The sequence below is a fragment of the Klebsiella sp. CSG-1 genome (assembly GCF_056521145.1).
The window spans coordinates 171,020-227,089 of record NZ_JBWNLD010000009.1; the positions used below are offsets into that span (position 1 = coordinate 171,020).

Here is a 56,070-nt window from a genome sequence, read left to right on the forward strand (position 1 = left end):
GCGCTCCGGCGCTGGTGGCGTCAAACACGAAATCGATATCGGCGAATTCCGCCAGCTGCATCAGGCCGCCGACGCCCTCGTGCGTGGTGGCAACGCCCATGCGCCGGGCGCGGGCCAGACCGTCGGATTCAGGGTCGATGCCGACCATCACCGCCATCTCCAGGTGCTGGCCGTGGCGCAGAATTTTAATCATTAAATCGGTGCCGATATTGCCGGAGCCGATAATGGCGACTTTGCGTTTACTCATCACTGTTTTCCTCTTGCGCGACAAACGTTGCCGTCACTGAACCTAAACCGTCAATGTCGGCGGCAAAGCGATCGCCGGCGTGAATCGCCACCATCGGACCTAACGCCCCGGTCAGCACGATGTCTCCCGCCCGCAGCGGTTCGCCGAGGCTGGCCATTTTGCGCGCCAGCCACACCGCCGCATTGAGCGGATGACCGAGACATTCGCTACCCCGCCCGGTGGACACCTCTTCCTCGTTACGCGTCATACGCATGGTGCAGTTTTTCAGATCCAGCCCGGCCGGGCGCCGCGCCGGACTCCCCAGTACGTAAACGCCGCAGGAGGCGTTATCGGCGACCGTGTCGACGAAGCCAATCGACCAGTCGCGGATACGGCTACCGACCACTTCCAGCGCCGGCAGTACCCAGTCGATAGCGGCGTACAGCTCATCAAAGGTGGTATCGACATGCGGCAGGTCGTGTTTAAGCAGCAGGGCGATTTCGGCTTCCACTTTCGGCTGCAGCACCCGGGAGAACGGCACATCGGCGTTATCGCCATAGCACATGTCGGCAAACAGGGTGCCGAAGTCCGGCTGGTCAACGCCCAGCTGCTGCTGCACTTTAGGATGGGTCAACCCTACTTTGCGCCCCACTACCCGCCGTCCGTGCGCGACGTGGTGCTGGACGTTAATCCGCTGGATGGCGTAGGCCGCCTCCGCATTATCGACGCCGAGAAGATCGCGCAGCGGTTCAATGGCCCGCCCCTGGGTTTCGGCGTCACGCAACCGTTGCGCCAGCTGTTCGAGAGATAACGTTGTCATGACGGTTCCTTATTTGCGCGCCAGAAAATCCAGCACCAGCTGGTTGAAACTGTCGGCATGTTCCCACTGCGCCCAATGGCCGCAGTCACGATAGAGATGCAGTTCAGAACCGTTAATCCCGGCCAGCAGGCGCAGGCCGGCGTCCATCGGTACAAAGCGGTCGTTGCGCCCCCAGACGATCAGGGTTTGGGCGCGGATTTCGCCGAGACGCGGGCTAAAATCCGGGAACTGTTTCGGGTTGGCTTCCAGACTTTTGACGAAATTATCCAGATGATCCCGGCGCGACAGCATATTGTTGAGGCGCGCTTCGAACAGAGCCTCGGTCAGATCGCGGGTATCGAAGACAAAGATATGCATCATCTTTTTCAGGTTTTCGATGGTCGGTTCGCGATACAGGCCGTTCAGCAGCTTGATGCCTTCCGTCGGCATCGGCGTAAACAGGCTCATGCCGCCGGTTCCGCCGCCCATCAGCACCAGCTTGCCCACCCGTTCCGGCCAGCTCAGAGTGAAGGCCACCGCGCTGTGACCGCCCATGGAGTTGCCCAGCAGATGCACTTTGTTGATATCCAGCTGATCAATAACGTTTTTCAATACCCGGGCGTTCAGGTCGGAACGGGAACCGCGATTGACGATCGAGTCGCTTTTTCCCCAGCCGGGACAGTCCAGCAGAATGACCCGGTAGCCCGCCTCGACCAGCGGATCGATATTGCGGCTGAAGTTCGCCCAGCCGGTGGCGCCGGGGCCGGAACCATGCAACAGGACCACGGTTTCATCCCCCTGGCCGCAATCATTAAAATGGATGCGTAGTGTTTCTCCGCCCTCTTCTACGTTGAGGAATCGGCTGGTGTCGGCTTCAGTTTGCGGTTGGTAGCTCATCATATTCTCCCGTTAATTCAGTTCTGCGCGGCGGCGCTCAGCGAGCCAAATCCGGCTATCCACTCGGGGATGGGTCGGTAATAGCGGCCTTCGCAGCGCCAGCGGCCAAATGCGGATAGCGCGGCAAAGGCGGCCACCCAGGTCTTAATTTCGTGCGTCGATTTGCCGGCCATTGCCGACAGCTCTTCGTTACTGACCGCATCCAGCTCCGTCAGCCGTCCCTGCTCGAGCAGGCTCATAAAGCGGTTGTCCCAGACGGGATTGAGCGGATAGAGCGAGTTCTGGTCCTCGATAAACTGTTTCGCCGCGCTAATGACCCGCTGCTGGCGCAGTTCCCGCTCGTCCGGCGGCAGCTGTTTGCCGCTGCCCAGCAGCCGGTCGCGCATATGGGCATCGGCTTTCGCCAGTTCCGGCACCGGCGGCTGATGCGACAGTCCGCCGGAGCCGAGGATTAATACCCGTTTGTTGAGGGTGGTCAGGAAGCGGCCGATGGCTTCGCCCAGCATGCGGGTGCGCTGAAATCCCGGCAGCGGCGCTGCGACGCCGTTAATAAATACCGGCAGAACCGGCAGCGTATCGAGGCCGCCAAGCAGGAACTCCAGCGGTTGCGCAAAGCCGTGATCCACCTGCATACAGTAAGAGACCGCCAGATCGATCCCGTCCTTCATCACCGCGTGGGCGCAGGCTTCCGCCAGCGCCGTCGGCACCGGCAGAACGCCGCTGGCGCTGCTGAAATCACCGATAGAGGTCGCGCCGATGCCTAAACAGAACGGCGGCATCACATCGTAGAAAAAGCCGTTGTAGTGATCGGGGGCAAACAGCACCACCAGCTCCGGGTCGAAGGCGGCAATCCGCGCCCGCGCGTCGGCAATGGCGCCGTTAACTTCGTCCAGTACCGCCTGTTCCGGGTCCACGTAGCCCACCAACGGCGTATGCGAGAGGCAATGAAGATAAGCGTTCATATCAAGCCACCTGTTCAATCGTTGTTGCCATCTGCGCGGAGGCCAGCTGCATCTTGCTGGCCAGCGCGTCGAGCTTTTTGCTCAGGGTTTGCGGGATGGCCACGGTGGCGACGAAGCGATCCGGACGCACAACGGCAATCGCGGTATCGTGCTGCGCGAACCAGCTTTTCAGACGGTTTTGCGTATCGCCGACGCGGATAACGCCGGGCACGTTGTCCTGATCGCAATGAATCTGTACCTCCGGCACCACCTGAATAAACCGCACCCCGACCGCGCGCCACTGGGCTATCTGCCCGGCATTCAGCCCCCATTGCGGGTTGCAGCCCCAGGCGATAATGGCGAATCTGGCGCCAATCACCTCATCAAGCAGCGTCACCAGCCCGTTTTCCAGCGTGACCTTCGGCTGGATAAACATTTTGCCTGCCGGGGACGTTTTGCCTTCGCCTTCCGCCAGCAGCGCGCCGTCGCGATACTGCGGCATCGGCTTGAAACGCATCTCGAGGAAGTAGCGTTTGACCGGCGGCAGATAGTTCAGCAGCCACGAAATCCCGTCGCGCACCGTGCCATGCCAGCGTTTCGCCGGCGCCAGCACGTTGCCGGCGGTGACCGAGAGATCGATCATCGCTTTGGCGTGATCGCGCCGCTCCTGTTGGTAACTGTCCAGCAGCGCCTCTCCGGCTTTACCATTCACCACCAGCGCCAGTTTCCAGGCCAGGTTGAAGGCATCGCGCATGCCGCTGTTGTAACCCTGTCCCTGCCAGACCGGCATGATGTGGGCGGCATCGCCCGCCAGCAGCACGCGATCGACGCGAAAGCGTTCGGCGATGCGCGCGTTATGGGTGTAGACGCGCTGGCGAATCAGCTCGACGTGGTCGGGGTCCGGCAGCACCTTGCTCAATAGCTGGCGCATCTTGTGCGGCTCGCTGAGCTGGGCTTCGGTTTCGCCGGGCATCACCATAAATTCGAAACGCCTTATGCCGTGCGGCAGCGCAGCGGAGACGTACGGACGCACCGGGTCGCAGCACAGATAGACGTGCGGCGTCGCCAGCGGGTCGTTGGCGATATCGATAACAATCCATTGATTCGGCGCGGTTTGACCTTCGAAGGGAATATTCAACGTGCGGCGAATGAAGCTGGCGCCCCCGTCGCAGGCGACCAGCCAGTCGGCGCGAACGGTTTCCCGCTCGCCGTCGCTGCCTTTTACGTTCAAGGTGACACCGTCACTATCCTGAGTAAAAGCTTCAACTTCACGGGAAAACAGGCAGCGCACATGGGAAAAACGGCTGAGGCCGTCATACAACACCGCGTCGACCTGCGGCTGAATAAATGCGTTACGTCGCGACCAGCCAAACTCGTCGGTCATCGGCTGAATATCAGCAAAGCAGCGCCCTTTCGGCGTCAGAAAACGCATCGCGTGCCACGGCGTGGTATGCGGGAGAACATTGTCCACCAGCCCGATGCCCTGCATCGCGCGCAGCGATTCATCGTCGATGCCGATAGCGCGCGGGTAATCAATCAGCGCGTCGAGCTTTTCGACAACCACTACGCTGACGCCCATCTGACCAAGGTAATTGGCCATCATCAGGCCGACCGGCCCCGCGCCGGCGATAGCGACCTGGGCGGTGTGCTGTACAGCAGGTTGAATATCCGGATTCGATGTTGTCATTTCAGAACCTCACGACTCAGACAAGGTACCTGGCGTCGCAAACTGACGCCCGACACTTTGTTAAATAGATGTGAATATATTTTTATAGTGAGGTCAGTATAGGGTCGGCCGGATGCGCTACAATCAAAACATCACCGGATGTGCACCAGGTGCACATCGTTGTTTATCTGGATATTTATCGAGGTAACATGCGCGAAAACAGGCAGGCGGATTACAAAACGGTCCGCGGATTGAGTCGGGGGTTGTTGTTACTTAATTTGTTAAATAAATTCGATGGCGGGGCCACGATCGGCACGCTGGCTGAGTTTAGCGGTCTGCATCGCACCACCGTCAGGCGGCTGCTGGAGACATTGCAGGAGGAGGGTTACGTTCGCCGCAGTCGATCCGATGACAGCTTTCGTTTAACCCTCAAAATCCGTCAGTTGAGTGAAGGATTTCGTGACGAACATTGGATTTCTGCCCTCGCCACTCCGCTGCTGGGAGAGCTGTTGCGCGAAGTGCTGTGGCCGACGGATATCTCCACGCTGGATGTTGACGCGATGGTGGTCCGTGAAACCACGCACCGCTTCAGCCGCCTGTCGTTTCATCGCGCGATGGTCGGCCGTCGGCTCCCGCTGCTGCTGACCGCCTCGGGGCTCACCTGGCTGGCCTTCGCCCCGGAACATGAGCGCCAGGCGATGATCGAGATCCTCGCGGCACGTCCGGAAGAGGAGTATCAGCTGGCGCGGGAGCCGGAAAAGCTGGCGGCCATTCTTGAGCGCACGCGACGCCAGGGCTACGGCGAAAACTTTCGCGGCTGGCAGCAGGAGGAGAAAATCGCCTCCATCGCCGTACCAATCCGCAGCCAGCAGCGGGTTATTGGTTGTCTGAACCTGGTTTATATGGCGAAAGCGATGAGTCTTGAGCAAGCGGCGCAGAAATATCTGGCGCCGTTGCAAAAAGTGGCCGCCCAGATCGAGTCGCGAATGACCGAGGAAGAGGTTTTTTACGAGTAAACTTGTCCTGAATGGGTAGACAGGCCGGTTAGAATTGCTTCCGCCAACGCTATATATTTTAATATACGACGATTCTTCTCACCTAACCGAGTCCTCTCATGTCAAAACGACCCCGTTTCTTACCGGGGCTGACGCTGCTCAGCGCCTGCCTGTTTGCCGGTCATGCCTTTGCCGACCGTACCGTCACCGACCAGCTCGGCCGCGAAGTGACGCTTCCAGACCACATTACCCGCGCCGTCGTTCTCCAGCATCAGACCCTCAATCTGCTGGTGCAGCTTAATGCCGCCGACGAGATTGTCGGCGTGATGAGCAGCTGGAAAAAGCAGCTTGGCCCTGCTTTCGCCCGCTTTATGCCGGGGATTGAACGGCTGCCGACGCCGGGAGACTTAACCCAGGTCAATATCGAGAGCCTGCTGGCGCTGCATCCGCAGGTGGTGTTTGTCGCCAACTATGCGCCGCAGGCGATGATTCAACAGATTCAGAACGCCGGGATCCCGGTGGTGGCTATCTCGTTACGCCAGGACGCCGCGGGTGAAAAAAACAAGATGAACCCGTCGATGGCCGACGAAGAGCAGGCCTATAACGAAGGGTTAAAGCAGGGTATTCGCCTGATTGGCGCGGTGGTCGATCGTAAAGACCAGGCGGAAACGCTCATTCGCACCACCTTTGCAGCGCGCAAAGAGGCCAACGCGCCGGTCGCCGATATCCCCGACGACCAGCGGGTGCGCGTCTATATGGCCAATCCAGACCTCAATACCTACGGCTCCGGCAAATACACCGGCCTGATGATGAAACATGCCGGCGCGCTGAACGTCGCGGCGGCCACGGTCAAGGGCGCGCGTCAGGTCTCACTGGAGCAGGTTTTACAGTGGAATCCGCAGGTGATCTTTGTCCAGGACCGCTATCCGCAGGTGGTCAAACAGATCGAATCCGATCCGCAGTGGCAAGGGATTGACGCGGTAAAAAATCACCGCGTCTGGCTGATGCCAGAGTATGCCAAAGCCTGGGGTTACCCGATGCCGGAAGCGCTGGCCCTCGGCGAGCTGTGGATGGCCAAAAAGCTCTATCCTTCCCGCTATAACGGCGTGGATGTTGATGGTAAAGCGCAGGAGTACTACCAACGATTTTATCGCGTGAAGTGGACGCCGGATGCTCAGTAATCGTCACCCGGCGCTGCTACAAGGCGGGCTGGCGCTGGCAACCTTGTTGATTGCTGTCGCCTCGCTCTGCGCCGGCCAGTATCACCTGAGCCTGAGCGAGGTGTTCAGCCAGCTGGGACATCTGTCGTCCGCTGACGGCGTGGCCGGGCAAATCGTCTGGTCGGTGCGTCTGCCGCGCGTCATCATGGCGCTGCTGGCCGGCGGCGCGCTCGGTCTGTGCGGCGCCACGCTGCAGGGCGTGTTCCAGAACCCGCTGGTGGATCCCCATATCATTGGCGTCACCTCCGGTTCCGCGTTTGGCGGCACGCTGGCCATCCTGCTGGGGCTGGACACCGTGCTGATGATGACCTCCACCTTCGGTTTCGGCCTGCTGGCCCTCATGCTGGTGTACCTGATTGCCGCGCTGCAGGGGCGGGAAAATACGCTGGTGCTGATTCTTTCCGGGATTATTCTCAGCGGTTTTTTCGCCGCGCTCGTCAGCCTGATGCAATATCTGGCCGACACCGAAGAGACGCTGCCGAATATTGTCTTCTGGCTGCTGGGCAGCTTCGCCACCGCCAGCTGGCACAAAGTGGCGCTCATGGCGCTACCGATTCTCGTCAGCGCCACGATCCTGATCGCGCTGCGCTGGCGGATCAACCTGCTGGCGCTGGAGGAGAAAGACGCGCGCGGTCTCGGCGTTTCGGTCACCGCGCTGCGCCGCGGCGTGCTGCTATGCTGCGCGGTGCTGGTGGCCGCACAGGTGGCGGTCAGCGGCAGCATCGCCTGGGTGGGGCTGGTGATCCCGCATCTGGCACGGCTGCTGGTCGGCGCCGACCATCGCCGTCTGCTGCCCACCGCCTTCTGGCTCGGCGGCGGATTCATGATCGTGGTCGACGATCTGGCCCGCTCGCTGACCCAGGCAGAGATCCCTGTCGGGATCATTACCGCGTTGCTCGGCGCCCCGCTGTTTACCTGGCTGCTGATCCACTCACGTCGTCGGGGGATGGTCTGATGAACATGTCGCTTCGCCTGGCGGAGCTGCGCTACGGCCACCGTCAGCCGCTCTTCCGGCCGCTCAACCTGCAGTGCCTGCCCGGTGAAATCTGGGCGGTGCTCGGCGCCAACGGGCGCGGGAAAAGTACCCTGCTCGACACCCTCACCGGCGTGCTGCCGCCGCTTGGCGGGAGTTTCCACAGCGAAGGTGGGATAGCGATTGTGCCGCAATCGTTCCGTCCGGCGTTCAACTGGCTGGTGCGGGAGGTGGTGTTGCTGGGCCGCGCCCGGCAAGTCAGTCTGTTTGCTCAACCGGCCGTTGAAGATGAACGCCGGGTTGAGGAGGCTTTACGCCAGCTGGGCATCCCCGACCTCGCGGACCGCGCGTTTCGCTCACTCTCCGGCGGCCAGCAGCAGCTAGTGCTGATTGCCCGCGCGCTGGTGGGTGCCAGCCAGAATATCCTTCTGGATGAGCCCTGCTCGGCGCTGGACCTGTCCAACCAGCAGGTGGTGCTGCAGCTCATCAGCGACCTGGCCCATCGCCAGTCGCGCACCGTGCTCTTCACCACCCACGACCCCACCCATGCCCTGCAGGTCGCCAGCCATACGCTGCTGCTACTGCCGGACGGCGAGTGGCTGGCGGGACGCTCCGGGGAAGTGCTTAGCGAGCCGCATCTGCAACGCGCCTACGGCCTGGCGGTACGTAAAATTGAGTACCCCGGCTCAGACTCGCCGCTGCTGGCGCCGCAGTTTACTATTCGGCGTTAGCCGGTAAAAAACCCGCGGCCTGCAGATACTGCTGCCCTTCCGCGCCGAGAATAAAGCGGCACAGACGCTGCGCCCCGGCGCTCTCGTCGAGCGTCGTCAGCTGATAATCGGCCTGGATATTCCACGGCGCCGGGATCGCGACCGTCCGCAGATCGTCAGCCATCGCCATTTGACTGGCGTAATGGGCATAGCCAATAAACAGGTCGGTTAACCCCTCGCGGATAAGCCAGGCTCCCGCCGTTTCGCCCGGCGGGACGCTGAGCGACTGCCGTCCCCCGACCAGCTGCTGAGCGCGGGCCATCATCGCGCTACCGGCGCCCGGGAAGCGGGCTTCAATGCGCTCAAACAGCTGCCAGGTATAGTCGCCGGACGGGTCGCAGCCCGGCGTCGATGTAGCCAGACGCAGCTGCGGGTTAGTCAGAAGCGTCAGCCAGTCGTCTCTCTCGCCGGAGGCGGTGCGACGGGCGGTCAGCATAAGCTGGTTGCGGGCAAACGAATGACATTCCCCCGCCCTGCCGGCCTGGCGCAGCGCCTGGGGATGCTGGCGGTTGGCAGAGGCAAATACCGAACACGCCGCCCCGCCTTCAATGCGCTCGCGCAGTAAACCGGCAGGACCAAAATGGGCCTCGACCAGAATACCGCTTTGCTGATGGAAACGTGCCAGCAGCGGGATAAAAGCCCCTTTCAGGCTCCCCGCTGCCAGCAGAACGACTGCGTTGGTCATCGTGATTGCTCGCTAAACGCCCGGAAACAGAGCGATATATTAACCGGGCCGCCAGCGATTCAGTAGCGAATTTCCGCCAGTTCGCGCAGCTGTTCCGGGGTCGCTACCGGTAGGTTGAAGAAACGCAGATAGGCCGGGATCATTTCAAACAACATGTCGGTTCCGCGCTGAACCGGGCAGTCGCGCGCCTGAGCGGCCTGCAGCAGCGGCGTAAAAGCTTGGGTCATCACCACTTCCCCTACCCAGGTACCGGGCGTCAACCGCTGCGGGTCCAGCGGCAGCGGGTCCCCCGCCTTCATTCCCAGCGGCGTGGCGTTTACCACCAGATCGTGCCCCTGCGGGTCACGCTGCATCAGGCAGATATCCAGCAGCGGGTAGTGTTGCAGCAGACGGGCCGCCAGCGCATGCGCAGCATCGGCGTGGCTATCGTAGAGCGTCAGGGCGCGCACCCCCGCCGCTGCCAGCGAAGCGGCGATTGCCGATCCCACGCCGCCGCAGCCGACCACCAGCGCCCGTGCCCCCTCAGGCTGAAAACCTTTACGCCGGATACCGAGCACGAAACCGTCGCCATCGAACATATCGCCGCTCAGAGTGCCGTCGGCCTCGCGGCGAATGGCGTTGCAGGCGCCGGCAATGGCCGCCGTGGGGCTGAGGCGATGCACCAGCCCGCAGGTGGCAATTTTGTGCGGCATCGTGACCAGCGCACCGATAATATTGGTCAGCGTAAACAGCGCCGGAACCACCGTCGCCAGCGCCTCCGGCTTCACGCCCGTGGGCACCACCTTGACATCCACCTGCTGTCGGTCGAACCACGGGTTGTAGATCATCGGCGCCTTAAAACCGCCGGTCGGATAACCCAGATGCGCGATCAGCTGCGTATTACCACTAATTATCATCCCCAGCTCCTTTACTGCGATAGCTCGATGCGTTTGACATCGCCCAGAATAAACAGATACGCCACGACGCCGAGCAGCGCGGCGGCGCCGATATAGATAAGCGCATAGAAGAAGTCGCCGAAGGCCGCGACGATAAAGCCAATCACCAACGGCGTGAGGATCCCCGCGAAGTTAGCGCAAAAGTTAAACAGGCCGCCGGTCAGGCCGCCCAGCCCTTTCGGCGCGATATCGGAGATCAACGTCCAGCCCAGCCCGACCATTCCCTGACCAAAGAAGGCGAATGACATCACCAGAATCACCGCCAGATCGCTGTTCAGCCAGTTGGCGGAAATAATGCTGCTGGCCATCAGCAGACCGGCAACGATCGGCAGCTTACGCGCGAGGTTGGCCGAGCCGGTGGCCTTCAGCAGTTTGTCGGAGATCCAGCCGCCGAACATCACGCCGCCGGCAGCGGCAAGGAACGGCAGAATGGCGAAGATTCCCACCTTCAACCACGGCATATGCCGCGCGGTGGCCAGATAGGTCGGGAACCAGGTGAGGAAAAACACCAGCACCGTATTGCCGGCAAACTGGCCGATGCTGGCGCCCAGAATCTGCCGTTTCCCCAGCAGTTGACGCACCAGCGGCCAGCTGAAAGCCGTCTGCTGGTCGCTCGCCGTCACCAGACCGCCGCCGTTGACAATATGCTCTCGCTCCTGCTGGCTGAGGCGTTTGTCTTCATGCGGTTCGCGGTAGCAGCGCCACCACACCAGCGCAAACAGCACCCCGACAGCGCCGACGCTGATAAACAGCGCCCGCCAGCCGAAACTGCCCATAATCCAGAACAGCAGCGGTGAGAAGCAGGCCAGCCCGAGGTACTCCCCGACGGTATAGACTGCCGTTGCCTTGGCCCTCTCCTGCTGCGGGAACCACGCGCTGACCACCCGGCTGTTCACCGGGAAACAGGGCGCCTCGCTGACCCCCAGCCCAAAGCGGCACAGCAGCAGGGTTTTCAGCCCTATCGCCATGCCGTGAAACAACGTAAACAGCGACCACAGCGTCAGCGACAGGAAATAAGTCACTTTATTGCCGAAACGGTCGAGGAACAGGCCGCCGGGAATTTGCGCCAGCGCGTAGGTCCAGGCAAAGGCGGAAAACACGATCCCCATGACCGCGGCATCAATCCCCAGTTCGGAAGTTAAACTGGGGGCCGCGATGCCCAACACCGTCCGATCGAGGTAGTTAATCATCGTGCCGATAGCCAGCAGCGTGAGGATCCCCATTCGCCGCCGGGAGCGCGGCACGGCGGTCGCGGCTTGCGCCGCTGCCGTGTGATTCTGGCTGTACGCGTTCATAGTCGTTTTCCTGTCATAGGGTGCAGATGAATGTTGTTATTGTATTGGCGATGCTGTGCTTAACGAACCATTTGATACATCACTAACTGTATTGCATTGCCGACAGACGAACGGCGGCATTTGCCGCACCGTACAGGGCATAGCCGTCGCGTCTTTCGGTCAATTCGAAGAAAAAGCGCCCTGCCGAGAACGGCCGGGTATAGAGGTGGAGGAACTCCCCGCCGCGCGGATCGCGGTCATAGAGAATGTGCAGACGTTGCAGGGTCGCGACGTCCACCGCCTCGCCATAGCGCGCCAGCAGGTCATCATAGTAATTAGCCGGAATCGGCAGCGCCTGACGGGAGACCTGCGGCAGAGCGTCGAGGGTCTCCGGCAGGTGGCGGCAGGCAAACGCCGCGTGCTGCAAGCCCGCCCCCTGATAGCAGGCCACCGACCGGGCAATCTGGGTGGCGCGGCTCTGAGAAATATTCAGGGCCAGGCGAATATTACCCTGCGGGCTGTGCACCGCCAGACTGCGCACCAGACCATACGGATCCGGCAGCGTCTGTTCATGTTCGAGAGTGAAACCGAAGACGGTGCGGAAAAAGATAATCCAGTTATCGCGGCTTTCCGCCTCCATGCCCAGCGCCAGATGATCGATGCCGCTGTAGTCATCGCGCAGCGCTGGCGCGTCGTGCAGATGAAAATCACGGGCGTAGATATCGTCACCGGCTTCGATTAAATAGATCAGGCTGCCGTCGGGGGCGCAAATCGCCGGAATCGGACTTTCATTCGGCCCGGCATCGCCTTGCCAGGTAGCGTAGCCATAGGCGCGGGCGCGCTCAACAATCGCCGCGCTGCGGCTGACGCGCAGCGCCATCGCACACAGCGAGACTCCGTGGCGCTGGTGAAAATGGTCGGCCCAGCTGTGCGGTTGGTAGTTCACAATCGCTCGTGCGCCGCCGTTGCGCCACAGCACCACCTGTTTCGAACGGTGGCGACCTTCCTGACAGAACCCCAGCTGCGACAGGCGCTGGCCGAGGGCCTGCGCTTCCGCTGGGCTGGCGGCAAATTCGATAAATTCCAGACCGAGATAGTCTGGCGCTGTCGCGGCGTGAAACAGCGATGCATCGCTGTTGTCCAGCTGCCGGTAGGTCTGCTCTTCCAGCCATTGCAGCGAGCGGTAGCCATCTTTCGCCGTTGCGCCGTTCGGCGAAGCGCGGAAGCCGTCATTGAAAATTTCCAGCGACCACGGGCCGCGATAGCCGCAGCGGGTCAGATCGCGGGCAAAGTCCACCAGCGGCAGCTGTCCCTGCCCTGGGAAGCAGCGGAAATGGCGGCTCCACTCCAGAACATCCATCTTCATCAGCGGCGCATCGGCCAGCTGCAGAAAGGTAATTTTGTCCACCGGGACTTCAGGCAACCGCTGCAGCGTATCGCCGCGGGCGAGGATATGAAAGCTATCGAGGACGATACCGAGCGCCGGGCTGTTGACGCTTTTCACCCGTTCCCAGGCCTGATACCAGCGGTTGACGTGCGTTCCCCAGGCCAGCGCTTCGTAGCCGATGACGATCTTTTCCTGCTCCGCCAGCGCCGCCAGCGCGGCGAGATCTGCCACCTGCAGCGCAACATCGGCGGAACACTCCGGCTGCACATTGCTGCACAGGAGCAATGTGTCGCAGCCCAGCTCATGCATCAGGGCGAATTTGCGCTTCGCCCGCTCCATATTCGCCGCAAACTGGCTGCGACTGGCGCCTTCAAAATCGCGAAAGGGTTGAAAAAGCGTGATTTTTAGCCCTAAATCAGCCGCCAGATTGCGAATATCCGCCGGCGTGCCGGTATAATACAGCAGATCGTTTTCAAAGATTTCGACGCCTTGATAACCCGCAGCCGCAATAGCATGGAGCTTTTCAGGCAAGGTGCCGGAAATCGAAACGGTAGCAATAGAGCGCAGCATAAGGTCCTCGTGTCATCAACAGGCGTGAGTCCTGAATATGTATCATTTGGTTCATTTGCGCCATACAAGGTTGCTAATTTGTGATCATTATGTGTATTTTTTGTCTCTCAGAAAAAAGGAGTGGTTATGTCTGTCGTGGCTCATGATGAAGCACAGTCCCTGAAGGAGCGGATTTTCACCGCCGCAATCGTCGTCTTTGCCGAACACGGGCTGTCCGGGGCGCGCATGGAACAAATTGCCACCGAGGCGCAGACAACCAAACGCATGGTGGTTTACTACTTCAAAACCAAGGAGCAGCTGTACCAGGAGGTACTGCAGCATGTCTATGCGCGCATTCGCGAGACGGAACAGCTGCTCGGGCTGGAACAGCTTCCGCCGGTCGAAGCGCTGGTGCAGCTGGTGCGCTGGAGCGTGCGTTATCACGCCACCCATGCGGACTTTATGCGGGTGATTTGTATGGAGAATATGCAGCGCGGTAAGTGGTTACAGTCGTCAGGTCAGCTGAAGCCGCTGAATCGAACCGCCCTGTCGATTCTGGAGGATATTCTGCAGCGCGGGCAGCAGCAGGGAATTTTTCAGGAGGGTCTGCAGGCGCGGGATGTTCATCGTCTGATCAGCAGCTTTAGCTTTTATCAGGTGTCGAACTTTTACACCTTCAACAGTCTCTTCCTCGACGACCCGCTGCCGGCTATCGACGATGAAGAGATGGTCGCCCACCACTGCGATATCGCGGTGAAAGCGGTCGTGCGTTTTGTGATTTCCTGAGCCTGTGCAATCCGCGCGCCGGGAAGGTTAATCGTGCCCGGATAAGGCGTGGATAACCTTCGCCATCGCTTCTTTGGTCAGTTCAGAACGGGCGATTTTCGGATTGGCCAGCGAGGTACGTACCACCCCGGCGATCACGATATGTTTTGGCTGCTGGCCGAGATCGCGCATTTCAAGCACCACTTTCCCCACCACCCGACACATTTCCTGGTACAACTCGTCGTCTCTGGCTTTATTTCCCATTCTTTTCGACTCACAAATTATCATTATCAATCAAATTATTATTGATATGTTTTCGTGATAAATCAAACCAGCGAACTATTTTTGCACCAGTGCGCCATTTCCAGTAGCTAACCGCGAGAAAATTCGCGCAATAGCGGCGTTGATTTTTGTTGGCTGGTGAAAAAATGTGTTGCGAAGAAGATTTAGATTAGTTTGAGTTTTGTTACATTTTTATGGGAAAGAATGAAACGTCGTTTTCATTTTCTTTTTTTGTTCCAGCGTCGTATAATGCACACCGATTCTTTCTTGAATGGTTTCAGCACATTGGACTGCACAACTAAACGCATAAAATACTGCCTCTTTTCATGGGCTGAACCGCCAGCATACTTTCTTCTGCACGCTCTTTTGTTGTCACCTATCCTTAGAGCGTGGCATAGCAACTTTCGCAATACAGGTTTGACTCCACGGCCGCGCGCCAACGGAGCGAGATTTCCATATCCTTCACAACTTAAAGACTAAAACTTTCATGAAAAAGACCAAAATTGTTTGCACCATCGGTCCGAAAACCGAATCCGAAGAGATGCTGTCCAAAATGCTGGACGCGGGCATGAACGTCATGCGTCTGAACTTCTCTCACGGTGACTATGCTGAACACGGTCAACGCATCAAGAACCTGCGTAACGTGCTGAGCAAAACCGGTAAGACAGCGGCTATCCTGCTGGACACCAAAGGCCCGGAAATTCGTACCATCAAGCTGGAAGGCGGCAATGACGTCTCCCTGAAAGCAGGTCAGACATTCACCTTCACCACCGATAAATCCGTCGTTGGCAACAACGAAATCGTCGCCGTGACCTATGAAGGTTTCACTACCGACCTGTCCGTCGGTAACACCGTTCTGGTCGACGATGGTCTGATCGGCATGGAAGTGACTGCCATTGAAGGTAAGAACGTCATCTGTAAAGTGCTGAACAACGGCGACCTCGGCGAAAACAAAGGCGTAAACCTGCCGGGCGTTTCTATTGCCCTGCCGGCGCTGGCTGAAAAAGACAAGCAGGACCTGATCTTCGGTTGCGAACAAGGCGTTGATTTCGTTGCTGCTTCCTTTATCCGTAAGCGTTCTGACGTCGTCGAAATCCGCGAGCACCTGAAAGCTCACGGCGGCGAAAACATCCAGATCATCTCCAAAATTGAAAACCAGGAAGGCCTGAACAACTTCGACGAGATTCTCGAAGCGTCTGACGGCATCATGGTTGCTCGTGGCGACATGGGCGTTGAAATCCCGGTTGAAGAAGTTATCTTCGCCCAGAAGATGATTATCGAAAAATGTATCCGCGCGCGTAAAGTGGTTATCACCGCAACGCAGATGCTGGATTCGATGATCAAAAACCCGCGTCCGACCCGCGCTGAAGCCGGCGACGTGGCGAACGCCATCCTCGACGGTACCGATGCAGTAATGCTGTCTGGCGAATCCGCCAAAGGGAAATACCCGCTGGAAGCGGTCACCATCATGGCCACCATCTGCGAGCGTACCGATCGCGTGATGACCAGCCGTCTGGAATTCAACAACGACAACCGCAAACTGCGCATCACCGAAGCCGTGTGCCGTGGTGCGGTAGAAACCGCAGAAAAACTGGAAGCTCCGCTGATTGTTGTCGCGACCCAGGGCGGTAAATCTGCGCGCGCCGTGCGTAAATACTTCCCGGACGCCACCATCCTGGCGCTGACCACCAACGAAACCACTGCCCGTCAGTTGGTGCTGACCAAAGGCGTGGTGCCGCAGCTGGTTGACCAGCTCTCCTCTACCGATGATTTCTACATCCTGGGTAAAGAACTGGCGCTGCAGAGCGGCCTGGCGCGTAAAGGCGACGTGGTTGTCATGGTCTCTGGCGCCCTGGTCCCGAGCGGAACCACCAATACAGCCTCCGTGCACGTGCTGTAATAATTTACAGGTTAATTCGTTTTTTAAAGGCGCCTCTTCGCAGGCGCTTTTTTTTTATTCAATCACTAGCTACTCTTAATAAAAATGCAAATCGGAATTTACTATTTAATAAGAGATTATCTAAGATGAATCCGATGGAAGCGTGCTGTTTTCACAAAGATTTTTAAACTAATCTGCCAAATTCGATGTTTCTTTGAGCGAACGATCAAAAATAAGCGTATTACCGTAAAAAAATATTCTCATCCCAAAAAAGTTTGTGTAATACTTGTAACGCTACATGGAGATTAACTCAATCTAGAGGGTATTAATAATGAATCGTACTAAACTGGTACTGGGCGCGGTAATCCTGGGTTCTACTCTGCTGGCTGGTTGCTCCAGCAATGCTAAAATCGATCAGCTGTCTTCTGACGTTCAGACTCTGAACGCTAAAGTTGACCAGCTGAGCAACGACGTGAACGCAATGCGTTCTGACGTCCAGGCTGCTAAAGACGACGCAGCACGCGCTAACCAGCGTCTGGACAACCAGGCTACTAAATACCGTAAGTAATAGTACCTGTGTAATAAAAATGGCGCACATTGTGCGCCATTTTTTTTGTCCTCTGTTCCCTTCCGTCTCGCGCTACTGCACCCTTTTCGCTTCGTCCATCGTGCCATTCTGCACCGACATCGTCGATATCGCTGCGCTGCTCGCCGCCTCATTGCCCGTGGAGACCACCACCGGATAACCCGCGCGTCGGGACAGCGCTTTCTTAAGCTGCGCATCGTCTACGGTCTTATCTCCGGCAAACTGATGGAAGGCCGCTGGCAGCGTGTGCGGAATCGTCCGGGTGTTGCCCGCTTCATCCTGCGTCAGAGGCCGATGAACTTCGACATAGCGTTTACCGTCCGGCTCAATCGCAAATTTCACCGGCTGGTTGATAACGCGAACCGGCGTCCCCGTTTTTACCTGACTAAACAGCGCCTGGATGTCCGCGGCGTTCATGCGCATACAGCCCGAGCTGACCCGCAGGCCAACGCTATCCGGTGCGCTGGTACCGTGGATAAGATACTCGCCGTTGCCGTACGCCAGGCGCAGCGCATAGCGCCCTAACGGGTTATTCGGCCCGGCCGGCACCACGGGCGGCAACTTGATGCCTTTCTCCAGCGAACGCGCGCGGATGCCCGCCGTCGGCGTCCAGGTCGGATTGGGGATCTTCTGCCCGACGCGCGTGGTCATCTCCGGCGTCTCCAGCCCTTGCTGACCAATACCCAGCGGATAAACCTGAACCTGGTTCTGTCCCGGCGGGAAGTAGTACAGCCGCAGTTCCGCCAGGTTCACGACGATACCTTCCCGGGGCACATCCGGCAGCAGCATCTGCGAAGGAATTAATACCTGAGTCCCGGGTTTCGGTTCCACCGGCGCAAGAGTGTCGTTCGCTTCGAGAATCAGCATCGCCGCCGTGTCGAAATGGCGGGCAATCGCCTGCAGATTGCGATCCCCTTCCTGTACCGTCCACCATTGATTCTGGCCAATGAGCCGACTGTTAGCCGGGGGAAGTGGATAATCTACCGCCCAGGCGCCGTGTGAGACGCTGAGGGCGGTCAGAAGGGCTACGGTGATAAGAGATGCGCGTTTCATACTGAGATTCCTTCTTTCGCTGATAAAACGCCAGGATCTGCCGTCGGGCCGGGATCTCCCCGGCCTGACCTAACAGAATGAAATCTACCTGTTTATTCTAGCTAAGATTTGCGGCTTTCGCGCGAATTGCGCGAATCATGGCTTCCAGGCCCTGAGATCGCGAAGGGGTAAGATGCTGGGTCAACGCCATTTTTTCAAACCACGGCCGCACGTCAAAGTCGGTGATATCCTTGGCCGTCATCTGGTCGTAGAGGATAAAGACCACGGCAATCAGCCCTTTGACGATCGCCGCATCGCTATCGCCGCGCAGCGATAGCCCTCCGGCTTCCCCTTGTTCTACCACGATCCACACCTGGCTCTGGCAGCCCTGAATGATATTTTGCGCGGTATGCTCTTCGGCGCTCAGCGGCGCCAGCCGCTGGCCGAGTTCGATAATATAGAGATACTTCTCTTCCCAGTTCGCGCAACGACTAAAGTTGCGCAGCAGTTTGTCTTTATCCGGTAATGCCGCCATGATTGCTTCCTTTAGCCCAATAGCGTGTGGATGCGCTGCAGTCCTGCGACCAGGCGATCCACCTCTTCCGTGGTATTGTACATCGCCAACGAAGCCCGACACATGGCCGGTACGTTGTAAAACGCCATCAGCGGCATCGCACAATGGTGACCGGTGCGTATGGCAATGCCGTAATTATCCAGGAAGCTGCCCACGTCATAGGCATGATGAGCGCCAAGGTTAAAGGCTATCACCCCCAGTCGCTCGTCAGGGCCATACAGGGTTAAATCAGGCACCGCCTTCAGCGCCTGCAAGGCGTAGCGCATCAGCGTCTGTTCATATTCGCCAATGTGCGCCAGCCCCAGCGCGCTGACATACTCCAGCGCGGCGCCAAAGCCGATAATCCCGCCGGTATTGGGCGTGCCCGCCTCGAAGCGCCACGGCGCTTTCGCCCAGGTCGTCCCTTCGGTCAGACTGACGGTGGCAATCATTGACCCGCCCCCCTCCCACGGCGGCATCTCCTGCAGCAGCGCCTCTTTGGCATACAGAATGCCAATTCCGGTCGGGCCGTACAGCTTATGGGCGGAGAAAACATAAAAATCGCAGTCCAGCGCCTGCACATCCACCGCGTGGTGCATCACCGCCTGCGCCCCGTCCACCAGCACTTTCGCCCCATGCTGGCGGGCTAGCGGAATCAAGGCCGCCAGCGGGTTCTCCGTCCCCAGTACGTTGGAAACCTGGGTGATGGCCAGCAGGCGGGTTCGCTCATCAAACAGCGGCGGAATGGCATCCAGCTGCAGAGTGCCGTCCGGAGTGAGCGGGATAACCCGCAGCTCGGCGCCCACCCGGGCGCAGAGCATCTGCCAGGGGACGATGTTCGCATGGTGCTCCATGGCGCTGATGATGATGTTATCGCCGGCGCCGACGTTGGCGTTCCCCCAGCTGTTGGCCACCAGATTGATCCCTTCGGTGGTCCCCCGGACGAACACCAGCTCTTCCGCTGAGCGGGCATTCAGGAACCGCGCGGCCTGCTGACGCACCTGTTCCATCCGCGCCGTCGCCTCTGCGCTCAGCGTATGGATACCGCGATGGACGGCGGCATAGCCGTGGCGATAAAACTCCGCCTCGGCGCGAATTACCGCCTCTGGTTTTTGCGCGCTGGCGGCGCTGTCGAGGTAGACCAGCGGCTGACCGTTGACCTCCCGGCTCAGCAACGGAAAATCCGCGCGTATCCGTTCTACAGAAAATGTCATGCTTTTTCTCCCGGTAGACGTTGGCCAATACGCGCCAGAATCTGCGCCCTGAGCGTCTCATCGCCAATCGCTTCCGTCAGCTCGGCGGCGAAAGCGTACAGGATCATATGCTGCGCCGCCCGATGGGGAATGCCACGCGAACGGAGATAGAACAGCTGTTCGTTGTCGATGCGCCCGATGGTAGCACCGTGGCTACACTTGACGTCGTCGGCATAAATTTCCAGCTGCGGCCGGGTGTCCACTTCAGCCAGGCGCCCGAGCAGCAAATTATTGTTGGTCATCTGACCGTCGGTTTTAATCGCGTGCTTCGCGACATTAATCAGACCGTTAAACACCGCCCGCCCTTTATCGCTGACGATGGTCTTATGCAGCTGGCGGCTATTACAGTAGCCAACGCGATGATCGAGCCAGGTTCGGCTGTCGCAGACTTCATTGTTGACCGGCATCGCCAGGGAGTTGATCCGCAGGGTGCTGTTCTCTCCCAGCAGTTGGGTGCTGGTGTGGTGGCGCAGCACCGCGCCGCCAAGCAGAAAGCTGCTGCTGAAGACCGAAGCGTCGCGGCCCAGCGCGAGATCGTTGTGGGCAAAGTGGTTGCTCTGCGCATTTTCAAACGCCAGTTTGATATGCTGCAGATGGGCATTATCCGCCACCGACATCGTCAGACGCGCGCCGGTAAAGTGGCGCTGTTCATCCAGGCTCAGATAGTGCTCGATAATCGTGGCTTCGGCGCCGCTCTCCAGCTCAAGATGATGGCGATAGTGCGCGGTATTCACGTCGTCGCCCGTTCCTCCACGCGTCACATGCATGAGCAGCAGCGGCTTAGTGGGCCGCTGATGGCGTGTTACGCGGATTCGCGTCACCGTCTGAGCCAGGCTCTCTGTGAGATGCAGGAACACTTCCGGCTGCACCGCGTCAGGCAACCCCTGACGATCGGCCGTCACGCTGACGTCGTAGCCGCTGTCGGCCAGATTGTCGCTTAACGTCTCGCTGAACTGCCCGTCGATGAAGACCAGCCGCCAGGCGTCCACCGACAGCGCCCGTTGATCCCGCTCTGTCGCCGTTAAGGTACCCGGCTCAAGCGCGACAAACGTGCCTTTGGTTAGCGTATCCAGCGGCGTATATTTCCAGTCTTCATGTTTGCGCGTCGGCAGACCGAGGCGCAGTACCTGTTGGAGATGCTGGCGGGCTTCGGGCGTTCGCCGCTCGCCCTGCGCCTCAAACAGATGATGCCACTGCTGCAGCGCGTTACTGCTGTTCGGTAAGCCAGCCATAGCCCTGCTCCTCCAGTTGTTTGACCAGGGTAAAATCGCCGGATTTGACGATTCGCCCCTGATAGAGCACGTGGACGTAATCAGGCTTGATATAGTCGAGAATACGCTGGTAGTGGGTGACGATAATAAATGCGCGCTTGCCATCGCGCAGCGCATTGACGCCGTCAGAGACGATCTTCAGGGCGTCAATATCCAGCCCTGAATCCGATTCATCAAGGATGCACAGGTCCGGCTCCAGCACGGCCATTTGCAGGATATCGTTGCGCTTCTTTTCACCGCCGGAGAAGCCCACGTTGACCGAACGGGTCAGCAAATCTCCCGGCATCTTCAGCAGCTTGATTTTCTCTTCCATCAGATCCTGGAAGTCGAAACGGTCTAACTCTTCCTGGCCGCGATAGTCGCGCACCGAGTTAAGCGCAGTCTGCAGGAAGAACTGATTGCTGACGCCGGGAATCTCCACCGGGTACTGGAAGGCCATAAAAATGCCTTCACCGGCGCGGTCTTCCGGCGCCAGGCTGAGCAAATCTTTGCCTTTGAACTCCACGCTACCGCCGACGACCTCATAGTCCTCACGCCCGGCGAGCGTCGCAGAAAGGGTGCTTTTGCCGGAGCCGTTCGGCCCCATAATGGCGTGCACTTCGCCAGGGCGGATTTCCAGATTCAATCCGCGCAGGATCTCTTTGTCTTCAACGGCGACCTGCAAGTTTTTGATACTTAACATCTCATTTCCCTTAATTCGTAAAGCCTGGTGCTTAGCCGACGCTGTGTTCCAGACTGATAGCCAGCAGTTTTTGCGCTTCGACGGCAAACTCCAGCGGTAGCTCTGAGAAGACATCTTTACAGAAGCCGTTGACGATCATCGAGATGGCATTATCTTCGCTGATGCCGCGCTGCAGGCAGTAGAACAACTGGTCTTCGCCGATCCGCGAGGTGGTGGCTTCGTGCTCCAGCTGCGCGCTGTCGTTGCGACACTCCACGTACGGGAATGTATGCGCCCCGCAGTCCGGTCCAATCAGCATCGAGTCACATTGGGTGAAGTTACGCGCGTTAGTGGCCGTCGGCATAATTTTGACCAGCCCACGGTAGCTGTTCTGGCTTTTGCCGGCGGAAATCCCTTTCGAGATAATCGTCGAGCGGGTGTTTTTGCCGATGTGGATCATCTTGGTGCCGGTGTCTGCCTGCTGGTGCCCGCTGGTCAGCGCGACGGAGAAAAATTCGCCGATGGAGTTATCGCCGCGCAGAATGCAGCTCGGATACTTCCAGGTGATGGCCGACCCCGTTTCTGACTGCGTCCAGGACATCTTGCTATTTTCGCCTTCGCACAGCGCGCGTTTGGTGACGAAGTTCAAAATCCCGCCGGTGTTGTTATCTCCGGGGAACCAGTTCTGCACCGTGGAATATTTCACCTCGGCATCTTTGTGAATAATCACCTCGACCACCGCCGCATGCAGCTGGTAGCTGTCGCGCACCGGGGCGGAACACCCTTCGATATAGCTGACGTAGCTGCCTTCATCGGCCACCAGAATGGTGCGTTCGAACTGGCCGGTTTTTTCCGCATTAATGCGGAAATAGGTCGACAGCTCCATCGGGCAGCGCACCCCTTTTGGTACGTAGATAAAGGTGCCGTCAGAGGCCACCGCTGCATTCAGGGCGGCAAAAAAGTTGTCATTCCCCGGCACCACGGTGCCGAGATATTGCTTCACCAGCTCCGGGTGGTCGTGGATCGCTTCACCAAACGAACAGAAGATAATCCCCTGCTCCGCCAGTTTTTCCCGGTAGGTTGTCGCTACCGAAACGGAGTCAAAAATCGCGTCAACCGCGACTTCGCGCCCTTCGCGTACCGGTACGCCCAGCAGGTTGAAAGCCTCTTCGACTTCCTGCGTCAGGTAGGCGCCGGGGCCGGTTTGCTGCACCGCGCCTGGCTCAGAGGCGCAGGTGTCATCGCAGTTACCGCAGGACGGCGCCGAGTAATAGCTGTAATCCTGGTAGTTGAGCTTTTCATAGTGCGCTTTCAACCAGTGCGGTTCTTCCATCTCCAGCCAGGCGTGATACGCCTTTAGCCGGAACTCGAGCATCCACTCGGGCTCGTTGCGGCGGGCGGAAATGGCGCGCACCACCTCTTCGTTGATGCCTTTCGCCAGCTCATCGGTCTTTAAGCGGGTAAAAAAGCCTTCTTTATAATTGAGCGGCCCGTCGGACCAGGTTTTGACATCGTCAGTTGCTTCAGTATTACGAGACATAGTTACTCCGCCTGAACCCCAAAGCTTTCGCCGCAGCCGCATTCGTGCTGCGCTTTCGGGTTATGAAACTTAAAGATTTCATTTAATCCTTCCCGAACATAATCCAGCTCCGTCCCGTCGATAAACGGCATCGCCTGCAGAGGCGCCCAGAGTTTCGCCCCGTCGCGCTCAAACAGCAGGTCGTCTTCTGCCGGTTCGGCAATCAGCTCGAGTACGTAACCAAAACCGGCGCAGCCGCTGGTTTTAATCCCCAGACGCAACCCCTGCTTGTCGGGCTGTTGACTCACCAGGTCGCGAATATGGGCGGCTGCCGCGGGGGTCATCATCAGACCCTGCCAGCTAAATTCATCGGGATTGAAGGTTCCTGTATCTAATTCCATCGCTCTACCTCATTGGTTAGCGCCATAAGGGCATACGACCATGTTAATGATAACGATTATCACTTCAACCCAGCCGGAGAAGGGATATTCCCCATGCGAACCCTTTTATCTCGCTTTTTATAAGCATAGACCCTCACCTGCAGGTTATCAGGTGACTATTTTGTAATTTAATATATTGATAAATAATAAGTTATTTAGCTTTTTATCCGGGTGTGACGGGCAATGGGAAAGGTGCATCGGAAATACCTATTTTTGAAATCGAAAATAGTCCATTCAGCATCAGTAGCACTTACTGTCAAATCAATAGCTTGTTGTTTATACCGTTTGATGGCAAGGCGCTATCCGATCTACCCCTTTAGCATTATCTATAACTATCCTTCTGGATGGCTATTTGTTATCCGGTAAAGCGAAGCGGTTATCATGTTAAATTCGGACAAAAACCAGGAATAAAGGTTTTTTCTCTACTGGTAAATTGATGTACAATTCCCGGCTAAATTTCCTACAGTTTTCGACCCTGTGTCGGAGGCACTGCTTACCTGGAGTTTGTCCGTACCGGATGATAGATATCAGTATTATGTCGATGTGCATGGTGGTACTGCTGGTTATGAGCGTACTGCTGAACTAAGCCAGCCACAAACCCTGCTTCCCACGCCGGAGCTTCACATTCGTTATGAAATGAGGAGTTTTGGAGGATTCGCCCGCCGTGGGATTGTTCGTCAATGACGTTGCCTCTAAGATTCCAGCCACATTCCAACGAGGTAACGAAGATGAAAGGAACAATCATTGCTCTGTTAGCCACCGCGTCAATTGTCGCGGCCAGCGCATTTGCGGCAGATAAAAATGACGGCCCTGCTCCCGCCGGTAATAATGCCGGACAGCCGGTGATGGAGATGCCGCAAGGGCGTGGTCCAATGCCCATGCCTCTGCCGCCATTCCCGCCGAGAAAACCGGTATTATTCTCTGCAACGGTTGCCACCGATAACCCGGCTGAGACCATTAATAAACTGACTGCGCTGATCCCGACAGGTAGCGCTAAACATTATGAAGTGCGCGTGGAAGTTGTTCCCGCTCCCGATATGCCCTGAGTTATCCCGGGCCATATACCGGTAGCCTTGAGCGGCTGATACCAGCCTCATAAAAAAAGCTGCCAGTTAACGTGGCAGCTTTTATTTTGCGTCTGCTTTAGTGCTCAATGTCTATATCCTCATCACCCACGGCGATGAGGATACAGGTATGATGACGGTATATTAACTCTTAATCTTTCTGTAGATAAACAGCACGACTAATGCACCGATTACCGCCACGACAAAGCTGCCGAAATTAAAGCCATCGACCTTGCCGAAGCCAAAAAACGTGCTGATCCAACCACCGACAACCGCACCAATGACCCCCAGAACGATAGTGACGATAAACCCGCCGCCGTCTTTGCCTGGCATAATCCACTTAGCCAAAATACCGGCAATAAGACCAAAAATGATCCAGGAAATGATACCCATAGTTAACTCCGTCCTCTTCGTTACGCACAAATATTTCGTACTTAAAATAGTAGCATAAGTAGCGTGAATAATTCATGAATTATATTTTTAGCGCCGATGACTTGCTGTATAAGCCGCGATGGTCTACATATCATGGTGTCGATGCTAATGCGCAAAGGAGTTAAGAATGGGGTATTACGTTATTAAAAAATCGGAGAAAAGCGTTTCCCAGCCATGGTATTTCCTGCTAAAAGCGGATAACCATGAAACCATTGCCACCAGTGAAATGTATTCCTCGAAGGAAGCGGCGAAAAAAGGAATTGCCTCAGTGCAGAAGAATGGTCCCACTGAAACGATTAAGGATGAAACACAATAAAATCTGCTGAATATAAGGGGGAAATATATTCCCCCTTATATTTGGATGAGAAGAATCTCAGCGCGCTGTGGCTATCTCAGACGACCGCCGTGGTCAGGCGCGAGGAGCAGCACAGGCGCCCCTGTTCATCAAAGATTTCAATCTGCCACACCTGATGGCGCGAACCGACATGCAGCGCTTTACAGACGCCCCTGACCCGGCCACCGCGCACCGAGCGAATGTGGTTGGCATTGACCTCCAGCCCTACCACCTTTTGCTCGCCTTCACTGCACAAATAGCCGGCAACCGAGCCCAGCGTTTCCGCCAGTACCACCGATGCTCCACCATGTAGCAGACCAAACGGTTGATGGGTGCGGCTATCCACCGGCATGGTGGCTTCGATGGTATCATCGGTGAAGCTATCAAAATGAATATCCAGCAGCCCGACCATATTGCCTTCGCCCATGCGGTTAAGCTGTTCCAGCGTTGTCTGACGTTTCCAAATCATCCAATAATCTCCAACAGCGCCTGCAGCGGATGACGAACACCGCTGCCTTCAATGCGTTTCACCTGACTACGACAGGAATATCCGGTCACCAGGCAACGGTTGCGCGGTAAACGCTGGATCGCCTGTTGCCAGGAAAGCGCGTAGATATCCAGCGAGTTGGCATGGTTTTTTACCTCATGACCGTAGGTGCCGGCCATCCCACAACAGCCCACGCTGACGTTTTCCAGTTTCGCGCCGAAGCGCGCAAAAATCTCTGCCCACTGCTTCGGTGCCGCGGGCAGCGCCGTGACTTCCGTACAGTGACCAAACAGATACCACGCTTCGCCGCCATTCTCCTGTTCGCGAGCTTCCGGCAGCGCCTGCGGCAGCCACTCGTGCACCAGCATCACGCGGAAATCCCCTCGTTTGTCACCCAGAACCTGGTTGTACTCATCGCGATAGCACAGCACCAGCGCCGGATCGACACCAACCATCGGCATGCCCAGCTGCGCCACGCGGTTGAGAAAATCTGCGGTTTTCTGCGCCGTACGCGCAAAGCGCGAGAGGAACCCTTTGATGTGCTGCGCCTTGCCGTTTGGCGAGAACGGCAGCAGTACCGGCTGGTAGCCTACTTTTTCAACCAGACGAACAAAATCAGCCACCACCTGCGCGTCGTAGTAGCTGGTGAACGGATCCTGCACCACCAGTACCATTTTGGCTTTCTGCTCAGCGCTGAGCGTTTCCAGCTGCTCCAGCGTCATGTTTGCCGAGCGATGTCCCACCATTCTCTGCTTCAGCGACGGCGTCGAGAGCAGCGGCAGATCCACCATCCCGATGTGCTTCTCCGACAGCTTGCGCATCCACGGCTGGTTAATAAAGAAGTTGAAGGTCTTCGGCGCCTGGGCCATCAGCGGCGCATAGGATTCCACCGTTGCCACCAGATGATCGCGAACCGGCCGCAAATAGCGACTGTGGTAAAGCTGCAGGAAGCGCGAGCGGAATTCCGGAACATCGATTTTAATCGGACATTGGGTAGAGCACGCTTTACAGGCCAGACAGCCGGACATCGCCTCTTTGACCTCATGGGAGAAGTCATATTCCCCCTTGCGGGCGTGCCAGCTGTTGCGGGTCCGCGCAACCAGCGTACGCAGGCTGGCGCGTTTTTCCGGCAGATCTTTTTCCAGCTGATTGGGGTCGATGCCGCGATCCGCCAGCAGGCGCAGCCACTCGCGCACCAGCGTTGCGCGCCCCTTCGGCGAGTGGATACGGTGATTGCTGACCTTCATCGACGGACACATCGGGCTTTTAACATCGAAGTTAAAGCACAGGCCGTTACCGTTACACTCCATCGCACCGCGCCATGCGCTGCGCACCGCAATCGGGATCTGCCGATCCCAGGTGCCGCGCTTCACGGCATCCACTTTCATCATCGGCGCCTCTACGCCTTCCGGCGGACAGATTTTCCCCGGGTTAAGACGGTTGTGCGGATCGAACGCCGCTTTGACTTTGCGCAGCTCGCCGTAAAGTTCTTCGCCAAAGAATGCCGGACTGTACTCGGCGCGGAAGCCTTTGCCGTGTTCACCCCACAGCAGGCCGCCGTATTTGGCGGTCAGCGCCACGACCTCGTCGGAGATCTGTTTCATCAGCACTTCTTGCTGCGGATCGCACATATCCAGCGCCGGACGCACGTGCAGAACGCCGGCGTCTACGTGGCCAAACATACCGTAGCTCAGGCCGTGGCTGTCGAGCAGCGCGCGAAACTCGACGATATAATCGGCCAGATGTTCCGGCGGCACGCAGGTATCTTCCGCAAAGGGAATCGGCTTGGCGGCACCTTTGGCATTCCCCAGCAGCCCCACCGCTTTTTTACGCATCGCGTAGATGCGCTCAACGCCGTCCAGTTCGTTGCAGACCTGCCAGCCGATGACGCCCGCTTCGCTGGCGGCAATCAGCTCATCAAGGCGCTGACACAGCGTGGTCACCTGGTTGTCGATAAGCGCCGCGTCATCGCCGGCAAATTCGACGATATTCAGCCCCAGCATCTCTTTATCCGGGACATCGGTAATCAGCTCACTGACCGAATGCCAGACGATATCTTCGCGCGCCAGGTTAAGGACTTTTGAATCGACGGTTTCCACCGACAGCGCTTTCGCCTCGACCATAAACGGCGCGTTGCGCAGCGCGGAGTCAAACGAATCGTATTTGATATTCACCAGACGGCGCACTTTCGGCAGACGGGTAATATCGAGACGCGCTTCGGTGATAAAGGCCAGCGTCCCTTCCGAGCCGGTGAGAATACGGGTCAGATCGAACTCGCTCATGTCATCATTAAAGACGTGGCGCAGGTCATATCCGGTCAGGAAACGGTTAAGTTTGGGGAATTTATCGATAATGAGCTGACGTTGCGCTTTGCAACGCTGAAATACCGTCCGGTAAATCCGCCCAATCGCCGACTGTTCCCGGCTCAGTGTCTCCGCCAGGGCGACGGGCATCGCCTGGGTATCGAGAATATCGCCGCCCATCAGCACCGAACGAACGCCCAGTACATGGTCTGAGGTTTTGCCATAAACCAATGATCCCTGGCCGGAGGCATCGGTATTGATCATCCCGCCGAGGGTGGCGCGGTTGCTGGTGGAAAGCTCCGGGGCAAAAAAGTAACCGTACGGTTTAAGGTACTGGTTCAGCTGATCTTTAATTACGCCCGCTTCAACACGAACCCATCCCTCTTGCGGGTTGATTTCGAGTATGCGGTTCATATGGCGGGACATATCGACGATGATCCCCGCATTCAGCGACTGGCCGTTGGTGCCGGTGCCGCCGCCGCGCGGGGTAAAGACCAGCGATTTGAAGCGTTCTTCGGCGGCGAGCCGCGCCAGCAGGACGACATCTGCCGTCGAGCGGGGAAATAAAATGGCATCCGGCAGCAGCTGATAAACGCTGTTATCTGTCGCCATCGTTAGCCTGTCGGCATAGCTGGTGGCGGTATCGCCGGTAAATCCTTGCTGCTCCAGTACCTGCAAAAAAGTCAATACCAGTTGAACGACACCTGGTGCTTGAGAAATTTGTGGGATCATAATGCTTGACCCTGCCTGACTATGTTGTGTTGTAGAGATGTCATCCTTCAGACTGCCTCTTGTTGGCGCATTTGCTGCCGACTCCTTGCGTGAAGCTGACCCTTGCGGGCAATGCAAACCACGTTCACCACGCCGGGCAAAAAAAGCCTGAGAGCCGGGAGTCGATCGCCGCCTCGATGCGTCCGGATGATTTTGTGTATGGATAACTAAACGATTGCGTGGCGCAGTCAACTTTTTATCACATTTTTTTCATATGCGCCCGCCAGATTTATGTGCAAAATCAGGCCCGTGAAATTATTGATATTATTATCAGTATATGGATTTACGCGGCGTCAGCATTTTGACGCGACTGGAAAGGTAAAATTTCTTTATGCTTAACGATCGCCAACCCCGGGATATACCGCAAATTCTGCTGTCGGTACTGTTCTTATCCCTGATAATTATCTCCTGCCTGTGGGTGGTGCAACCCTTTATTCTGTCCTTCGCCTGGGCAGGCACCGTCGTCATCGCCACCTGGCCCGTTCTGCTGCGTCTGCAGCGTTTGCTGTTCGGTAAACGCGCCCTCGCCGTGCTGGTCATGACCGTGCTGTTGTTTTTACTGTTTGTCATCCCGATTGCGCTGCTGGTAAATAGCCTGGTAGATAACAGTATTCCGCTGATAAAACTGATCTCCACCGGGAATGTCACGCTGCCGGATTTCGCCTGGCTCAATAGCGTTCCGCTGATTGGCGACAAGCTCTACGCTGCCTGGCACGGCCTGCTGGATATGGGCGGTGCGGCCATTATGGCCAAAATTCGTCCCTATATCGGCACCACCACCACCTGGTTCGTCGGTCAGGCGGCGCATATCGGCAAACTGCTGGTTTATTGCGGGCTGATGCTGTTGTTCAGCGCTCTGCTGTACTGGCAGGGTGAGAAAGTCGCCTATGGATTCCGTTATTTCGCAACGCGTCTGGCGGCAAAACGCGGCGATGCGGCGGTCCTGTTGGCCGGTCAGGCCATTCGCGCCGTGGCGCTGGGCGTGGTGGTGACGGCGCTGGTTCAGGCGGTGCTCGGAGGGATAGGCCTGGCGATTAGCGGCGTCCCTTACGCCGCGCTGCTGACCGTGGTCATGATCTTCACCTGCCTGGTACAGCTGGGGCCATTGCTGGTCCTGGTCCCCTCGATTATCTGGCTCTACTGGACCGGAGATACCACCTGGGGCACGGTGCTGCTGGTATGGAGCTGCGTGGTGGGGACCATGGATAACGTTATCCGCCCGATGCTGATTCGTATGGGCGCCGACCTGCCGATGATCCTGATTCTCTCCGGCGTTATCGGCGGGCTGATCGCCTTCGGGATGATCGGCTTGTTTATCGGTCCGGTGCTGCTCGCCGTCTCCTGGCGCCTGTTTGATGCCTGGCTGCAGGAGGTTCCGCCGCCGCCGAAAGATCCCGTTCAGGTGCTGGCGGAACTTGAAGCGTTAAACGTCAGTAATATCAACAGCGAAAAGTAAAAAATCGAGGCGGGGAAACCCGCCTTAATCATAAGAAAAACTGATAAAAATAATACTGCTCTCCCCCGTAATCCCCTCCCTCACGTTACGCAATCAGCATATTCTTCACACCTGTTTAACTATTGAGATGAATCTGATCGACGCAAAAAAAGGCTGTGTCTACTATTAGGGCACGGTTATAGATCAACACCTTGATTTATAAGCATGGAAATCCCCTGAGTGAAACAACGAATTGCTGTGTGTAGTCTTTGCCCATCTCCCACGATGGGCTTTTTTTTTACTTCGTTGCCATTAGCCGCCGCGGCGCTATCTCCGCTTGTTTGCACGTACGGCTGTCAATAGCGGTCGGCACGCGCCGAAAATAAAAAAATCCCCGCCATTGCTGACGGGGATTGGGGGGATTTAAAGCGCGGGCTTACTTATTCAGTTCAGCCAGACCAAGCCAGGTTTGCACCACGGTATCCGGGTTCAGAGACAGACTATCAATCCCTTCCTCCATCAGCCATGCGGCAAAATCTTCGTGGTCAGAAGGACCCTGGCCGCAAATACCGACGTATTTGCCCTGCTTCTTCGCCGCGCGAATCGCCATCGACAGCAGCGCTTTCACCGCGTCATTACGTTCGTCAAACAGCTCAGAGACCACGCCGGAGTCGCGATCGAGGCCCAGCGCCAGCTGAGTCATATCGTTTGAACCAATGGAGAAACCGTCAAAGTGCTCAAGGAACTGTTCGGCCAGCAGCGCATTCGATGGAATTTCACACATCATAATGATTTTCAGCCCGTTTTCGCCGCGCTTGAGCCCCTGGCGCGCCAGCTCTTCCACCACCGCTTTCGCCTGGGCGACGGTGCGGACAAACGGCACCATGATTTCGACGTTACTCAGCCCCATATCGTTGCGCACGCGCTTCACCGCTTCGCACTCCAGCGCGAAACAATCGCGGAAGCTGTCAGAGACGTAGCGACCGGCGCCGCGGAAGCCGAGCATCGGGTTTTCCTCTTCCGGCTCATAACGCTCGCCGCCCACCAGGTTGGCGTATTCGTTAGATTTGAAGTCGGACAGACGCACGATTACCCGCTTCGGATAGAACGCCGCGCCGAGGGTCGCAATCCCTTCGGTCAGACGACCGACGTAGAACTCTCTCGGCGAGTCGTAGCCTTTCATCAACTCACGGATTTCGTTCTGCAGCGCCGGCTCCTGGTCATCAAACTCCAGCAGCGCGCGCGGGTGGACGCCAATCATACGGTTGATGATGAATTCCAGACGCGCCAGACCAACGCCTTCGTTCGGCAGACAAGCGAAATCGAATGCGCGATCCGGGTTACCGACGTTCATCATGATTTTCAGCGGCAGGTCCGGCATTTCCCCGACGCTTGAGCTCTTAATGCTGAAGTCGAGCAGTTCGGCGTAGACGTAACCGGTATCGCCTTCGGCACAGGAGACGGTCACGTTCTGGTTTTCCTGAATGCGATCGGTCGCGTCACCGCAGCCAACGACCGCCGGAATCCCCAGCTCGCGGGCAATAATCGCCGCGTGGCAGGTACGGCCGCCGCGGTTGGTGACGATCGCCGAGGCTTTCTTCATGATCGGTTCCCAGTCCGGGTCGGTCATGTCGGTGACCAGCACGTCGCCCGGTTCGATGCGATTCATTTCACTGATATCGTGAATGACTTTCACCGGACCGGCCCCGATGCGATGGCCGATCGCGCGGCCTTCAGCCACAATCTGCCCTTGCGCATGCAGGGTATAGCGTTCCATCACCTGGCCGCGTGAACGTACGGTTTCCGGACGCGCCTGGACGATGAACAGCTCGCCGGTATGGCCATCTTTCGCCCATTCGATATCCATCGGACGGCCGTAGTGCTTCTCAATTTGCACCGCCTGCTTCGCCAGCTCCTGCACTTCCTCGTTGGTTAACGAGAAAATGTCACGCTGCGCCTGCGGAACGTCTTCGATACGCACCTGCTTGCCATGTTCCTGGGTCGGCGCGTAAATCATGCGAATCTTTTTCGACCCCATGGTACGGCGCACGATAGACGGACGACCCGCCGCCAGCGTCGGTTTATGGACGTAGAACTCATCCGGGTTCACCGCGCCCTGCACCACCATTTCGCCAAGGCCCCAGGCGGAGGTAATAAATACCACCTGGTCAAAGCCGGACTCGGTATCAATGGAGAACATGACGCCGGATGAGGCGAGGTCGGAACGCACCATCCTTTGAACCCCGGCGGATAGCGCCACGCCGCGGTGGTCATAACCCTGATGCACGCGATAGGAGATCGCGCGATCGTTAAACAGCGAAGCAAACACGTGCTTCACCGCGACGAGCACGGCATCAAAGCCCTGCACGTTGAGGAATGTCTCTTGCTGCCCGGCGAAGGAGGCATCCGGCATATCTTCCGCCGTGGCGGAGGAACGCACGGCAAAGGAGGCCTCGGCATTATCCGCGGACAGCTGTGTATAAGCATCACGAATGGCGTCTTCCAGTTCGCTCTGGAACGGCGTATCAATGATCCACTGACGGATCTGGGCGCCCGCTTTCGCTAATGCGGAAACGTCGTCAATGTCGGTTTCATCCAGCAGTTCATAAATACGCTGGTTGACACCGCTTTGGTCCAGGAACTGATTGAAGGCATCAGCGGTGGTGGCAAACCCGTTCGGTACGGAAACACCCATACCGGACAGATTCGTAATCATTTCACCAAGGGAGGCATTTTTGCCCCCAACTCTGTCTACATCATTCATGCCGAGTTGGTTATACCAAAGCACCAGCGGTGACGAGCCATTGTTGGACATCGAGACAATCCTTTTGTGATTTAATACCAGTGATAAAAAACTCACGATCAACTACGGGATTTATCCTGACATATTTATGCGGCTGAAAAAAACGGTGAATCGTTCAAGCAAATTATTTTTCATTTTTTAGGATACTTTTCCCGATATAGCTAAGCTAATGATTCTGCTGAAATCTGCTGCAATAAGATACAAAATGCCGGCAAAATCGAAAACTGAACCATCCTTTTCATTAAAAATAAAAACACCATTTCATTTTTAAAAGTGAGACAAAGCCTAAAGGGATATGCTTAAATTTAATTTCTGCTTTCAGATAATTAAACTCATTATACCGGATGGTCAAAATGGAAAGTGCTGTAGATCGCCACGTATTTTATATTTCTGACGGTACCGCCATTACGGCCGAAGTCCTGGGGCATGCGGTGATGTCGCAATTCCCGGTCGCTATCAGCAGTTTTACGCTGCCGTTCGTCGAAAATATCAGCCGCGCGCGGGCAGTTAAGGAACAAATTGACGCCATCTATCAGCAGACCGGCATCCGCCCGCTGGTGTTCTACTCCATCGTTATCCCTGAAATTCGCGATATTATTTTGCAAAGTGAGGGATTTTGTCAGGATATTGTGCAGGCCCTGGTGGCCCCGCTTCAGCAGGAACTCCGGCTCGACCCGACGCCGATCGCGCACCGCACCCACGGCCTGACGCCGGGTAACCTCAACAAATACGATGCACGTATTGCGGCGATTGATTACACCCTCGCCCATGACGACGGTATCTCGCTGCGTAATCTCGATCAGGCACAGGTCATTTTGCTGGGCGTCTCGCGCTGCGGCAAAACCCCGACCAGTCTTTACCTGGCGATGCAATACGGTATCCGCGCGGCAAACTACCCGTTTATCGCCGACGATATGGACAACCTGATCCTCCCGGCCTCGCTCAAGCCCTTACAACATAAGCTGTTCGGTTTAACCATTAATCCGGAACGGCTGGCCGCGATCCGTGAAGAACGCCGTGAAAACAGCCGCTATGCGTCGATGCGCCAGTGTCGCATGGAGGTGACCGAGGTTGAGGCCCTGTATCGCAAGAATAAAATTCCGTGCCTGAATAGCACCAATTATTCGGTTGAAGAAATTGCAACTAAAATCATGGACATCATGGGGCTGAATCGAAGAATGTACTAACGAACTAGTGCATTGGAGAAAATTTGTTTATGCTATCGCCCGTGGCCTATACAGGATCATGACCTGCCCTTGCAATAAGCAGAGATTGGTTTATCGTGATGCGCATCACTTCCCGGCATTTTCGCCGCGGAAGAAACAGATTTTTTGAGACTCCAATGAATAAAACAGACGAATTGCGTACCGCGCGCATTGAAAGCCTGGTGACGCCCGCGGAACTGGCGCAGCGGCATCCCGTGTCTGCCGACGTTGCCGCACACGTTGCCGCCTCCCGCCGTCGGATTGAAAAAATCCTCAACGGTGAAGATCGCCGTTTGCTGGTGATTATCGGACCGTGCTCCATTCATGATACCGACGCGGCGATGGACTACGCGCGCCGCCTGCAAGGGATGCGCGAACGCTACCAGCCGCAGCTGGAAATCGTCATGCGTACCTACTTTGAAAAACCGCGTACCGTTGTGGGCTGGAAAGGGTTAATTTCGGATCCTGACCTTAACGGCAGCTATCGGGTGAATCACGGTCTTGAACTGGCGCGTCGGCTGCTGCTGCAGGTCAACGAGCTGGGGGTCCCCACCGCCACCGAATTTCTCGATATGGTGACCGGGCAGTTTATTGCCGACCTGATAAGCTGGGGCGCTATCGGCGCGCGTACCACCGAAAGCCAGATCCACCGGGAAATGGCCTCCGCGCTCTCCTGCCCGGTCGGCTTCAAAAACGGCACCGATGGCAATACCCGTATCGCCGTTGATGCCATCCGTGCCTCCCGCGCCAGCCATATGTTCCTGTCGCCCGATAAGCAGGGTCAGATGACCATCTATCAGACCAGCGGCAACCCGTACGGCCACATCATCATGCGCGGCGGTAAACATCCGAATTATCATGCTGAAGATATCGCCGCCGCCTGCGATGCGCTGCGTGAATTTGACCTGCCGGAACAGCTGGTAGTTGATTTCAGCCACGGCAACTGCCAGAAGCAGCACCGTCGTCAGCTGGAGGTGTGCGCCGATATCTGCCAGCAGATTCGCGCCGGTTCCACATCGATTGCCGGCATCATGGCCGAAAGCTTCCTGCAGGAAGGCACGCAGAAGGTGGTTGCCGGGCAGCCGCTGACGCGGGGCCAGTCCATTACCGATCCTTGCCTGAGTTGGGAAGATAGCGAACGTTTGCTGGCCGAACTGGCTGCGGCAACCGCTACCCGCCTGTAGTTCCTGCCCCCGCCACGCCGTGGTGGGGGAGATTCTTTCCGCCTGGTCTGGCGCAACCTCCCCCAAAAAAACAGGGTTTTCACAAATAACGCTTGCCGTGAAAATTAACATTACTGATAATGATTATCATTGTTTCTTTTATTTTTATTTGGTGCTTTGACGCGTATGGATAACACTGCCACAGCAGAAAAAACAAAAGACAATGCCCCTTACCCCATCCCCACCGACCGTAAGATCAACAGCCGCACCTTACTCGGCGCTGAAGGTCGGGTGGTGATTGAACATGGCGGCCAGCGCTATTTGCTGCGCCAGACCCATGCGGGGAAACTGATCCTGACGAAATAGCCACTCTCTGCCCGCGAGGACAGAGCAGGCCTGGGTAACGTCAGCTGGAGCAGCTTACTTCCAGACGCCTTCCCCAGTCGGGCGGACGGTTGATATAATCATCGTCCCGGTCTGCAAACGGCTGGCGTAATGCCTCATGCAGCCGCGCCAGTTCGCTCATCTCCCCTTGCTCTGCCTGCTCGATGGCCCGCTGTGCCAGCCAGTTTCGTAACACCAGCGCCGGGTTTACGCTCTGCATCTGCTGCTGGCGTTGCGCATCGTCGATCGGCTCATCGCGCAGACGCGCGCGATAGCCTGCGAACCAGCTATCGAAGGCCGCGCGATCGATGAACTCATCGCGCAGCGGCGACGCCGCGCTGTGTTGTTCACTCACGCTCAGCATGCGGAAAGTCCGGGTGTAATCGCTGCCTTCCCGTATCATCAGCGCGAACAGCCCATCCAGCAGGTCATTATCGCCTTTCTGCTGGGTGAACAGACCCAGCTTATCGCGCATACGGCGGCCGTATACCGTCAGCAGAGCATGCTGGTAGCCATCCAGCGCGGCATTAAGCGCATCCACCGCAATAAACGGCGACAGCGACTGCGCGAGACGTTGTAAATTCCACAGACCAACCGCCGGCTGGTTTTCAAAACTGTAGCGGCCCTGATAATCGGAATGGTTGCAGATAAAATCGGGTTTGAAGTCGTCCAGGAAGCCGTATGGGCCGTAGTCCATCGTCAGCCCAAGAATCGACATATTATCGGTGTTCATCACCCCATGGGCGAAGCCTACCGTCTGCCAGCTGGCGATCAGCGTCGCCGTTCGCGTGACAACGTCACGGAACCATAAAACGTATTTATCAGCGTCATCAACCAGCTCTGGCCAATGGTGACGAATCACGTAGTCGGCTAGCTGCTGTACCTTTTCCGGCTCACGGCGATAATAGAAATGTTCGAAATGGCCGAAGCGCACGTGACTTTCGGCCAGACGCATCAACATCGCGCCGCTTTCCAGCGTTTCGCGTTGCACGGGGGTATCGCTGGTGACCATGGCGAGCGCGCGCGTCGTCGGGATCCCCAGCGCATGCATGGCTTCCGAGGCCAGGCTTTCGCGGATCGTGGAACGCAGCACCGCTCGCCCGTCGCCCATTCGCGAATAGGGCGTCAGGCCGGCGCCTTTGAGGTGCCAGTCCAGGCGACGCCCGTCCGGCAGCTGCTGTTCAGCAAGCAAAATCCCTCGGCCATCGCCAAGCTGGCCGGCCCAGGCGCCAAACTGATGGCCGCTGTAGACCTGCGCCAGCGGCGACATGCCGGGCAGCAGCGTTTCGCCTCCCCACACGCCGGCGCCCTGCGCCGGATGAAACAGCGCCTCGGGAATGTCCAGGGTTTGCGCCAGCGGCGCATTGTGCCAGATAAGTCGGGCATTTTTCAGCGGGGTGGGCGCTAAAGCGGTATAGAAATCCGGCAGTTCATCACGCCAGTGGGTAGTAAAAGACAGGGTCATGGTTCCTCCTCTCTCCAGTGTAGTGCCTTCAACACGGTATTAACACGGGAGAACCGCAGGGTTATCGACATAAAAAAAGGGAAGCCAACGCTTCCCCTTCGCCACGCCTTACGTCGCTATATCCTGCGGGCCTGCCAGAATTTTTTATTCCAGTAGACGTTATCCAGGGAGGAGCGCGTCACGCCCTGGCTGGTCGAGGCGTGGATAAACTGATTGTCGGTATCGTAGATGCCCACATGCAGACCGCTGTCGCCGGACCCGGTTTTGAAAAAGACCAGATCCCCCGGTAACAACTCACTTTTATCAATTTTAGTGCCAATTTGTGCCTGATCGCGAGTTTCACGCGGCAGTTGCAGGGCAAACTTATCGCGGAAGGTCATGAGGACAAATCCGGAACAATCAACCCCGCGCGGAGACATACCGCCATAGCGATACGGCGCGCCCCGCCAGTTGCGCAGCTGTTCGTTCAGGTTTGCGATAACGGTAATGGAATCTGCAAGCCGCGGATTCGGCGGCGGCGCCCGGTGGCTACTGCAGCCAGCCAGAAATAGCGCCGCCAATAAAATGAACCACAAACGCATCTCAGACGATTCCTCTGTTCCTTATCAACTCGTCAGGATAATTTAGCTGGTTTATCAATGCACTGGCAAGGTTGCTTCGTGCTACTGTGACGCAACGAGCATAAAATGACCGGCGACCGCAATGCGCTGAAAAGGAATCGCATAGGCCGCGGTTAAATTTTCTTCGGTTAACACCGCCGATGTCTCACCGCAGGCAATGGCCTGCCCCCGGCAGATAAGCCAGGATTGATGCGCGTGTCGCAGGGTATGATTAAGATCGTGGCTGCTCATCACGACCGCCACGCCCGACTCGCACAGTTCACCCAGAACCCGGTCTAGCGCCGCCTGCTGCGCCACGTCCAGACTGTTCATCGGTTCATCCAGTACCAGCAGCTGCCCCGCCGGATTCGCCAGCGGATGAATCTGCAGAATGACCGCCGCCAGGCGTACGCGCTGCCACTCGCCACCAGAAATATGATTCACCTGGCGCCCGAGCTTATCGCTCAGGCCCAGCTTATCGGCAACGCTGCCGAGCAGTTCGCTTTGCCCACCATTTTGCAGATGCAACGACAGATAGTGCCATACCGGCATGGCAAAAGGCGGCATCTGGTGCTGGCTGAGGTAGGCCCGGTGACGCGCCAGCTCCTGTGCCGACCACTGGTCCATTTTACGTTCGTTAAGAATAACGTCTCCGGGCCCCGTCGTCAGGCCGGCCATTCGCATCAGCAACGTGCTTTTGCCTGCGCCGTTGGGCCCGACCAGATGAACCATTTCACCAGGACGCACCTGGGCGCTAAATGGCGCCAGACGCCCCGCCTCTTTGACGTCCCGCAGCTGCATCAAAAACGGCATTATTTCGCTAACGCCCCTTTAATCGCGGCCACCAGCAGCGGATCGTCGGGGGTCATATCCGGCGAGAAGCGCTGGATAACCTGGCCATCTTTGCCCAGCAGGAATTTTTCGAAATTCCACAGAATGTCGCCGACGTTGGCCGGCGCACGGCCTTTGCTGGCCATACGCTCGTAGAAACCGCTGCCTTCCGGCGCTACGGCCTGCGGCGCGGCATCAACCAGCTGCTGATAGAGCGGATGGCGGTGCTCGCCATTGACATCAATTTTGCTGAACAGCGGGAAAGTGACGCCGTAGGTGGTGCTGCAGAAGGTTTTAATCTCTTCTTCGCTACCCGGCTCCTGCCCCAGGAACTGATTGCACGGGAAGCCAAGCACGGTGAAGCCGTCATTCTCAAGATCTTTTTGCAAGGTCTCCAGCTGCTCATACTGCGGCGTCAGGCCGCATTTTGACGCCACGTTCACGATCAGCAGTACTTTGCCCGCGTAGTCCGCCAGCGTTGTTTTTTGACCATCAATCGTGGTGACTTCAGTATTCAGAATATCGTGTTGCATAGCCTTCTCTCCGTCCATCAAATGGATTTCTGATTTAAGGTGATCCCTATCTACTGTAGCGGATTCACGGGCGTTCATTGTACGTCTAATCGGCTGCCAGGAATACCGCACCGTACCCGCCGCGAACATGAATTCCTCTCAATATGGTCAGCAGACAATTCAGTGTACAGTGTTAAATGGATGTAATAGCCTTTTGTTATGGACTAATTTTGAGAGAGTTTTATAGATGAAAAAGTTGTTAAGCTCGGTGTTAATCGCCACATCGGTAGTGTTGTTATCGGCCTGCTCTCCAGACGATAACAACAAAGTTAAGGTGGCGATTAACACCGGTCCGGATGAAGCCATCTGGAAAGTGGTTGAGCAGGTGGCGAAGGATAAATATCACCTCGACGTCGAGGTTATCTCTTTCAATGATTACGTGCTGCCCAATGAAGCGTTAAATAATAAAGACGTCGATGCTAATGCCTTCCAGACGCTGCCCTATCTTGAGGCACAGTCGAAAGAGCGCGGCTACAAATTTGCCATCGTTGGCAAAACGTTTGTCTTCCCGATTGCCGCTTATTCACGCAAAATTAAACATATCAACGAGCTGCCGGACGGCGCAACGGTATCTATCTCTAACGAAACCACGACCTTAGGCCGCAGCCTGCTCCTGCTGCAGGCGCAGGGCTTAATCAAACTGAAAGAGGGCGTGGGCTATTTGCCGACATCGCTGGATATTATCGACAACCCGAAACATTTGAAAATTGTTGAAGTCGATACGCCGCAGCTGACCCGTACCCTCGACGATCCGAACGTCGCGCTGTCGATTATTAACACCAACTTCTCCGCGCAGGCAGGTCTCTCCGCGGCCCGCGATGGTTTATTTATGGAAGGACCGGACTCTCCTTATGTGAATGCCATCGTTTCACGTGAAGAGAATAAAGACAGTAAAAAGATTCAGCAGCTGAAAGAAGCCTTCCAGACCAAAGAGGTCGCAGATAAAGCCATGGAAGTATACAAAGGCGATGCGATCAAAGGCTGGTAAACCCCAGCTCCCCTCCCTGGCGCAGCGATAATGGCTGCGCCAGTCCACCGCTTATTGCGAATGCGCGGATTTCAGCAGTAGCCAGATGAAGACCGGCGCTCCCAGCGTCGCGGTGACCACGCCGATCGGTAATTCCGCCGCCGACAGCGCCAGGCGGGCAATGATATCGGCGCCGAGCAGCGCACTGGCGCCGGCAAGCACACAGGCCGGAAGCAGCACCCGATGATCGCTCAAGCCGCATAAGCGCAGAATATGCGGTATCACCAACCCAATAAATCCAATTGCCCCTGCCAGCGCCACGCTCACGCCAACCAGCCAGCCTGTCGCCACGACCAGCAGCCTGCGCCATAGCCAGAGAGGCAGTCCCAGCTGACGAGCGGACACTTCCCCCAGCGCCAGGAGATTCAGCGGCTGTGATTGCAGACACGCCCAGATAAGCACCGGCAACAGCGCCAGTATCAGCCACAGCTGCTGCCAGTCCACGCCGCCAAACCCGCCCATCATCCAGTACATGAGCTGACGCAAATCGAAAGAGGTGGAGAAATAGACCGCCCAGGTCATCAACGCGCTACAGATAATGCCGAGCGCGACGCCCGCCAGCAGCAGACGGCTGGTTGACAGATGCCGCCGGGCAAAACGCAGCAGAATAAAAGTAATCACCAGCGCGCCGGCAATCGCGCACAGCCCCAGCGCCCACCCCGGCAGATAGCCTTTGCCCAGCAGCACCGCGGCAATTAATCCCACGCCAGCGCCGTTGGAGACGCCCAGCAGCCCCGGTTCCGCCAGCGGGTTTTCGAATAATGCCTGCATGATCGCCCCGGAGAGTGCCAGCGCAGCGCCGACCAGCAGAACGGCCAACGTACGCGGCAGACGAATCTGCCAGATAAACAGCTGCCCTTTGGCGCTGAACCACTCCTGCGGACCAATCCACTGGTCTCCGGCGCAGAGACTGACGGTCATCATGGCGAGAAGCAGCAGCAGTAGTGCAATAAGCCAGCGCCGGCTGCGGCGCTGTTGAGTTTGGGCAAAGGTCAGCATAATTTCCGTATTGCCAGAAAGAGATGCCGTTGATTTTACGGTGGAGACAGAGGTGAGAAAAGCAAAACCTCCCGCAGAGGAAGAGATAACCGGATGATCCACTGACCATCACGGCGAGACATCGGCCCCGCCGCACTGAGCAGAATGGCCTCTTACACCAGCACCTGAAACAGCAGAGCGAAGAGAATAATGTTAGCAATCACGATAGCCCAGCCGTTATAGAGCATGTATTTGAGATGGGTCGACTGCGCCAGCCCCATCTGCCCAAACATATCCGAAGAGGGGAACGGGCCAAACCAGTCCACCTGCGATGAGGCCAGCAGCACCGCAGTGGTTCCCTGCGGCGGGACGCCAGCGGCCATCAGCATCGGGCCAAAAATCTTGTGGGTAAAGGTCATCTGCGCTACCGCCGCGCCGGGAACATGGCCAATGATATTGAAGGCGAAAATACAAAAGCACAGCCAGGCCGGGGAGATCCCCTCCAGCAGCGGCTGGGTGTAATCCAGCAGCCCCTGATAGGCATGGAGCCCATCCATCAGTTCAAGAATCGGGTTATAGAGCCAGTAGAGGATAAACATCCACACCAGACGGCCGCAGCCGTGATACAGCGCCTGCAAAATCTGCGTAGGCCGCAGGCCGCCGACCAGCCCGGTGATCAACGCCACCAGCAGCATCACAATAATCGCGAAGCTAAAGCCGGCTTTTATCACCACGCCCACCACCGCCATCACGATAATCGTTGCCGCAAACGCCAGCGCGCTGAGCTTTCTGCGCTTTGAAACGGCGGCACTCGCTTGTTCCTGCGTTTTTTCAGCCAGGTCGACCTCATACCGCAGCTTCCCTTCGGTCATCTTCTGAATGCGCCCCGCCATCAGCCAGCCGGCCAGCAAAGTCACCGCACTCATTGGCAACCCGACATACAGTAAATAGTCCGGATAGCTGAGGCCGCCGAGCTTGAGAATCGTCACGGTACTCGGCGTAAACGGCCCGGTAAAAAGCCCGATGGAGCCGGCGGTCATCATCAGCGCCGCCACCGTCGGCGGCGTCAGCCTGACCGCCGCGGCAACCGGAATAATCACCGCCACGATGATCGCATTTCCCCCGGCCATGGTCCCCAGGGCGCCGCAGATTAGAATCGACGAAATGACAATACCCAGTTTAACCCGGGTCTGACTCGACAGCCCGATACGATGAACCACAAATTTCACCAGTTCCACCGCAGCGCCGGTACGGGTTGCCACTTCTCCGACACCGGCACCGAGCATAATGATTAACCCGACGGTGGCAATGAAAGAGCCAGTCGATTTTGCCAGCATCGTTCCCATTTCAGGCAAGCCGGTCGAGGTCATAATCATCGCAATAATAATGGATGAGATCACCGCCAGAACAATATCTACCCCGACGAGCGAGAGGATGGCGAGGGCGACAAGCGGTGTAAAACTCAGCAAGCCGAGTTCGGCGGCGGGCCGTCCATGGCACCAGAATGCCGTCACTAAAAACAGCCCTAATAACAGGCCAATAATAATATTTTTTCTGGTGATATTCTGTCTGGTTAGCGGGTTGCCAGAGAGCGTTGAGTCACTCATATAACTCCTTGATGCCAATAAAACCGGCCGCTATTGGGGCGCGGTGTATTCGGGCCTGCTCAGAAAATATCCCCCCTCGTTATAATTTGTTGGCTTCGTTGCCTGAGGGTGTATGTAGGGACAACAGGTATTGTTCTGAGAATCGGATTATCCGCCTGAAGGCGGTGCAGTCAGCTCAATAAGTCAACAGTTCGCTGATTGCGGATTAAATTTATGTTAAGTTATTGTTATTAGAAAATGACTTTTTATCTGGCCTCTATAACCCTGAGTTAACTCCTCATGAAACTGCGTCACCTGGAAATCTTCCACGCCGTGATGACTTGCGGCACGCTTTCCCGAGCAGCAGAATCGCTCAACATCTCTCAACCCGCCGCCAGCAAAGCGCTAAAAAACGCCGAGCAGAAGCTGGGGTTTAAACTTTTTCAGCGGGTACGCGGCAAGCTGCTGCCCAGTAGCGAAGCGCTGATGCTGTTTGAAAAAGCTCAGAATATTTATCATGATCTCGATAACCTGCGCCTGCTCGCCGATAACCTGGCCCGCGATCCCAGAGCCAAAATTAGCCTCGGCTGTCTGCCGAGCCTTGGGTTGAGTCTGGTCCCGGAACTGGTCACTGATTTCTACCAACAAAATGCCAATCTGGTGATGACACTCACCACCGAACACACTGAGACATTGGTCAAAAAATTGGATCTGCGCGAGATCGACCTGGCCCTGACGCTGCAGCCCGTCCAGCAAGGGGAGATCACCAGCACCGCCATCGCTGAGGTCCCGCTGGTGTACATTGACCGCGACTATCGTCAGGGAGAGGTGGTGATTGAGGAGATTGACCAGCAGCGGTGGATCTCGCCCGGACCGCACTCTCTCTCTGCGGCCATTGCGACCCGCCGTGATTTTTCGACGACCCGTCTGAACGTGCAGACCTACTACATGGCCACCGAGTTTGTGAAGCGCGGCATGGGATGCAGCATTACCGATATTTTTTCCGCCCGGCATAACCTGGCGCCGGCGATGATTCATCCGATCGCGCCGCCGATGATGATCACCCTGTGTTTACTGCGTCGGGCAGATGTTTCACTCAGCCCGATCAGCCAGAAGTTTGTCGATTTTCTCTGCATCCGGCTCCGCCAGCAGCTGCAGGAGATTAACCTGGAGTTATACCCTGAACATAAAAAGTCAATTGCGCCGCAGAGACAAATGCTTTGACATAAAGCCCATGCATTTATCAGCGGTGGGTTTATCAGGTTATGAAAAAGCGCATTGTCATTATCGGCGGCGGTGTTATCGGGCTGGCAACGGCTTATGAGTTAATCAAGAGCGGTCATCAGGTGCAGTTGCTGGAGCGTCAGGCGAAGCCAGGTCAGGCAACCAGCTTTGCTAACGGCGGGCAGCTTAGCTACCGGTATGTGGCCCCCCTGGCCGATCGTGGCGTTCCCCTGCAGGGGATGAAATGGATGGGTAAAGCCGACTCGCCGCTCAATATGCGTTTGAAAATGTCGCCGGGGCAATGGCGCTGGCTGCTGCAGTTTCTCCGCGCCTGTAATAGCCAGACGAATAAGCTCAACGGCGATCATATATTGCGCTTGTCGCTGCTCAGCCGTCAGGTGATGCAGGAGTGGCTGACGGCGGATAATCTGCACGACTTTCACTGGCGGCGTTCCGGGAAATTGATCGTTCACCGTCGGGCATATGATTTTAATAAAGCCGCCAAAGGCATTAGCCCGCAATACCAGCAAGCGTTGAATGCCGACGACTGTATTCAGCTTGAACCGGCGCTGAAATATATTCGCCCTTCGCTGCAGGGCGGTATTTATTCACCCGGCGATGAGACCGCCGACTGTCAAAAATTCTGTCAGGCGCTGCTGGAGAAACTGCATGCCAGCGCCAGCTTTACTCTGACCAGCCATTGTGAGGTGCTGCGCCTGAATAAAAAAGGCGCCCGCATTGATTCTGTCGATACCCGTCAGGGAACGATAGTCGGCGATGAGTACATCGTAGCGGCAGGAAACGGCAGCGGCCCCCTGCTGGCCGGGACCGGTATTCGCGTGCCGCTGTGCGCTCTGAAAGGCTACAGCCTGACGCTCCCCTACCCCACAACGCCCGGGATTGCCCCTGATATCAGCGTAACGGATTACGGCCATAAAGTGGTCTATGCCCGGCTGGGCGATCGGCTGCGCATTGCCGCCATGGTCGATATTGGCTACGACGGCGATCAACTGCGCCCCGAGCGTATCCAGGCGCTAAAAAAGATCGTGACCCGCAGCTTCCCTGAGTTACAGGGGGTTGAGGAGGCAGAGGCCTGGTGCGGTATGCGCCCTTCAACCCCCGCGGGGCCCCCTCTGCTTGGTCGTGCCGGGTATCAGAACCTGTGGATGAACCTCGGTCAGGGTAGCCTTGGCTTTACTCTGGCCGCCGGCAGCGCGGTGGTTCTCGGCGCGCTACTCAACGGCGCTAGTCCCGCCATTTCTTTAGAAGGTCTGACATGGGAACACACAGCATGAAAATAGAACGCCATCATTCGCAGCCCCGCCTTTCCGCCAGCGTCGGGTACGGCGATCTGATCTTTTTATCAGGGCAAACCCCGGTCAGCAGCGATGACGATATCCGCCAGCAAACCCGGGAGGTTTTAGCAAAAATTGACGCGCTGCTGGCCGAAGCAGGCAGTGATAATCGTCATATTCTGTCTGCTCAGGTGTGGCTGAAGACGATGGCGCGTGATTTTGCCGGGTTTAATGAGGTCTGGGTCGCCTGGATGCCGGAAGGTCACAGCCCGGCACGCGCGGCTGTCCAGGCGGAAATGGCACGCCCTGATATCCTCGTCGAGGTGATGGTTACGGCCGTAAGAAGTTGATTTACGCCACAAAAGAAAAAGGCCGCATCAGCGGCCTTTTTAGTTAGTTCAGATTATTTGTCTCTGGGCGAAGCGTTTTCGACACGGCTTTTAAGTTTCTGACCGGGTCTGAAGGTCACCACACGCCGGGCTGTAATGGGAATATCTTCCCCCGTTTTCGGGTTACGACCCGGGCGTTGGTTTTTATCCCGCAAATCGAAGTTGCCGAACCCGGAGAGTTTTACCTGTTCTCCGTTTTCCAGAGCACGACGCACCTCTTCGAAAAACAACTCTACCAGCTCTTTGGCATCCCGCTTGCTAAGCCCAAGCTTATCAAACAGATATTCTGACATTTCAGCTTTTGTAAGCGCCATAGGTTCAATCCCTCAATGATGCCTGGAATCGCTCTTTTAATGCCTCTACACATCTGGCAACGGTAGCGGCAATCTCCTCTTCTTCGAGTGTACGGCTGGTATCCTGCAGGATGAGGCTAATCGCAAGGCTCTTACTGCCTTCCGCTACCCCTTTACCACGGTACACGTCAAATAAGTTTACGCCAACTACCTGATTTACGCCAACTTTCTTACACTCTGTCAAAACATCGGCTGCAGGTACGTTTTCCGCGACGACAACGGCGATATCACGACGGTTCGCCGGGAAACGAGAAATCTCGCGCGCCTGAGGCACCACGCGGTCTGCAAGCTTGTTCCACTCCAGTTCGAACGCTAAAGTCCGGCCGTTCAGATCCAGTTTACGTTCCAGTTCAGGATGAACAACCCCAATGAAACCAATACGTTCACCTTTCAGATAAATCGCGGCCGACTGCCCCGGATGCAGTGCGCTGTTCGCTTCTGCGCGGAATTCGATATCCGCTAATTTGCCGGTCAGGTCAAGAATGGACTCCAGATCGCCTTTCAGATCGTAGAAATCAACGGTCTCTTTTGCCAGATTCCAGTGCTCTTCGTAGCGGTTGCCACAAATCACACCGGCCAGCATCACGTCCTGACGAATCCCCAGCGGAGCCTGGGTATCCGGAACAAAGCGCAAACCGCTTTCAAAAATACGCACGCGGCTCTGCTGACGGTTCTGGTTATACACCACCGTACCCAGCAGGCCGGTCAGCAGCGACAGACGCATTGCCGACATTTCGCTGGAGATAGGACTCGGCAGAATCAAGGCTTCTTCACCCGGGTGAATCAGCTGCTGCACTTTCGGGTCAACAAAGCTGTAGGTGATCACTTCCTGGTAGCCTTTGTCGTTAAGCAGCGTTTTTACACGTTTCAGCGACAGATTAGCTTCGCGGTGGGTACCCATAATCAGCCCCGCCTGCACCGGACGATCGGGAATGTTGTTATAGCCATACACGCGGGCCACTTCTTCGACCAGATCTTCTTCGATGGCAATATCGAAACGCCAGCTCGGGGCAACCGCCTGCCACTCATCGTTGCCCGCGGTCACTTCGCAGCCCAGGCGCGTCAGAATATCGCTGACCTGAGCATCATCAATATGATGGCCGATCAGGCGATCCAGTTTGCTACGACGCAGGGTAATGGTCGCCGCCTTCGGCAGCGCAGCTTCGTGGGTCGCATCGATAACCGGACCCGCTTCGCCGCCGCAGATATCGATCAGCAGGCGGGTTGCACGTTCCATCGCTTTATACTGCAGCGCTGAATCCACGCCGCGCTCATAGCGATGTGAGGCATCGGTGTGCAGACCGTGACGACGCGCGCGGCCGGTGATGGCCAGCGGGCTGAAGAAGGCGCATTCCAGCAGCACGTTCTGCGTTTCGTCATTGACGCCAGAGTGTTCACCGCCAAAGATGCCGCCCATAGCCAGCGCTTTGTGATGGTCGGCAATAACCAGGGTATCGGTATCCAGTTTGGCTTCGGTGCCGTCCAGCAGAACCAGTTTCTCACCCTCTTTCGCCATACGGACCACGATCCCACCGTCGATGCGGTCGCAATCGAACGCATGCATCGGCTGACCCAGCTCGAGCAGCACATAGTTGGTGACGTCAACCACCGCGTCGATGGAGCGAATCCCGCAGCGACGCAGTTTCTCTTTCATCCACAGCGGCGTTGGCGCTTTAACATTGATACCTTTCACCACGCGGCCCAGATAGCGAGGACAGGCGTCCGGCGCTTCAACGGCAATCGGTAGCGTATCGGTAATGGTGGCGGCAACGGGGGTAATCTCCGGTGCGTTCAGCGGTTCTTTATTCAGAACGGCCACGTCGCGGGCGACACCGATGATACCTAAGCAGTCCGCGCGGTTCGGCGTGACGCTGATTTCGATAGTGTTATCGTCCAACTGCAGATATTGACGAATATCGGTGCCAATCGGCGCATCCGCCGGCAGTTCGATAATTCCGCTATGATCGTCGGACACGCCCAGCTCAGAAAACGAGCACAGCATCCCTTCGGAAGGCTCACCGCGCAGCTTCGCGGCCTTAATTTTGAAGTCGCCAGGCAGCACGGCGCCGATGGTTGCTACGGCAACTTTCAGCCCCTGACGGCAGTTTGGCGCCCCGCAGACGATGTCCAGCAGACGTTCGCCGCCGACATTGACTTTCGTGACGCGCAGTTTGTCGGCATTCGGGTGCTGACCGCACTCAACCACTTCTCCCACAACCACGCCGTTGAAGCTACCGGCAACCGGCTCAACGCCGTCCACTTCGAGACCCGCCATGGTGATCTGGTTAGCCAGCGCTTCGCTGTCGATCGCCGGGTTAACCCACTCGCGTAACCACAGTTCACTGAATTTCATTATTCTGTCCTGCCCTTATTTAAACTGTTTGAGGAAACGCAAATCGTTTTCGAAGAACGCACGTAAATCGGTCACGCCGTAGCGCAGCATCGTCAGACGCTCCATCCCCATGCCGAAGGCAAAACCGGAGTAGACTTCCGGATCGATGCCAACATTACGCAGCACGTTCGGATGCACCATCCCGCAGCCCAGCACTTCCAGCCACTTGCCGTTTTTACCCATCACGTCAACTTCCGCGGACGGTTCGGTAAACGGGAAGTAGGATGGACGGAAACGAATCTGCAGGTCTTCCTCAAAGAAGTTATTCAGGAAGTCGTGCAGCGTCCCTTTCAGGTTGGTGAAGTTGATATTGGTATCAACAATCAGACCTTCCATCTGGTGGAACATCGGCGTGTGGGTCTGGTCGTAGTCGTTACGGTAAACGCGGCCCGGCGCAATAATGCGGATCGGCGGCTGCTGGTTTTCCATAGTGCGAATTTGCACGCCGGAGGTTTGGGTACGCAGCAGACGCGTCGCATCAAACCAGAAAGTATCGTGATCGGCACGTGCCGGGTGGTGTCCCGGAATGTTCAGCGCATCAAAGTTGTGGTAGTCATCTTCGATTTCCGGACCGGTCGCGACGGTGAAGCCAAGCTCGCCGAAGAAGTTTTCGATGCGATCGATGGTACGGGTCACCGGATGTAGACCGCCGTTTTCAATACGGCGACCCGGCAGAGAGACATCGATAGTCTCTGCGGCCAGACGCGCATTCAACGCTGCGCCTTCCAGATCCGCTTTACGCGCGTTAAGCGCCTGCTGGACCTGCTCTTTCGCTTCGTTGATGACCGCACCAGCCGCCGGACGCTCTTCTGGCGGCAGTTCACGCAGGGTTGTCATCTGAAGGGTCAGATGCCCTTTCTTCCCCAGGTATTCCACGCGGACGTTGTCCAGCGCGGCAACATCTGATGCCTCATTAATGGCTGCCTTCGCACTGGCAACCAGCTCTGCGAGATGTGACATGGTTTTCCTCATTATGTCGGTGCAGACACCGGTTATGGTCATTATTTTATTCTGACTATTTCGAGTCACAGGCGGCGCCGGGCCGCATGGCACTTAGCGCAGAAAACCGCTGTCGCCGGATGCGCGTTCAGCCCACGCACCTGCAGCTTGAAATAGAATGAACACGTTCATATACGAAAAAAGCCTCCACAGTGGGAGGCTTTCTGGCGCTGTTTTCCGTTTCTTCTTTCACGCGCTAGCCTCCTGAGTTCAGGTGCTAAAGTAAAAAAAGAAGCGGAAAATAGCAGCATTCATGCTTGCATTACCTTGTCTGGTACGAAACGTAAGACCTGTATTGAAAAGCTTACGGCAATAAAAGTCAATGTATTGATGGTGTTGAAACGAAAAGAGGGAGACAAGCTCCCTCTTTCAACTGGCTTATGCCAGAGCTGCTTTCGCTTTTTCGACCAGCGCGGTGAACGCTAATTTGTCGAATACGGCGATGTCAGCCAGGATCTTACGGTCGATTTCAACAGAGGCTTTTTTCAGGCCGTTGATGAATTTGCTGTAAGAAATACCGTTCTGACGTGCTGCTGCGTTGATACGCGCAATCCACAGTTGACGGAACTGACGCTTTTTCTGACGACGGTCACGATAAGCGTACTGACCAGCTTTGATAACAGCCTGGAAGGCAACGCGGTATACGCGAGAACGCGCACCGTAGTAGCCTTTAGCTTGTTTCAAAATTTTCTTGTGACGTGCACGGGCAACTACACCACGTTTTACGCGAGCCATATGTGCTCTCCTGTATCTATTCTAATTAAAAAGTTTAAAAGGGTTAACGACTTATGCGTACGGCAGGCACGCGATTACCAGGCCCAGATCGCCTTTGGAAACCATGGCTTTCGGACGCAGGTGACGTTTACGCTTGGTAGCTTTTTTAGTCAGAATGTGACGCAGGTTAGCGTGCTTGTGCTTAAAACCACCTTTACCGGTTTTTTTGAAGCGCTTAGCAGCACCGCGTACGGTCTTAATTTTTGGCATTTTAATAACTTCCACTTCGCATTGTTAATAAACGAAACATAGGCGAACAACGCCTGCGAAGCCTGAGGGCTCCACAGGAGTTGCTACTTGAAGGCCTTACTGTTTCTTCTTAGGAGCGAGCACCATGATCATCTGGCGGCCTTCGATCTTCGATGGGAAGGATTCGACCACTGCCAGTTCACTCAGATCGTCACGGACGCGGTTAAGCACTTCCATACCGATCTGCTGGTGAGCCATCTCACGACCGCGGAAACGCAGCGTGATCTTAGCTTTATCACCCTCTTCCAGAAAGCGAACCAGGCTGCGGAGTTTTACCTGGTAGTCGCCATCATCGGTGCCAGGACGGAATTTGATTTCCTTAACCTGGATAACTTTTTGCTTTTTCTTCTGTTCCTTAGAAGACTTGCTCTTTTCATAGAGGAATTTGCCGTAATCCATAATACGACAAACCGGCGGCTCGGCGTTAGGGCTGATTTCGACTAAGTCTACTCCGGCTTCTTCAGCTTTTTCCAGAGCTTCTCTCAGACTCACAATACCAAGCTGCTCGCCTTCCAGACCTGTTAAGCGAACTTCTTGCGCGCGAATTTCGCCATTAATACGATTCGGACGCGCCGTTTGAACTCGTTTTCCGCCTTTAATACCTTATTCCTCCAGTTGTTGAAGACTGCGGCTGCGAATCTCTTGTTGCAGCTTTTCGATCACTTCATTTACGTCCATGCTGCCGAGGTCTTTACCACGACGGGTACGCACGGCCACTTTGCCGGCTTCGACTTCTTTGTCGCCACAGACCAACATATACGGGACACGACGTAAAGTGTGCTCGCGGATTTTAAAGCCAATCTTCTCATTTCTCAAGTCCGCTTTTACCCGAATGCCCGCATTTTGTAGTTTACGAGTCAATTCGTTAACGTATTCAGACTGAGAATCGGTAATATTCATCACCACGACCTGCACCGGCGCAAGCCAGGTTGGGAAGAAGCCGGCAAACTCTTCGGTCAGGATGCCAATGAAGCGCTCCATGGACCCCAGAATGGCGCGGTGAATCATTACCGGTACCTGACGCTCGTTATTTTCGCCCACATAAGAGGCGCTTAAACGCTGCGGCAGAGAGAAGTCCAGCTGTACAGTACCGCACTGCCATGCACGATCGAGGCAGTCATACAGAGTAAATTCAATTTTCGGACCGTAGAACGCGCCTTCACCCAGTTGATATTCAAACGGGATATTGTTTTCTTCCAGCGCGACCGCCAGATCCGCCTCAGCACGATCCCAGGTCTCGTCGCTTCCGATACGTTTTTCCGGACGAGTTGAGAGTTTGACGACGATTTTCTCGAAGCCAAAAGTGCTGTACATATCGTAGACCATACGAATACAGGCGTTGACTTCATCACGGACCTGATCTTCAGTACAGAAGATGTGGGCATCATCCTGCGTGAAGCCACGTACGCGCATCAGACCATGCAGCGCGCCCGAAGGTTCGTTACGATGGCAGCTACCGAACTCCGCCATACGCAGCGGTAGATCGCGGTACGATTTCAGACCCTGATTAAAGATCTGCACGTGACCCGGACAGTTCATCGGCTTGATGCAGTATTCACGGTTCTCAGAAGAGGTGGTGAACATCGCATCTTTGTAGTTGTCCCAGTGCCCGGTTTTTTCCCACAGCACACGGTCCATCATGAACGGGCCTTTTACTTCCTGGTACTGGTACTCTTTCAGCTTGGAGCGCACAAACACTTCCAGCTCGCGGAAGATTGTCCAGCCGTCGTTATGCCAGAAGACCATACCCGGCGCTTCTTCCTGCATATGATACAGGTCGAGCTGCTTGCCAATCTTGCGATGGTCACGCTTGGACGCTTCTTCCAGACGCAGCAGATGCGCGTTAAGCGCTTTTTTATCTGCCCATGCGGTACCGTAAATACGCTGCAACATCTTGTTGTTGCTGTCGCCGCGCCAGTACGCGCCTGCGGTTTTCATCAGTTTAAAGTGATGACAAAAACGCATATTCGGCACGTGCGGTCCACGGCACATGTCGACGTACTCTTCATGATGATACAAGCCAGGCTTGTCATCATGGGCGATATTTTCATCAAGAATGGAAACTTTATAAGTTTCGCCACGCTTCACAAAGGTTTCACGCGCTTCGTGCCAGCTGACTTTCTTCTTGATGACGTCATAATTCTTCTCGGCGAGCTCGTGCATACGTTTTTCGAGCGCGTCGATATCTTCCTGGGTCAGCGTATGATCGAGATCGACATCATAATAGAAGCCGTTATCGATAACCGGGCCGATAGCCATCTTAGTGTTTGGCCACAGCTGCTTAATCGCATGACCGAGCAGATGCGCGCAGGAGTGACGAATGATTTCCAGACCGTCTTCATCTTTTGCGGTAATGATGGAGAGGGTTGCATCGTTTTCGATGAGGTCGCTGGCGTCGACCAGCTCACCATTCACTCGTCCAGCGATCGTGGCTTTCGCCAGGCCTGGACCGATATCCAGAGCAACATCCAGCGGGCTAACGGCGTGGTCAAAATGGCGTTGGCTGCCATCAGGAAGCGTAATTACAGGCATTTTATGTCCTTATTTGCAGTGGTGCCCCACACGAAAGAGCACATACAAAACAATATAATAATAATTATCAACAAGTTATAGCTCAGTTCCCGCTTCACTCTGCGAAATATGAGGACGACCGTTTACCGAACCGTTCCCACCTGCAGCCGCCTGTTGATAACACCGGCCCTTAGTTTACACATCATTAGTGCGTGTTAAAAGTCAGAACAAGATAAATGGTGGCGGTCAGGGATAAAACAAGGGGGACAGAAATCATGCGCTGGATATTCAGCCACAGGAAAACATGACGGGACGACGGATGAAAAAAGAAAAACAGCTCGCGCCACAACAGGTAATGGCAAGAAATAGCAAAGTGGAAGAATCGCCTTTGACCACTCTTCAGGAAATAAACCGGTACATCTCTACCCGGCTTTATATCCCCTGAAATGTCATCATATTATCTACAGATGAAAATCAGGACCACTCGCCGGCAACAAAGGTATGGACATTAAATGCATCATCCATAGAGTGACCCGTTGATTGTGAACCGGGAGCAATATTTGATCCGGCTTCAACATCGGTAGCTTTAGCAATACCGACCTGCGTATGGTCGGTGTTGCCTGGCTGCGGGACCGGGTTAGCGGCGAATGCGCCAAAAGACAGGGTGCACAGCATCACAGCCGCAGTCGCGATTTTGCTATTTTTCATGATGGTGATTCTCTTATTTACTGAAGGTAGTCCGGCAAAGATCTCATCTTCGTCGATAGTCAACAGTATAGATCCCGATCACACTTTTGTCCGACTAAATATTTAGCTATTTGTGTCAAATTATCTGCAGAGTTGTCAGGAAAAAATGAATTATGAGGAAATTATGGAGTTATTTTCTTTTTATAAAAAACAAAACAAAAGACCAAAAATAATAATGCCAGCGGTTGTGAATTTTAAAACAATCAGGCCGGTTTCCCGGCCTGAAATAAATTACATCTTATAACCCAGAGACAGCGTCGTGCGGCGGTCGGTATGATTCGGTGCCGATGACGGCGGCTCGGAGTTCCAGGTCAGGTTGTAGGCAACCCGCAGTGCAAAATGCGCATTGATAGCGACGTTCAGGGCACTTTCCGAGTTCAGCGTCGTGTCCTGGGCACCAAACACCGACACCCCTTGGGTGAACTTGGTGTTATCGGTCATCTGCCAGGCCCAGGTACCGGAAGCATAGCCCAGCGGCTGGGTATCATTATCGCCATCGGTATACTCGTCATAGCGCACGCCAGGACCAAATTCAAAGCGCAGGCTGTGGACCGGACCGTTCAGAATCTGGCGACCATAACCCGCGGTTAAAACGTCGCGTTGTTGGTAGCCATTATAGCGGTCAGTCAACCAGCTGGCCTGGCCAAACACGTAGTTGCTGTCGGTCAGGTTGTAGCGACTACGGCCGCCAACCGCGTATTTTTCGGAGGAGCGCTGATCGTTGGACGATGTGTTGCTGGCGTTACCCCACAGCGACCATGCCGTCGTATCGCCGTACCAGGTCAACGTAGAATCCGCGGTCATTGAAGAACTTTTCGTATTTCCGGACTGCGCCAGATAACCGGCGTTAACCGCACCTTCGAAAGGTTTTTTGGCAGTGGAAGGGTCATCCATAACAGTAAAAACGGAATCATCGGCCAATGCGTGCGCAGACGCAAAGAGCCCCCCCGCCAGCAATGCCGCTGCGGGTACTGTCTTCAAAAGCTTCATTTAATTTAGAGTCCGTACAACAAAAAGAGAGACCCAGCTGGTCCCGGAAACTTTCGCAAGGATCGCTATACGCGTCATCCTTCAGGCTACTTCTTTGCTGGCGTCACTAAGACATCCCCCACACAGCATGAACTGTGCTTTCGTGGGATGGCTTCCCTCGCCGCCTCGACGCATCTTGAATGATATTTGTATCTTGCAGGTCCAATGAAAGGCAAAGAATTATAAAAAAGCACGATTAACATAGCAATCAATTACTATTTCATTTTTTGAATAAGACAGCTCTTAGAACAATCTTTATTTCATAAAGATAAAAATAAAAAGCGCTTTACAAATCGCGACCGGCAATCGCTTCCCCTTCCCGGTAAGAAGTGCCATGCTTAAAAACACAACAGCTTAACCCGTATCATGGAGGAAATTAGATGACCAAAATCTATACGCTAACGCTGGCTCCCTCACTCGACAGCGCAACGCTGACACCGCAAATGTATCCTGAAGGAAAACTCCGCTGCAGCGCACCGGTTTTCGAACCCGGCGGCGGCGGTATCAACGTCGCACGTGCCATCACCTTTCTCGGTGGTAACGCAACGGCCATCTACCCGGCCGGTGGCGCCACCGGCGAACACCTTACGGCGCTACTCACTGCAGAACAGGTCCCGGTTGAGCCTGTCGAAGCGCAAGACTGGACGCGGCAAAATCTGCATGTGCACGTGGGCGCCAGCGGCGAACAATACCGCTTCGTGATGCCTGGAGCCGCCTTAACGGAAGAGGAGTTCCGTCGTCTCGAAGAAAAGGTTCTGGCAATCGAGAGCGGCTCATTGCTGGTGGTGAGCGGCAGCCTGCCGCCTGGCATCGGCGTTGATAACCTGACTCAGTTAGTCAAAAGCGCGCAGCGTCACGGGCTTCGCTGCATCATTGATAGTTCGGGCGAGGCGCTGGCTGCCGCTCTTGATGTCGGTAATATTGAGCTCGTCAAGCCTAACCAAAAAGAGCTGAGTGCCCTGGTGGGGCGCGATCTGAGCCAACCCGATGACGTTCGACGTGCGGCGGAGGAGCTGATTCGTTCGGGTAAGGTCCGCCGGGTTGTCGTCTCACTCGGCCCACAGGGTGCGCTGGGGGTAGATGCCAGCGGCAGTGTACAGGTCGTGCCGCC

56 protein-coding genes, 1 other RNA gene and 1 other annotated feature (2 of these 58 only partly in view) are annotated in these 56,070 nt (G+C 56.2%); of the genes, 20 read left to right on the forward strand and 37 right to left on the reverse strand.

Features of this window, described 5'->3' with window-relative positions:
- The 5 genes in view from mhpF to AC007G_RS20995 are tightly spaced (at most 17 nt apart) and all read right to left on the reverse strand, a layout consistent with a single transcriptional unit that may run on beyond the window.
- Positions 1-247, reverse strand: partial view of an acetaldehyde dehydrogenase gene (gene mhpF, locus AC007G_RS20975; protein WP_046852302.1) — the start only. 704 nt of this gene lie to the left of the window's left edge; the window shows 247 of its 951 coding nt (coding positions 1-247); it begins with the start codon at positions 245-247; its stop codon lies off the left edge, out of view.
- A complete protein-coding gene (gene mhpD / locus AC007G_RS20980; RefSeq protein ID WP_064385196.1) occupies positions 240-1,046 on the reverse strand; it encodes a 2-keto-4-pentenoate hydratase in 807 nt (268 codons plus the stop codon). The genes mhpF and mhpD overlap by 8 nt, the downstream gene beginning before the upstream one ends.
- A gap of 9 nt (positions 1,047-1,055) precedes the next feature.
- Positions 1,056-1,922 (reverse strand): 2-hydroxy-6-oxonona-2,4-dienedioate hydrolase, encoded by an 867-nt coding sequence (gene mhpC / locus AC007G_RS20985; RefSeq protein ID WP_032699549.1) that lies wholly within the window; start codon positions 1,920-1,922, stop codon positions 1,056-1,058.
- Positions 1,923-1,939: 17 nt separating this feature from the next.
- Positions 1,940-2,884, reverse strand: coding sequence for a 2,3-dihydroxyphenylpropionate/2,3-dihydroxicinnamic acid 1,2-dioxygenase (gene mhpB / locus AC007G_RS20990; protein ID WP_032699546.1), 945 nt, complete (start codon positions 2,882-2,884; stop codon positions 1,940-1,942).
- A gap of 1 nt (position 2,885) precedes the next feature.
- Positions 2,886-4,550: a bifunctional 3-(3-hydroxy-phenyl)propionate/3-hydroxycinnamic acid hydroxylase gene (locus AC007G_RS20995; RefSeq protein WP_142630666.1), complete on the reverse strand. Its 1,665-nt coding sequence runs from the start codon at positions 4,548-4,550 to the stop codon at positions 2,886-2,888.
- Between the two features lie 188 nt (positions 4,551-4,738).
- On the opposite strand from AC007G_RS20995, the gene AC007G_RS21000 reads away from it, so the two are divergent.
- From AC007G_RS21000 to AC007G_RS21015, 4 genes are all read left to right on the forward strand, one after another.
- The gene (locus AC007G_RS21000; protein ID WP_032687353.1) at positions 4,739-5,545 is read left to right on the forward strand and encodes a DNA-binding transcriptional regulator; all 807 of its coding nucleotides are present in this window, start codon (positions 4,739-4,741) and stop codon (positions 5,543-5,545) included.
- 98 nt (positions 5,546-5,643) lie between these two features.
- Positions 5,644-6,705, forward strand: a complete 1,062-nt coding sequence (locus AC007G_RS21005; RefSeq protein ID WP_032687162.1) for an ABC transporter substrate-binding protein — start codon at positions 5,644-5,646, stop codon at positions 6,703-6,705.
- Positions 6,695-7,699, forward strand: a complete 1,005-nt coding sequence (locus tag AC007G_RS21010) for a FecCD family ABC transporter permease (RefSeq protein ID WP_032697366.1) — start codon at positions 6,695-6,697, stop codon at positions 7,697-7,699. Before AC007G_RS21005 ends, AC007G_RS21010 begins: the two co-directional genes overlap by 11 nt.
- Positions 7,699-8,448, forward strand: a complete 750-nt coding sequence (locus AC007G_RS21015) for an ABC transporter ATP-binding protein (protein WP_046852299.1) — start codon at positions 7,699-7,701, stop codon at positions 8,446-8,448. The genes AC007G_RS21010 and AC007G_RS21015 overlap by 1 nt, the downstream gene beginning before the upstream one ends.
- Here the strand turns inward: AC007G_RS21015 and AC007G_RS21020 are convergent.
- The 4 genes from AC007G_RS21020 to AC007G_RS21035 form a co-directional block, all read right to left on the reverse strand.
- Entirely contained in the window at positions 8,435-9,172 is a 738-nt protein-coding gene (locus AC007G_RS21020; protein ID WP_047665086.1) for a substrate-binding domain-containing protein, read from the reverse strand. The two genes, AC007G_RS21015 and AC007G_RS21020, sit on opposite strands and share 14 nt — an antisense overlap.
- Before the next feature lie 59 nt (positions 9,173-9,231).
- The gene (locus AC007G_RS21025) at positions 9,232-10,068 is read right to left on the reverse strand and encodes a shikimate dehydrogenase family protein (RefSeq protein WP_064385188.1); all 837 of its coding nucleotides are present in this window, start codon (positions 10,066-10,068) and stop codon (positions 9,232-9,234) included.
- 11 nt (positions 10,069-10,079) lie between these two features.
- Positions 10,080-11,402 carry an MFS transporter gene (locus AC007G_RS21030; RefSeq protein ID WP_133960098.1) on the reverse strand — a complete coding sequence of 441 codons (1,323 nt, stop codon included), beginning with the start codon at positions 11,400-11,402 and terminating at the stop codon, positions 10,080-10,082.
- 82 nt (positions 11,403-11,484) lie between these two features.
- Complete coding sequence (locus AC007G_RS21035; protein ID WP_032699527.1) at positions 11,485-13,338, reverse strand: bifunctional sugar phosphate isomerase/epimerase/4-hydroxyphenylpyruvate dioxygenase family protein; 1,854 nt, start codon at positions 13,336-13,338, stop codon at positions 11,485-11,487.
- 126 nt (positions 13,339-13,464) lie between these two features.
- Here AC007G_RS21035 and AC007G_RS21040 point away from each other — a divergent pair, with 126 nt between their 5' ends.
- Positions 13,465-14,103, forward strand: a complete 639-nt coding sequence (locus tag AC007G_RS21040) for a TetR/AcrR family transcriptional regulator (RefSeq protein ID WP_142630665.1) — start codon at positions 13,465-13,467, stop codon at positions 14,101-14,103.
- Between the two features lie 27 nt (positions 14,104-14,130).
- Here the strand turns inward: AC007G_RS21040 and fumD are convergent, their stop codons facing one another.
- The gene (gene fumD / locus AC007G_RS21045) at positions 14,131-14,346 is read right to left on the reverse strand and encodes a fumarate hydratase FumD (protein WP_032687154.1); all 216 of its coding nucleotides are present in this window, start codon (positions 14,344-14,346) and stop codon (positions 14,131-14,133) included.
- Positions 14,347-14,613: 267 nt separating this feature from the next.
- Between fumD and ynhH the strand changes: the two genes are divergently transcribed.
- From ynhH to lpp, 3 genes are all read left to right on the forward strand, one after another.
- Complete coding sequence (gene ynhH / locus AC007G_RS21050; RefSeq protein ID WP_421669044.1) at positions 14,614-14,844, forward strand: protein YnhH; 231 nt, start codon at positions 14,614-14,616, stop codon at positions 14,842-14,844.
- A 7-nt stretch (positions 14,845-14,851) separates the two neighbouring features.
- Positions 14,852-16,264 carry a pyruvate kinase PykF gene (gene pykF / locus AC007G_RS21055; RefSeq protein ID WP_015584114.1) on the forward strand — a complete coding sequence of 471 codons (1,413 nt, stop codon included), beginning with the start codon at positions 14,852-14,854 and terminating at the stop codon, positions 16,262-16,264.
- Between the two features lie 310 nt (positions 16,265-16,574).
- Positions 16,575-16,811 carry a murein lipoprotein Lpp gene (gene lpp / locus AC007G_RS21060; protein WP_001082307.1) on the forward strand — a complete coding sequence of 79 codons (237 nt, stop codon included), beginning with the start codon at positions 16,575-16,577 and terminating at the stop codon, positions 16,809-16,811.
- 72 nt (positions 16,812-16,883) lie between these two features.
- On the opposite strand, the gene ldtE is transcribed toward lpp, so the two are convergent.
- The 7 genes from ldtE to sufA all read right to left on the reverse strand — a co-directional run bounded on the left by ldtE (position 16,884) and on the right by sufA (position 23,519).
- Positions 16,884-17,882: a L,D-transpeptidase LdtE gene (gene ldtE / locus AC007G_RS21065; protein WP_032687153.1), complete on the reverse strand. Its 999-nt coding sequence runs from the start codon at positions 17,880-17,882 to the stop codon at positions 16,884-16,886.
- 97 nt (positions 17,883-17,979) lie between these two features.
- Complete coding sequence (gene sufE / locus AC007G_RS21070) at positions 17,980-18,396, reverse strand: cysteine desulfuration protein SufE (RefSeq protein WP_032687152.1); 417 nt, start codon at positions 18,394-18,396, stop codon at positions 17,980-17,982.
- Between the two features lie 11 nt (positions 18,397-18,407).
- A complete protein-coding gene (gene sufS / locus AC007G_RS21075; protein WP_032687151.1) occupies positions 18,408-19,628 on the reverse strand; it encodes a cysteine desulfurase SufS in 1,221 nt (406 codons plus the stop codon).
- The gene (gene sufD / locus AC007G_RS21080; RefSeq protein ID WP_032699524.1) at positions 19,625-20,899 is read right to left on the reverse strand and encodes a Fe-S cluster assembly protein SufD; all 1,275 of its coding nucleotides are present in this window, start codon (positions 20,897-20,899) and stop codon (positions 19,625-19,627) included. Before sufD ends, sufS begins: the two co-directional genes overlap by 4 nt.
- Complete coding sequence (sufC, locus tag AC007G_RS21085; protein WP_032697372.1) at positions 20,874-21,620, reverse strand: Fe-S cluster assembly ATPase SufC; 747 nt, start codon at positions 21,618-21,620, stop codon at positions 20,874-20,876. The genes sufD and sufC overlap by 26 nt, the downstream gene beginning before the upstream one ends.
- Positions 21,621-21,651: 31 nt before the next feature.
- Positions 21,652-23,139, reverse strand: coding sequence for a Fe-S cluster assembly protein SufB (sufB, locus tag AC007G_RS21090; protein WP_015584111.1), 1,488 nt, complete (start codon positions 23,137-23,139; stop codon positions 21,652-21,654).
- A gap of 2 nt (positions 23,140-23,141) precedes the next feature.
- Complete coding sequence (sufA, locus tag AC007G_RS21095; RefSeq protein ID WP_032687147.1) at positions 23,142-23,519, reverse strand: Fe-S cluster assembly scaffold SufA; 378 nt, start codon at positions 23,517-23,519, stop codon at positions 23,142-23,144.
- Positions 23,520-24,286: 767 nt separating this feature from the next.
- On the opposite strand from sufA, the gene AC007G_RS21100 reads away from it, so the two are divergent.
- On the forward strand, positions 24,287-24,604 hold the full coding sequence (locus tag AC007G_RS21100; protein ID WP_032687146.1) for a hypothetical protein: 318 nt from the start codon (positions 24,287-24,289) through the stop codon (positions 24,602-24,604).
- A gap of 162 nt (positions 24,605-24,766) precedes the next feature.
- Here AC007G_RS21100 and AC007G_RS21105 read toward each other — a convergent pair whose 3' ends face one another.
- Positions 24,767-25,015, reverse strand: a complete 249-nt coding sequence (locus tag AC007G_RS21105; protein WP_004863295.1) for a GlsB/YeaQ/YmgE family stress response membrane protein — start codon at positions 25,013-25,015, stop codon at positions 24,767-24,769.
- A gap of 166 nt (positions 25,016-25,181) precedes the next feature.
- On the opposite strand from AC007G_RS21105, the gene AC007G_RS21110 reads away from it, so the two are divergent.
- Entirely contained in the window at positions 25,182-25,370 is a 189-nt protein-coding gene (locus AC007G_RS21110; protein ID WP_032687145.1) for a YegP family protein, read from the forward strand.
- Positions 25,371-25,446: 76 nt separating this feature from the next.
- Here the strand turns inward: AC007G_RS21110 and menI are convergent, their stop codons facing one another.
- The gene (gene menI / locus AC007G_RS21115) at positions 25,447-25,857 is read right to left on the reverse strand and encodes a 1,4-dihydroxy-2-naphthoyl-CoA hydrolase (protein ID WP_032687144.1); all 411 of its coding nucleotides are present in this window, start codon (positions 25,855-25,857) and stop codon (positions 25,447-25,449) included.
- Positions 25,854-28,910 carry a D-2-hydroxyglutarate dehydrogenase YdiJ gene (gene ydiJ / locus AC007G_RS21120; RefSeq protein ID WP_032699522.1) on the reverse strand — a complete coding sequence of 1,019 codons (3,057 nt, stop codon included), beginning with the start codon at positions 28,908-28,910 and terminating at the stop codon, positions 25,854-25,856. The genes menI and ydiJ overlap by 4 nt, the downstream gene beginning before the upstream one ends.
- A 370-nt stretch (positions 28,911-29,280) precedes the next feature.
- Between ydiJ and ydiK the strand changes: the two genes are divergently transcribed.
- Entirely contained in the window at positions 29,281-30,405 is a 1,125-nt protein-coding gene (gene ydiK / locus AC007G_RS21125) for an AI-2E family transporter YdiK (RefSeq protein WP_142630664.1), read from the forward strand.
- Positions 30,406-30,577: 172 nt separating this feature from the next.
- Positions 30,578-30,685: antisense sRNA RprA (gene rprA / locus AC007G_RS21130), an RNA gene on the forward strand.
- A gap of 135 nt (positions 30,686-30,820) precedes the next feature.
- On the opposite strand, the gene ppsA is transcribed toward rprA, so the two are convergent.
- Positions 30,821-33,199 (reverse strand): phosphoenolpyruvate synthase, encoded by a 2,379-nt coding sequence (gene ppsA / locus AC007G_RS21135; RefSeq protein ID WP_032697375.1) that lies wholly within the window; start codon positions 33,197-33,199, stop codon positions 30,821-30,823.
- A gap of 341 nt (positions 33,200-33,540) precedes the next feature.
- Between ppsA and ppsR the strand changes: the two genes are divergently transcribed.
- The 3 genes from ppsR to hemP all read left to right on the forward strand — a co-directional run bounded on the left by ppsR (position 33,541) and on the right by hemP (position 35,921).
- Positions 33,541-34,374 (forward strand): posphoenolpyruvate synthetase regulatory kinase/phosphorylase PpsR, encoded by an 834-nt coding sequence (gene ppsR, locus AC007G_RS21140; protein ID WP_004863318.1) that lies wholly within the window; start codon positions 33,541-33,543, stop codon positions 34,372-34,374.
- Between the two features lie 155 nt (positions 34,375-34,529).
- On the forward strand, positions 34,530-35,576 hold the full coding sequence (aroH, locus tag AC007G_RS21145; protein ID WP_142630663.1) for a 3-deoxy-7-phosphoheptulonate synthase AroH: 1,047 nt from the start codon (positions 34,530-34,532) through the stop codon (positions 35,574-35,576).
- Between the two features lie 165 nt (positions 35,577-35,741).
- Positions 35,742-35,921, forward strand: a complete 180-nt coding sequence (hemP, locus tag AC007G_RS21150) for a hemin uptake protein HemP (protein ID WP_046852335.1) — start codon at positions 35,742-35,744, stop codon at positions 35,919-35,921.
- Positions 35,922-35,961: 40 nt separating this feature from the next.
- Here hemP and selO read toward each other — a convergent pair whose 3' ends face one another.
- From selO to AC007G_RS21170, 4 genes are all read right to left on the reverse strand, one after another.
- On the reverse strand, positions 35,962-37,404 hold the full coding sequence (gene selO, locus AC007G_RS21155; protein ID WP_032687140.1) for a protein adenylyltransferase SelO: 1,443 nt from the start codon (positions 37,402-37,404) through the stop codon (positions 35,962-35,964).
- Between the two features lie 116 nt (positions 37,405-37,520).
- The gene (locus tag AC007G_RS21160) at positions 37,521-37,985 is read right to left on the reverse strand and encodes an NlpC/P60 family protein (RefSeq protein ID WP_032687139.1); all 465 of its coding nucleotides are present in this window, start codon (positions 37,983-37,985) and stop codon (positions 37,521-37,523) included.
- Positions 37,986-38,066: 81 nt separating this feature from the next.
- Entirely contained in the window at positions 38,067-38,816 is a 750-nt protein-coding gene (btuD, locus tag AC007G_RS21165; protein ID WP_046852293.1) for a vitamin B12 ABC transporter ATP-binding protein BtuD, read from the reverse strand.
- Positions 38,816-39,367: a glutathione peroxidase gene (locus AC007G_RS21170; protein WP_032687137.1), complete on the reverse strand. Its 552-nt coding sequence runs from the start codon at positions 39,365-39,367 to the stop codon at positions 38,816-38,818. The genes btuD and AC007G_RS21170 overlap by 1 nt, the downstream gene beginning before the upstream one ends.
- 226 nt (positions 39,368-39,593) lie before the next feature.
- Here AC007G_RS21170 and AC007G_RS21175 point away from each other — a divergent pair, with 226 nt between their 5' ends.
- The gene (locus AC007G_RS21175; protein WP_032687136.1) at positions 39,594-40,394 is read left to right on the forward strand and encodes a MetQ/NlpA family ABC transporter substrate-binding protein; all 801 of its coding nucleotides are present in this window, start codon (positions 39,594-39,596) and stop codon (positions 40,392-40,394) included.
- Positions 40,395-40,445: 51 nt separating this feature from the next.
- Here AC007G_RS21175 and btuC read toward each other — a convergent pair whose 3' ends face one another.
- On the reverse strand, positions 40,446-41,432 hold the full coding sequence (btuC, locus tag AC007G_RS21180; RefSeq protein WP_032697379.1) for a vitamin B12 ABC transporter permease BtuC: 987 nt from the start codon (positions 41,430-41,432) through the stop codon (positions 40,446-40,448).
- 152 nt (positions 41,433-41,584) lie between these two features.
- Complete coding sequence (locus tag AC007G_RS21185; protein WP_032687134.1) at positions 41,585-43,018, reverse strand: gluconate:proton symporter; 1,434 nt, start codon at positions 43,016-43,018, stop codon at positions 41,585-41,587.
- A gap of 279 nt (positions 43,019-43,297) precedes the next feature.
- Here AC007G_RS21185 and admX point away from each other — a divergent pair, with 279 nt between their 5' ends.
- From admX to AC007G_RS21200, 3 genes are read left to right on the forward strand one after another with little or no spacing between them, the layout of a single operon-like run.
- Positions 43,298-44,221: an HTH-type transcriptional regulator AdmX gene (gene admX / locus AC007G_RS21190; RefSeq protein ID WP_032687133.1), complete on the forward strand. Its 924-nt coding sequence runs from the start codon at positions 43,298-43,300 to the stop codon at positions 44,219-44,221.
- Positions 44,222-44,235: 14 nt separating this feature from the next.
- Entirely contained in the window at positions 44,236-45,516 is a 1,281-nt protein-coding gene (locus AC007G_RS21195; RefSeq protein WP_225627663.1) for a D-amino acid dehydrogenase, read from the forward strand.
- Positions 45,513-45,866 carry a RidA family protein gene (locus AC007G_RS21200; RefSeq protein ID WP_032699514.1) on the forward strand — a complete coding sequence of 118 codons (354 nt, stop codon included), beginning with the start codon at positions 45,513-45,515 and terminating at the stop codon, positions 45,864-45,866. The genes AC007G_RS21195 and AC007G_RS21200 overlap by 4 nt, the downstream gene beginning before the upstream one ends.
- 53 nt (positions 45,867-45,919) lie before the next feature.
- Here AC007G_RS21200 and ihfA read toward each other — a convergent pair whose 3' ends face one another.
- From ihfA to AC007G_RS21250, 10 genes are all read right to left on the reverse strand, one after another.
- The gene (ihfA, locus tag AC007G_RS21205) at positions 45,920-46,219 is read right to left on the reverse strand and encodes an integration host factor subunit alpha (protein ID WP_004102960.1); all 300 of its coding nucleotides are present in this window, start codon (positions 46,217-46,219) and stop codon (positions 45,920-45,922) included.
- Positions 46,220-46,223: 4 nt separating this feature from the next.
- A complete protein-coding gene (pheT, locus tag AC007G_RS21210) occupies positions 46,224-48,611 on the reverse strand; it encodes a phenylalanine--tRNA ligase subunit beta (protein ID WP_032699512.1) in 2,388 nt (795 codons plus the stop codon).
- Positions 48,612-48,626: 15 nt separating this feature from the next.
- A complete protein-coding gene (gene pheS, locus AC007G_RS21215) occupies positions 48,627-49,610 on the reverse strand; it encodes a phenylalanine--tRNA ligase subunit alpha (protein WP_032687130.1) in 984 nt (327 codons plus the stop codon).
- 173 nt (positions 49,611-49,783) lie between these two features.
- Positions 49,784-49,909, reverse strand: a sequence feature (Phe leader region).
- Positions 49,860-49,904, reverse strand: a complete 45-nt coding sequence (gene pheM / locus AC007G_RS21220) for a pheST operon leader peptide PheM (RefSeq protein WP_001386830.1) — start codon at positions 49,902-49,904, stop codon at positions 49,860-49,862. (Overlaps the previous feature by 45 nt.)
- Positions 49,910-50,027: 118 nt before the next feature.
- Positions 50,028-50,384 carry a 50S ribosomal protein L20 gene (rplT, locus tag AC007G_RS21225; RefSeq protein ID WP_004102963.1) on the reverse strand — a complete coding sequence of 119 codons (357 nt, stop codon included), beginning with the start codon at positions 50,382-50,384 and terminating at the stop codon, positions 50,028-50,030.
- Between the two features lie 51 nt (positions 50,385-50,435).
- Positions 50,436-50,633 (reverse strand): 50S ribosomal protein L35, encoded by a 198-nt coding sequence (rpmI, locus tag AC007G_RS21230; protein WP_001124225.1) that lies wholly within the window; start codon positions 50,631-50,633, stop codon positions 50,436-50,438.
- A gap of 96 nt (positions 50,634-50,729) precedes the next feature.
- Complete coding sequence (gene infC, locus AC007G_RS21235) at positions 50,730-51,272, reverse strand: translation initiation factor IF-3 (protein ID WP_049267827.1); 543 nt, start codon at positions 51,270-51,272, stop codon at positions 50,730-50,732.
- Positions 51,273-51,275: 3 nt separating this feature from the next.
- Entirely contained in the window at positions 51,276-53,204 is a 1,929-nt protein-coding gene (gene thrS, locus AC007G_RS21240) for a threonine--tRNA ligase (protein ID WP_032697383.1), read from the reverse strand.
- A gap of 453 nt (positions 53,205-53,657) precedes the next feature.
- Entirely contained in the window at positions 53,658-53,891 is a 234-nt protein-coding gene (locus tag AC007G_RS21245) for a YdgH/BhsA/McbA family protein (RefSeq protein WP_142630662.1), read from the reverse strand.
- 270 nt (positions 53,892-54,161) lie between these two features.
- Positions 54,162-54,920, reverse strand: a complete 759-nt coding sequence (locus AC007G_RS21250; protein ID WP_004863367.1) for a DUF481 domain-containing protein — start codon at positions 54,918-54,920, stop codon at positions 54,162-54,164.
- 419 nt (positions 54,921-55,339) lie between these two features.
- Between AC007G_RS21250 and pfkB the strand changes: the two genes are divergently transcribed.
- Positions 55,340-56,070: the 5' portion of a 6-phosphofructokinase II gene (pfkB, locus tag AC007G_RS21255; RefSeq protein ID WP_032687128.1), read on the forward strand. Its footprint extends 202 nt past the window's final position; the window shows 731 of its 933 coding nt (coding positions 1-731); the start codon lies at positions 55,340-55,342; its stop codon lies off the right edge, out of view.

Bases quoted from the DNA above. Each gene is read 5' to 3' on its own strand.
- AC007G_RS21200 (WP_032699514.1), top strand. From the start codon at position 45,513: ATGAAAATAGAACGCCATCATTCGCAGCCCCGCCTTTCCGCCAGCGTC.
- AC007G_RS21005 (WP_032687162.1), top strand. From the start codon at position 5,644: ATGTCAAAACGACCCCGTTTCTTACCGGGGCTGACGCTGCTCAGCGCC.
- ydiJ (WP_032699522.1), bottom strand. From the start codon at position 28,910: ATGATCCCACAAATTTCTCAAGCACCAGGTGTCGTTCAACTGGTATTG.
- sufA (WP_032687147.1), bottom strand. From the start codon at position 23,519: ATGGAATTAGATACAGGAACCTTCAATCCCGATGAATTTAGCTGGCAG.
- AC007G_RS21185 (WP_032687134.1), bottom strand. From the start codon at position 43,018: ATGAGTGACTCAACGCTCTCTGGCAACCCGCTAACCAGACAGAATATC.
- AC007G_RS21110 (WP_032687145.1), top strand. From the start codon at position 25,182: ATGGGGTATTACGTTATTAAAAAATCGGAGAAAAGCGTTTCCCAGCCA.
- AC007G_RS21030 (WP_133960098.1), bottom strand. From the start codon at position 11,402: ATGAACGCGTACAGCCAGAATCACACGGCAGCGGCGCAAGCCGCGACC.
- AC007G_RS20995 (WP_142630666.1), bottom strand. From the start codon at position 4,550: ATGACAACATCGAATCCGGATATTCAACCTGCTGTACAGCACACCGCC.
- AC007G_RS21035 (WP_032699527.1), bottom strand. From the start codon at position 13,338: ATGCTGCGCTCTATTGCTACCGTTTCGATTTCCGGCACCTTGCCTGAA.
- AC007G_RS21245 (WP_142630662.1), bottom strand. From the start codon at position 53,891: ATGAAAAATAGCAAAATCGCGACTGCGGCTGTGATGCTGTGCACCCTG.
- pheS (WP_032687130.1), bottom strand. From the start codon at position 49,610: ATGTCACATCTCGCAGAGCTGGTTGCCAGTGCGAAGGCAGCCATTAAT.
- sufD (WP_032699524.1), bottom strand. From the start codon at position 20,899: ATGGCTGGCTTACCGAACAGCAGTAACGCGCTGCAGCAGTGGCATCAT.
- rpmI (WP_001124225.1), bottom strand. From the start codon at position 50,633: ATGCCAAAAATTAAGACCGTACGCGGTGCTGCTAAGCGCTTCAAAAAA.
- AC007G_RS21175 (WP_032687136.1), top strand. From the start codon at position 39,594: ATGAAAAAGTTGTTAAGCTCGGTGTTAATCGCCACATCGGTAGTGTTG.
- hemP (WP_046852335.1), top strand. From the start codon at position 35,742: ATGGATAACACTGCCACAGCAGAAAAAACAAAAGACAATGCCCCTTAC.
- AC007G_RS21015 (WP_046852299.1), top strand. From the start codon at position 7,699: ATGAACATGTCGCTTCGCCTGGCGGAGCTGCGCTACGGCCACCGTCAG.
- aroH (WP_142630663.1), top strand. From the start codon at position 34,530: ATGAATAAAACAGACGAATTGCGTACCGCGCGCATTGAAAGCCTGGTG.
- AC007G_RS21040 (WP_142630665.1), top strand. From the start codon at position 13,465: ATGTCTGTCGTGGCTCATGATGAAGCACAGTCCCTGAAGGAGCGGATT.
- ldtE (WP_032687153.1), bottom strand. From the start codon at position 17,882: ATGAAACGCGCATCTCTTATCACCGTAGCCCTTCTGACCGCCCTCAGC.
- ynhH (WP_421669044.1), top strand. From the start codon at position 14,614: ATGCACACCGATTCTTTCTTGAATGGTTTCAGCACATTGGACTGCACA.
- sufS (WP_032687151.1), bottom strand. From the start codon at position 19,628: ATGACATTTTCTGTAGAACGGATACGCGCGGATTTTCCGTTGCTGAGC.
- sufE (WP_032687152.1), bottom strand. From the start codon at position 18,396: ATGGCGGCATTACCGGATAAAGACAAACTGCTGCGCAACTTTAGTCGT.
- mhpD (WP_064385196.1), bottom strand. From the start codon at position 1,046: ATGACAACGTTATCTCTCGAACAGCTGGCGCAACGGTTGCGTGACGCC.
- ppsR (WP_004863318.1), top strand. From the start codon at position 33,541: ATGGAAAGTGCTGTAGATCGCCACGTATTTTATATTTCTGACGGTACC.
- sufC (WP_032697372.1), bottom strand. From the start codon at position 21,620: ATGTTAAGTATCAAAAACTTGCAGGTCGCCGTTGAAGACAAAGAGATC.
- btuD (WP_046852293.1), bottom strand. From the start codon at position 38,816: ATGCCGTTTTTGATGCAGCTGCGGGACGTCAAAGAGGCGGGGCGTCTG.
- btuC (WP_032697379.1), bottom strand. From the start codon at position 41,432: ATGCTGACCTTTGCCCAAACTCAACAGCGCCGCAGCCGGCGCTGGCTT.
- AC007G_RS21160 (WP_032687139.1), bottom strand. From the start codon at position 37,985: ATGCGTTTGTGGTTCATTTTATTGGCGGCGCTATTTCTGGCTGGCTGC.
- AC007G_RS21100 (WP_032687146.1), top strand. From the start codon at position 24,287: ATGAAAGGAACAATCATTGCTCTGTTAGCCACCGCGTCAATTGTCGCG.
- AC007G_RS21170 (WP_032687137.1), bottom strand. From the start codon at position 39,367: ATGCAACACGATATTCTGAATACTGAAGTCACCACGATTGATGGTCAA.
- rplT (WP_004102963.1), bottom strand. From the start codon at position 50,384: ATGGCTCGCGTAAAACGTGGTGTAGTTGCCCGTGCACGTCACAAGAAA.
- pheT (WP_032699512.1), bottom strand. From the start codon at position 48,611: ATGAAATTCAGTGAACTGTGGTTACGCGAGTGGGTTAACCCGGCGATC.
- admX (WP_032687133.1), top strand. From the start codon at position 43,298: ATGAAACTGCGTCACCTGGAAATCTTCCACGCCGTGATGACTTGCGGC.
- AC007G_RS21010 (WP_032697366.1), top strand. From the start codon at position 6,695: ATGCTCAGTAATCGTCACCCGGCGCTGCTACAAGGCGGGCTGGCGCTG.
- AC007G_RS21000 (WP_032687353.1), top strand. From the start codon at position 4,739: ATGCGCGAAAACAGGCAGGCGGATTACAAAACGGTCCGCGGATTGAGT.
- menI (WP_032687144.1), bottom strand. From the start codon at position 25,857: ATGATTTGGAAACGTCAGACAACGCTGGAACAGCTTAACCGCATGGGC.
- fumD (WP_032687154.1), bottom strand. From the start codon at position 14,346: ATGGGAAATAAAGCCAGAGACGACGAGTTGTACCAGGAAATGTGTCGG.
- thrS (WP_032697383.1), bottom strand. From the start codon at position 53,204: ATGCCTGTAATTACGCTTCCTGATGGCAGCCAACGCCATTTTGACCAC.
- ppsA (WP_032697375.1), bottom strand. From the start codon at position 33,199: ATGTCCAACAATGGCTCGTCACCGCTGGTGCTTTGGTATAACCAACTC.
- AC007G_RS21020 (WP_047665086.1), bottom strand. From the start codon at position 9,172: ATGACCAACGCAGTCGTTCTGCTGGCAGCGGGGAGCCTGAAAGGGGCT.
- ihfA (WP_004102960.1), bottom strand. From the start codon at position 46,219: ATGGCGCTTACAAAAGCTGAAATGTCAGAATATCTGTTTGATAAGCTT.
- sufB (WP_015584111.1), bottom strand. From the start codon at position 23,139: ATGTCTCGTAATACTGAAGCAACTGACGATGTCAAAACCTGGTCCGAC.
- AC007G_RS21105 (WP_004863295.1), bottom strand. From the start codon at position 25,015: ATGGGTATCATTTCCTGGATCATTTTTGGTCTTATTGCCGGTATTTTG.
- AC007G_RS21250 (WP_004863367.1), bottom strand. From the start codon at position 54,920: ATGAAGCTTTTGAAGACAGTACCCGCAGCGGCATTGCTGGCGGGGGGG.
- AC007G_RS21025 (WP_064385188.1), bottom strand. From the start codon at position 10,068: ATGATAATTAGTGGTAATACGCAGCTGATCGCGCATCTGGGTTATCCG.
- selO (WP_032687140.1), bottom strand. From the start codon at position 37,404: ATGACCCTGTCTTTTACTACCCACTGGCGTGATGAACTGCCGGATTTC.
- mhpC (WP_032699549.1), bottom strand. From the start codon at position 1,922: ATGAGCTACCAACCGCAAACTGAAGCCGACACCAGCCGATTCCTCAAC.
- pykF (WP_015584114.1), top strand. From the start codon at position 14,852: ATGAAAAAGACCAAAATTGTTTGCACCATCGGTCCGAAAACCGAATCC.
- lpp (WP_001082307.1), top strand. From the start codon at position 16,575: ATGAATCGTACTAAACTGGTACTGGGCGCGGTAATCCTGGGTTCTACT.
- ydiK (WP_142630664.1), top strand. From the start codon at position 29,281: ATGCTTAACGATCGCCAACCCCGGGATATACCGCAAATTCTGCTGTCG.
- mhpB (WP_032699546.1), bottom strand. From the start codon at position 2,884: ATGAACGCTTATCTTCATTGCCTCTCGCATACGCCGTTGGTGGGCTAC.